The 57441-nt window shown below is 47.9% G+C and carries 47 protein-coding genes and 1 CRISPR repeat array; of the genes, 32 read left to right on the forward strand and 15 right to left on the reverse strand.

Features of this window, described 5'->3' with window-relative positions; translation table 11 throughout:
* Nucleotides 1-68: 68 nt before the first annotated feature.
* Both GCU44_RS18790 and GCU44_RS18795 read right to left on the reverse strand, forming a co-directional pair.
* Nucleotides 69-1070 (reverse strand): 2-hydroxyacid dehydrogenase, encoded by a 1002-nt coding sequence (locus tag GCU44_RS18790; protein ID WP_154858596.1) that lies wholly within the window; start codon nucleotides 1068-1070, stop codon nucleotides 69-71.
* Between the two features lie 63 nt (nucleotides 1071-1133).
* Nucleotides 1134-2201, reverse strand: a complete 1068-nt coding sequence (locus tag GCU44_RS18795) for a zinc-binding metallopeptidase family protein (protein WP_154858598.1) — start codon at nucleotides 2199-2201, stop codon at nucleotides 1134-1136.
* 182 nt (nucleotides 2202-2383) lie between these two features.
* On the opposite strand from GCU44_RS18795, the gene GCU44_RS18800 reads away from it, so the two are divergent.
* From GCU44_RS18800 to GCU44_RS18810, 3 genes are all read left to right on the forward strand, one after another.
* Nucleotides 2384-3349, forward strand: a complete 966-nt coding sequence (locus GCU44_RS18800) for a Ppx/GppA phosphatase family protein (protein WP_154858600.1) — start codon at nucleotides 2384-2386, stop codon at nucleotides 3347-3349.
* A gap of 76 nt (nucleotides 3350-3425) precedes the next feature.
* A complete protein-coding gene (locus tag GCU44_RS18805) occupies nucleotides 3426-4502 on the forward strand; it encodes an Ldh family oxidoreductase (protein ID WP_154858602.1) in 1077 nt (358 codons plus the stop codon).
* Between the two features lie 169 nt (nucleotides 4503-4671).
* Nucleotides 4672-5922, forward strand: a complete 1251-nt coding sequence (locus tag GCU44_RS18810) for an NRAMP family divalent metal transporter (protein WP_154858604.1) — start codon at nucleotides 4672-4674, stop codon at nucleotides 5920-5922.
* Between the two features lie 133 nt (nucleotides 5923-6055).
* Here the strand turns inward: GCU44_RS18810 and GCU44_RS18815 are convergent, their stop codons facing one another.
* Nucleotides 6056-6790, reverse strand: coding sequence for a DUF4397 domain-containing protein (locus GCU44_RS18815; RefSeq protein ID WP_154858606.1), 735 nt, complete (start codon nucleotides 6788-6790; stop codon nucleotides 6056-6058).
* A 350-nt stretch (nucleotides 6791-7140) separates the two neighbouring features.
* On the opposite strand from GCU44_RS18815, the gene GCU44_RS18820 reads away from it, so the two are divergent.
* Nucleotides 7141-7341 carry a hypothetical protein gene (locus tag GCU44_RS18820; RefSeq protein WP_154858608.1) on the forward strand — a complete coding sequence of 67 codons (201 nt, stop codon included), beginning with the start codon at nucleotides 7141-7143 and terminating at the stop codon, nucleotides 7339-7341.
* Nucleotides 7342-7441: 100 nt separating this feature from the next.
* Here GCU44_RS18820 and GCU44_RS18825 read toward each other — a convergent pair whose 3' ends face one another.
* The 4 genes from GCU44_RS18825 to GCU44_RS18840 all read right to left on the reverse strand — a co-directional run bounded on the left by GCU44_RS18825 (nucleotide 7442) and on the right by GCU44_RS18840 (nucleotide 15448).
* Nucleotides 7442-10228 carry a cation-translocating P-type ATPase gene (locus GCU44_RS18825; RefSeq protein WP_154858610.1) on the reverse strand — a complete coding sequence of 929 codons (2787 nt, stop codon included), beginning with the start codon at nucleotides 10226-10228 and terminating at the stop codon, nucleotides 7442-7444.
* A 46-nt stretch (nucleotides 10229-10274) separates the two neighbouring features.
* The gene (locus GCU44_RS18830; protein WP_154858612.1) at nucleotides 10275-12674 is read right to left on the reverse strand and encodes a glycoside hydrolase family 65 protein; all 2400 of its coding nucleotides are present in this window, start codon (nucleotides 12672-12674) and stop codon (nucleotides 10275-10277) included.
* A 50-nt stretch (nucleotides 12675-12724) separates the two neighbouring features.
* Nucleotides 12725-14278, reverse strand: coding sequence for a trehalose-phosphatase (gene otsB, locus GCU44_RS18835; protein WP_154858614.1), 1554 nt, complete (start codon nucleotides 14276-14278; stop codon nucleotides 12725-12727).
* Between the two features lie 105 nt (nucleotides 14279-14383).
* Nucleotides 14384-15448 (reverse strand): class I fructose-bisphosphate aldolase, encoded by a 1065-nt coding sequence (locus tag GCU44_RS18840; protein WP_154858616.1) that lies wholly within the window; start codon nucleotides 15446-15448, stop codon nucleotides 14384-14386.
* A gap of 472 nt (nucleotides 15449-15920) precedes the next feature.
* Here GCU44_RS18840 and GCU44_RS18845 point away from each other — a divergent pair, with 472 nt between their 5' ends.
* Entirely contained in the window at nucleotides 15921-16094 is a 174-nt protein-coding gene (locus GCU44_RS18845) for a hypothetical protein (protein WP_154858618.1), read from the forward strand.
* Nucleotides 16095-16196: 102 nt separating this feature from the next.
* Here the strand turns inward: GCU44_RS18845 and tnpA are convergent, their stop codons facing one another.
* Nucleotides 16197-16649, reverse strand: coding sequence for an IS200/IS605 family transposase (gene tnpA, locus GCU44_RS18850; RefSeq protein WP_154858620.1), 453 nt, complete (start codon nucleotides 16647-16649; stop codon nucleotides 16197-16199).
* Nucleotides 16650-17601: 952 nt separating this feature from the next.
* Here tnpA and GCU44_RS18855 point away from each other — a divergent pair.
* Complete coding sequence (locus tag GCU44_RS18855) at nucleotides 17602-18234, forward strand: porin family protein (RefSeq protein ID WP_154858622.1); 633 nt, start codon at nucleotides 17602-17604, stop codon at nucleotides 18232-18234.
* Between the two features lie 115 nt (nucleotides 18235-18349).
* Here GCU44_RS18855 and GCU44_RS18860 read toward each other — a convergent pair whose 3' ends face one another.
* On the reverse strand, nucleotides 18350-20542 hold the full coding sequence (locus tag GCU44_RS18860) for a Na-K-Cl cotransporter (protein WP_154858624.1): 2193 nt from the start codon (nucleotides 20540-20542) through the stop codon (nucleotides 18350-18352).
* A 419-nt stretch (nucleotides 20543-20961) separates the two neighbouring features.
* Here GCU44_RS18860 and GCU44_RS18865 point away from each other — a divergent pair, with 419 nt between their 5' ends.
* The 3 genes from GCU44_RS18865 to GCU44_RS18875 all read left to right on the forward strand — a co-directional run bounded on the left by GCU44_RS18865 (nucleotide 20962) and on the right by GCU44_RS18875 (nucleotide 24643).
* Complete coding sequence (locus GCU44_RS18865; protein ID WP_092177755.1) at nucleotides 20962-21357, forward strand: DoxX family protein; 396 nt, start codon at nucleotides 20962-20964, stop codon at nucleotides 21355-21357.
* A 389-nt stretch (nucleotides 21358-21746) separates the two neighbouring features.
* Nucleotides 21747-22937: a formaldehyde dehydrogenase, glutathione-independent gene (gene fdhA / locus GCU44_RS18870; RefSeq protein ID WP_154858626.1), complete on the forward strand. Its 1191-nt coding sequence runs from the start codon at nucleotides 21747-21749 to the stop codon at nucleotides 22935-22937.
* A 200-nt stretch (nucleotides 22938-23137) separates the two neighbouring features.
* Nucleotides 23138-24643: a sulfatase gene (locus tag GCU44_RS18875; RefSeq protein WP_154858628.1), complete on the forward strand. Its 1506-nt coding sequence runs from the start codon at nucleotides 23138-23140 to the stop codon at nucleotides 24641-24643.
* Between the two features lie 12 nt (nucleotides 24644-24655).
* Here the strand turns inward: GCU44_RS18875 and GCU44_RS18880 are convergent, their stop codons facing one another.
* From GCU44_RS18880 to GCU44_RS18890, 3 genes are all read right to left on the reverse strand, one after another.
* A complete protein-coding gene (locus GCU44_RS18880; RefSeq protein WP_154858630.1) occupies nucleotides 24656-25906 on the reverse strand; it encodes a serpin family protein in 1251 nt (416 codons plus the stop codon).
* A gap of 150 nt (nucleotides 25907-26056) precedes the next feature.
* On the reverse strand, nucleotides 26057-26341 hold the full coding sequence (locus GCU44_RS18885) for a hypothetical protein (RefSeq protein WP_154858632.1): 285 nt from the start codon (nucleotides 26339-26341) through the stop codon (nucleotides 26057-26059).
* Between the two features lie 171 nt (nucleotides 26342-26512).
* Nucleotides 26513-27775 carry a serpin family protein gene (locus tag GCU44_RS18890; protein ID WP_154858634.1) on the reverse strand — a complete coding sequence of 421 codons (1263 nt, stop codon included), beginning with the start codon at nucleotides 27773-27775 and terminating at the stop codon, nucleotides 26513-26515.
* Between the two features lie 214 nt (nucleotides 27776-27989).
* Between GCU44_RS18890 and GCU44_RS18895 the strand changes: the two genes are divergently transcribed.
* From GCU44_RS18895 to GCU44_RS18925, 7 genes are all read left to right on the forward strand, one after another.
* The gene (locus GCU44_RS18895; protein ID WP_241685025.1) at nucleotides 27990-28679 is read left to right on the forward strand and encodes a hypothetical protein; all 690 of its coding nucleotides are present in this window, start codon (nucleotides 27990-27992) and stop codon (nucleotides 28677-28679) included.
* 153 nt (nucleotides 28680-28832) lie between these two features.
* Nucleotides 28833-30071, forward strand: a complete 1239-nt coding sequence (locus tag GCU44_RS18900; RefSeq protein WP_154858636.1) for a mandelate racemase/muconate lactonizing enzyme family protein — start codon at nucleotides 28833-28835, stop codon at nucleotides 30069-30071.
* Between the two features lie 45 nt (nucleotides 30072-30116).
* The gene (gene dgoD, locus GCU44_RS18905; protein ID WP_154858638.1) at nucleotides 30117-31382 is read left to right on the forward strand and encodes a galactonate dehydratase; all 1266 of its coding nucleotides are present in this window, start codon (nucleotides 30117-30119) and stop codon (nucleotides 31380-31382) included.
* A 48-nt stretch (nucleotides 31383-31430) separates the two neighbouring features.
* Nucleotides 31431-32774: an enolase C-terminal domain-like protein gene (locus GCU44_RS18910; protein WP_154858640.1), complete on the forward strand. Its 1344-nt coding sequence runs from the start codon at nucleotides 31431-31433 to the stop codon at nucleotides 32772-32774.
* Between the two features lie 239 nt (nucleotides 32775-33013).
* A complete protein-coding gene (locus GCU44_RS18915; protein WP_154858642.1) occupies nucleotides 33014-33385 on the forward strand; it encodes a four helix bundle protein in 372 nt (123 codons plus the stop codon).
* Nucleotides 33386-33873: 488 nt separating this feature from the next.
* Entirely contained in the window at nucleotides 33874-34566 is a 693-nt protein-coding gene (locus GCU44_RS18920) for a plasmid pRiA4b ORF-3 family protein (RefSeq protein ID WP_154858644.1), read from the forward strand.
* Between the two features lie 276 nt (nucleotides 34567-34842).
* The gene (locus GCU44_RS18925) at nucleotides 34843-35136 is read left to right on the forward strand and encodes a hypothetical protein (RefSeq protein WP_154858646.1); all 294 of its coding nucleotides are present in this window, start codon (nucleotides 34843-34845) and stop codon (nucleotides 35134-35136) included.
* 37 nt (nucleotides 35137-35173) lie between these two features.
* Here the strand turns inward: GCU44_RS18925 and GCU44_RS18930 are convergent, their stop codons facing one another.
* Nucleotides 35174-35341, reverse strand: coding sequence for a hypothetical protein (locus tag GCU44_RS18930; protein ID WP_154858648.1), 168 nt, complete (start codon nucleotides 35339-35341; stop codon nucleotides 35174-35176).
* A gap of 23 nt (nucleotides 35342-35364) precedes the next feature.
* Nucleotides 35365-35640: a hypothetical protein gene (locus tag GCU44_RS18935; protein ID WP_154858650.1), complete on the reverse strand. Its 276-nt coding sequence runs from the start codon at nucleotides 35638-35640 to the stop codon at nucleotides 35365-35367.
* Between the two features lie 238 nt (nucleotides 35641-35878).
* Here GCU44_RS18935 and cas6 point away from each other — a divergent pair, with 238 nt between their 5' ends.
* The 15 genes from cas6 to cas2 all read left to right on the forward strand — a co-directional run bounded on the left by cas6 (nucleotide 35879) and on the right by cas2 (nucleotide 48682).
* Nucleotides 35879-36535 carry a CRISPR-associated endoribonuclease Cas6 gene (gene cas6 / locus GCU44_RS18940; protein WP_154858652.1) on the forward strand — a complete coding sequence of 219 codons (657 nt, stop codon included), beginning with the start codon at nucleotides 35879-35881 and terminating at the stop codon, nucleotides 36533-36535.
* Nucleotides 36536-36542: 7 nt separating this feature from the next.
* Complete coding sequence (locus GCU44_RS18945; RefSeq protein ID WP_154858654.1) at nucleotides 36543-37127, forward strand: hypothetical protein; 585 nt, start codon at nucleotides 36543-36545, stop codon at nucleotides 37125-37127.
* Nucleotides 37127-39274, forward strand: a complete 2148-nt coding sequence (cas3, locus tag GCU44_RS18950) for a CRISPR-associated helicase Cas3' (RefSeq protein WP_154858656.1) — start codon at nucleotides 37127-37129, stop codon at nucleotides 39272-39274. Before GCU44_RS18945 ends, cas3 begins: the two co-directional genes overlap by 1 nt.
* Nucleotides 39271-40587, forward strand: a complete 1317-nt coding sequence (locus GCU44_RS18955) for a hypothetical protein (protein WP_154858658.1) — start codon at nucleotides 39271-39273, stop codon at nucleotides 40585-40587. Before cas3 ends, GCU44_RS18955 begins: the two co-directional genes overlap by 4 nt.
* An 18-nt stretch (nucleotides 40588-40605) precedes the next feature.
* Nucleotides 40606-40968 carry a hypothetical protein gene (locus GCU44_RS23305; protein WP_241685026.1) on the forward strand — a complete coding sequence of 121 codons (363 nt, stop codon included), beginning with the start codon at nucleotides 40606-40608 and terminating at the stop codon, nucleotides 40966-40968.
* An 18-nt stretch (nucleotides 40969-40986) separates the two neighbouring features.
* Nucleotides 40987-41673 carry a hypothetical protein gene (locus GCU44_RS23310; protein WP_241685027.1) on the forward strand — a complete coding sequence of 229 codons (687 nt, stop codon included), beginning with the start codon at nucleotides 40987-40989 and terminating at the stop codon, nucleotides 41671-41673.
* Nucleotides 41674-41758: 85 nt separating this feature from the next.
* Nucleotides 41759-43168 carry a hypothetical protein gene (locus GCU44_RS18965; RefSeq protein WP_154858660.1) on the forward strand — a complete coding sequence of 470 codons (1410 nt, stop codon included), beginning with the start codon at nucleotides 41759-41761 and terminating at the stop codon, nucleotides 43166-43168.
* Nucleotides 43169-43570: 402 nt separating this feature from the next.
* Entirely contained in the window at nucleotides 43571-43948 is a 378-nt protein-coding gene (locus tag GCU44_RS18970) for a PIN domain-containing protein (protein WP_154858662.1), read from the forward strand.
* Nucleotides 43949-43959: 11 nt separating this feature from the next.
* A complete protein-coding gene (locus tag GCU44_RS18975; protein ID WP_154858664.1) occupies nucleotides 43960-44466 on the forward strand; it encodes a CRISPR-associated protein Cas4 in 507 nt (168 codons plus the stop codon).
* A gap of 134 nt (nucleotides 44467-44600) precedes the next feature.
* Nucleotides 44601-44807, forward strand: coding sequence for an IS1096 element passenger TnpR family protein (locus tag GCU44_RS23510; RefSeq protein WP_161993978.1), 207 nt, complete (start codon nucleotides 44601-44603; stop codon nucleotides 44805-44807).
* 82 nt (nucleotides 44808-44889) lie between these two features.
* The gene (locus GCU44_RS18985; protein ID WP_154858666.1) at nucleotides 44890-46011 is read left to right on the forward strand and encodes an AAA family ATPase; all 1122 of its coding nucleotides are present in this window, start codon (nucleotides 44890-44892) and stop codon (nucleotides 46009-46011) included.
* A 22-nt stretch (nucleotides 46012-46033) separates the two neighbouring features.
* Entirely contained in the window at nucleotides 46034-46543 is a 510-nt protein-coding gene (cas4, locus tag GCU44_RS18990) for a CRISPR-associated protein Cas4 (protein ID WP_154858668.1), read from the forward strand.
* A gap of 124 nt (nucleotides 46544-46667) precedes the next feature.
* Nucleotides 46668-47228, forward strand: a complete 561-nt coding sequence (locus tag GCU44_RS18995) for a plasmid pRiA4b ORF-3 family protein (protein WP_154858670.1) — start codon at nucleotides 46668-46670, stop codon at nucleotides 47226-47228.
* A gap of 36 nt (nucleotides 47229-47264) precedes the next feature.
* Nucleotides 47265-48269 (forward strand): type I-B CRISPR-associated endonuclease Cas1b, encoded by a 1005-nt coding sequence (gene cas1b / locus GCU44_RS19000; protein ID WP_154858672.1) that lies wholly within the window; start codon nucleotides 47265-47267, stop codon nucleotides 48267-48269.
* Between the two features lie 149 nt (nucleotides 48270-48418).
* The gene (gene cas2 / locus GCU44_RS19005; RefSeq protein WP_154858674.1) at nucleotides 48419-48682 is read left to right on the forward strand and encodes a CRISPR-associated endonuclease Cas2; all 264 of its coding nucleotides are present in this window, start codon (nucleotides 48419-48421) and stop codon (nucleotides 48680-48682) included.
* 213 nt (nucleotides 48683-48895) lie between these two features.
* Nucleotides 48896-54344: a CRISPR direct-repeat array (repeat unit 30 nt; unit sequence CCCTTAATCGCACCATACAGGAATTGAAAT).
* A gap of 386 nt (nucleotides 54345-54730) precedes the next feature.
* Here the strand turns inward: cas2 and GCU44_RS19010 are convergent.
* Nucleotides 54731-56233: a glycoside hydrolase family 32 protein gene (locus tag GCU44_RS19010; protein WP_154858676.1), complete on the reverse strand. Its 1503-nt coding sequence runs from the start codon at nucleotides 56231-56233 to the stop codon at nucleotides 54731-54733.
* Nucleotides 56234-56522: 289 nt separating this feature from the next.
* Between GCU44_RS19010 and GCU44_RS19015 the strand changes: the two genes are divergently transcribed.
* Complete coding sequence (locus GCU44_RS19015) at nucleotides 56523-57323, forward strand: tRNA pseudouridine synthase A (RefSeq protein WP_154858678.1); 801 nt, start codon at nucleotides 56523-56525, stop codon at nucleotides 57321-57323.
* The last annotated feature ends 118 nt before the right edge of the window (nucleotides 57324-57441 follow it).

The raw sequence follows: 57441 nt of genomic DNA on the forward strand, positions 1-57441 counted from the left end.
TTGTACTGTCGATCAGAGCAAATAATCATAAAAAAAAACCACGAAGGATATAGTTTCATCCTACGTGGTCAAATTTTATTGGATTTTCCAAGAAGCCCTTTGTAGACCTCGGGATTTACCGGATAAGGCAATTCTTTCCCCTGCAACCCTGCAATGATATTTTCCACGGCACAACGGGTCATGGCATCTCTGGTCTCTTTGGTAGCAGAGCCGATGTGCGGAAATACCACGGCATTGTCCATGTCAAGCAAGGGGTTGTCCGGATGCATGGGCTCGGGATTGGTCACATCGATTCCTGCGCCCCAAATGATTCCATCTCGGAGAGCCTGGGTCAATTCATCTTCGTTGTGTACCCCTCCCCGGGAGGTATTGATAAATAAAGCGGAGGATTTCATCTTTTTAAACTGCTCCATTCCAAACATACCCCTGGTATCTTCGGTAAGCGCGGTATGCACAGATACGACGTCGCTTTGCGCGAGCAGCTCGTCCAGGCTTACGCGTTTGGCTCCAAACTCCCGCTCGGCTTCCGGATTTACACCCCGATTGTGGTACAGGATATTCATGTCCCAGGATTGGGTGCAAATGCGGGCCAGTTCGGCACCAATCCTACCTAAGCCCACAATTCCCAGCGTTTTTCCCGCCAGGTCGATGCCCAATCCCTCGGTAGGTTGAGAGATACCCCATTGCCCCTTTTTGATTTTTTTGTGATGAAACAAGGCCCTGCGGGCCACGGTGAGCATCAGCAAAAGGGCGGTTTCGGCCGTAGCTTTGTTCAACACATTCGGGGTATTCCCTACGGGTATCCCACGCCGGGTAGCCGCTGCCACGTCTACCCCGTCAAAACCAACGGAGTGCAAGGCGACTACCTTCAAATGTCGGCACTGATCAAAAAAATCTGCATCCAGGCCTGCCTGACCGGCACTCAAAAAGGCGTCGTGCCCTTTGCAAAACTGAATGGCTTGCCCCCTATCCAAAATGGGTTTTTCCTTCCACACCGTGTACTCCACGCCCGCTTCTTCCAACATGCGGTATCCGATTGCCGGAATGATTTTATTGATAAATACTTTCATAGACAGATGGGTTGGACCGCAGCGAGCAGAAGTAGTCCGGCACACTGCGGTCTTTTGGGCTTTTTATTTTACGTACCGGAAATCAAATTTTTGGTCAAAATCATCCAGAAATCCAATCATCAGGGCGATGACGTGCTCGATGTCTTTTTTACTCGCCGTCTCCACAGTGGTATGCATGTATTTCAGCGGAAGGGAGATTAAAGCCGATGGGACACCCCCATTGGAATAGGCAAAGGCATCCGTATCGGTACCGGTGCTTCTGGAGGAGGCGGAGCGCTGAAAGGGAATGTCTCGTTTCTTGGCGCTATCGATGATCAGATCCAGCAGTTTTTTATGCACCGCAGCCCCACAGGTCAAAACCGGGCCGTTTCCGGCGGTATAATCCCCGCTGGTAATCTTATTGTACATCGGTGCAGTGGTATCGTGGCACACGTCCGTAATCAACGCGATGTTGGGTTTGATGGAAGCGGCGATCATTTCGGCCCCACGCAAACCGATTTCCTCCTGTACGGCGTTGACGACATACAGCCCAAACGGCAATTCCACTTTTTCCTCGCGGATTTTTCGGGCTACTTCGGCTATCATGTATCCGCCGATGCGGTTATCGAGTGCTCTCCCGGAGTAGAATTTATTGTTCAAATCGGTCAATTCATCTTTGAAGGTGACCACACAGCCCACGTAAATCCCCATTTCCAGCACCTCGTCTTTAGACCGGGCACCCACATCGATAAAGATATTCTCCATTTTGGGGGTCTCCTCTTTGGCCTTGTCGCGCACGTGAATGGCGGGCCATCCAAATACACCTGGCACCACCTTGTCATCCGTGTGGATGTTTACCCGCATGGAAGGAGCAATCATGTGATCCGAACCTCCGTTTCGGATGACGTAAATGTATCCCTCCGGTGTGATGTAATTAACAAACCAACTGATCTCGTCCGCATGTGCCTCGATGACCACCTTGAAGTCTGCCTTTGGATTGATTACGCCTACTGCCGTACCGTAGGCATCCGTAAAATAATCGTCCACAAATGGGCGGATATAATCCAGCCAGATCTGCTGACCCGAGGCCTCAAATCCGGTAGGTGATGCATTATTCAGGTATTCGTGCAGGAATTTTTCGTTTGTCTCCATAGTTCATTTTCTATTAGCAATAACTCCAGGCTTACCGCCATGAAGGGCTAAAATTACAGATAAGATGGGGTTGAAAAAAACCAGCGGGACATTTCCTGGCTATTTTTCGAATATACGGGATGGGGTTGGCTGGTTTTTAGATAAACTTTCTATATTCGCAGAAACTTTTGAAAACCAGGTTCATGAAAAATAAGGCCGCAGTCATTGACATGGGCACCAATACCTTCCATTTACTCATGGTTGCGCTGGGTGAAGGAGGTTTTGAAACCCTGTACAAGGAAAAGGTACCGGTGAAAATCGGACAGGGAGGCATCCAGCAAAACCTCATCCTTCCGGATGCCCAAAAACGGGCCCTGCACACCCTCCACCACTTCCAGCAGTTGATTCGCGGGGAAGAGATTAAGCCGGTTTTCGCCTTCGCTACCAGTGCCGTGCGCAACGCGGAAAACGGATCATCCTTCGTAAAACTAATCCGGCAGCAGACAGGCATTGCCGTTCAGGTAATCGACGGAGAGCGGGAAGCAGAACTGATTTACAAAGGAATACGCATGAGCGGCTGCCTGGACAGCGGCAATGCCCTGATGATGGATATAGGAGGTGGGTCCGTCGAATTCATTGTCGGAAATAAAGACACCATCCACTGGAAGGGGAGTTTTGAAATTGGCGGACAGCGCATGCTGGATCGTTTTCACTACCACGACCCGATTTCCAGGGAGGAGACCGACAAGCTTTACCAGTATTTGTCACAAGAGCTACACCCCCTGCTTGCCGCCATTCGGGAATTTCGACCCAGCCAATTGGTAGGAGCTTCTGGAACGTTTGATACGCTTACCGATATTTACCTGGCTTCCCGTCAGGAAAAAAAACGTCGGGAGGTGCACCGGCATCGCTTGCCAATTGATGCATTTTATGAAATTTCCGATCGGCTGATCCAATTGCCTAAAAAGGAACGGCTCGAAATCCCGGGAATGATTCCCATGCGGGTAGACATGATCGTGGTGGCCTCCTGCCTGATCCGGTATATCCTGCGCCAGATTGATTCCCAAGACATGCTTTGTTCCACCTATTCCCTTAAAGAAGGGGCCCTGGCGGAAATCCTGGAAGGGGTGGGGGTAAACTCGGACCTTACCGTCGGGATCGGGGAATAAATGGGGACAATGTTTTCCCATTACTTTTACTTTTTGCATTTTTGCACCCGTACAAGTACCCCTTTTCGCTTTATTTATGAATTTTAGCTTCGCTCAGTTAGAAAATTTCACCATCCATATTTTGCAAAAAATAGGCTGCTCCGAGGAGGACGCCCGTACCGCCGCACGCGTGCTATTGGCTGCCGATGTGCGGGGCGTGGATTCCCATGGGGTGGCCCGCCTTTCGGGCTATGTGCGGCTCTGGGAGGCCGACCGAATCAATGCCCGTCCCAATCTGCACATCGTGCACGAAACGCCGAGTACGGCGGTGGTTGATGGAGACGGAGGTCTGGGCCTGGTGGTGGCTCCCTTTGCTATGCAAGTGGCCATTGATAAGGCAAAAACAGCCGGGACCGGATGGGTGTCCGTTAAACATTCCAACCACTACGGAATTGCCGGAATTCATGCCATGGAAGCATTGAAACACGACATGATCGGGATTTCCCTGACGAATGCCAGCCCCCTGGTAAGTCCCACCTTTTCCAGGGAGCGCATGTTAGGGACCAACCCCATTGCGGTGGCCATCCCGGCAAACAAGCAACCCCCATTTGTGCTGGACATGGCTACGACCACCGCAGCCAATGGTAAATTGGAAATTCTACAGCGGAAACAACAGGAAGCTCCTCTGGGATGGATACAGGACCGGGATGGAAATCCCACTACCAGCCCGCTTGGTGTCAAAGACGGAGGCGCCTTGTTGCCGTTGGGCGGCGATCGGGAACACGGGTCCCATAAAGGATACGGGCTTGGCTCGGTGGTCGACATATTTTCGGCGGTACTATCCGGAGCCAATTACGGCCCCTGGGTTCCGCCTTTTGTGGCCTTTCTTGAACCACACCCCCATCCGGTGGGAGAAGGACTCGGTCATTTTTTTGGCGCCATGCGCATCGATGCCTTTCGACCAGCCGACGAATTCAAAACGCATATGGATCAATGGATCGGGCGTTTCCGAGAAGCCCTACCAGTAGCGGGTCAGGAGAAGGTGCTGATTCCCGGAGACCCGGAGCGGGAACTGGAGGCACAACGCATGCAGGAAGGCATTCCCCTCCTGGAACCGGTCATAGCGGATCTAAAGGCACTGGGTAAAAAATTTAACGTGGAATGGATCGCATAAGGCATCCGTCGTCAACAAGTAGCGCTCAACCGCTCGTTTCCCCCAACTACCCCTGGAGATCGAGTCAGCGGGTCAGAGAGATGAGTTTCCTCCGGAGAGTAGGCCGGGTAGTCTGTCATGGGGCTGGCACCAATGCGACTTTTCTTACGCTAAAAAACCTCCTTCAACGATGAAATCGAGGGCCTTTTTTAAAACCCTGGGACCGGGGATCCTATTTGCCAGCACGGCAATCGGTGTTTCCCACCTGGTGCAGAGCACCCGGGCCGGTGCGGAATTCGGGTTTGCCCTGGTAGGTTTTATCCTTGCTGCCAACCTGTTTAAATGGCCCACGTTTGAATTCGGCTCCCGGTACGCCTCCGCTACCGGGCGCTCGCTAATAGACGGCTACCAGCTCCTCCACCCCGGATACCTCAAAATGTATCTGGGTATCAATTTGCTTTCCATGTTTTTTGTAAATGCTGCCGTCACCTATGTTGCCGCCGGTTTTCTGCAGTTTCTTTTTGGAATCGAGGTTCCTGCCGCCTACTATTACCTGCCTTCTTTGGTATTACTTGCCTTCACATTTTTCTTTCTGGCGCTGGGCCGCTATGCGCTATTGGACGCTGGTATTAAAGTCATCGGCACCTTCATGCTGCTCAGTACCTTACTGGCATTTTTTATCGCACTTTTTAATGGACCCGAAAAGCCCTTGGTGATGCAGCCCCTGGCGGAAATAATCAGTCCGGCTACCCTACCATTCATTATCGCGCTCATGGGTTGGATGCCCTCTGCCATCGACTCCTCTACCTGGAACAGCCTGTGGACGACCGAGCGAATCAAGCAAAGCGGGTACCGGCCGACGGTAAAGGAAACCGTTTTTGAATTCAACCTTGGCTATTGGGTTTCCGCAGCATTGTCCATTTGTTTTGTGGTATTGGGGGCGTTCCTTTTATACGGAACCGAACGTGTGCTTCCCAATAACAACGTGGGTTTTGCGTCGGGAGTAGTGAGCCTGTATGCAGCCAACTTGGGGGCCTGGACCTTTCCGATCATCGCTGCCGCGGGCTTTACCATCATGCTTGGAACATGTATTGGCGTGATGGATGGCTACGCCCGGTCTACGGCAAGAGCGGTAGCAATTTTGCGAAACAAACCCGAAAGCCGCCGTCAATACCTTTTCTGGATCGGACTCATCGGTCTGGGAGGATTCGTTACCATCCGCTTTTTCATGACCTCCTTTACCGAATTGATCAATCTTGCGACCATCATCTCCTTTTTGATCGCGCCGATCATTGCCTTTCTCAATTACCGGCTGGTTTTCAGTGAGCACCTGTCGACAAGCCAACGTCCGGGCCGAATCACGCATGTGATTTCACTGATGGGGATTGGGTTTCTTACCCTGTTTTCGTTGGGCATGGGCGGGTACTACCTTTTCTATTGATAGTCCTTAAAAACCCCTGAGGGGTAGGGCATCCCGCAACCGTTGAAAAAAACTTAACTTTGAATAAAAAAAGCCCGCTCCACGGAAAATCCAGGAAGCAGGCTTTTACTCTTTTTTCTAGCCTGGGCGGGCATTAATTATTTACTAATATATCCGCACTTAGATTATTGGTGTTTCCTGCAGGAGGGCTGGCATAACCCCGAGCTACAATGGTGTACACGCCTCCAGACCGTAAATTTAGATCCGGAATAGACAGCGCTTCTTCTCCGGTAGCTGCCAGGTTGACTTGAAAGGACTGTAGACCACTAGCTACCGTTACAAAGGAGCTGGCGCCCAGATATCCCTGATCTTCTACCAGCAAGGTCTCGCCTTCATCTTCTTCCGATCGAATCACGTTTACTTCCGGAGCATCGGGTGACAAGTGAACAAACCGCACGGCGGCTTCTCCTAGTGCGGGAGCTACCTCCTCGTCTTCTACCAACATCGCTTGTATGTTGTCGTACTCATTTACATAGAAAAGCGAATACGCTTCACCAGTTTCAAAAGTAAAGGTGGTATCTACCACAACGTTGGATGCACTTACCGGACTTACCCGCATGGTTCGTTCCCCCGCATAAAAGTTGAGGTAATTCGTATAATCCGCATACCGCAGCGGGTAGTAATTGATCCGGCCGTTCTCCATCAATATGTCAAGAGAGGGCGCATCCGGAGAGGCGTGGTACAATCCTACATAGGATATCTCAGGCAGGGGCACCACATCGTCGTCATTTGTATCACAGCCGGAAATCACCCCAGCGAATAGCCCAAGAGAAGCGATGGGTAAAAATCCGAAACTTTTTATGATTTTTTTGATTTCTACTTTCAACATAATAATACAGGTTTAATTTTATTTGTTAAATTTATTCGTTAACTGATATAATTTGTACAATCACCATGCCAGATAGCCAATCTGTACAATAGATTGCAATTACCAGAGATCCAATCGGAGGGGAACACACGGTGTTCCCCTCCGACCTCCGATTGGACAAGTACTCCTGCCTCGTAATACATCATTTACATGCTTAAAGACCCAACCAGATCTGTTTTTTTTAAACAACGGACACCTGATCCGGGAGTGTTAGATTGGGTCAAGGGAGAACATCGAACTGAGTAAATCAGAACTATTTTTTTAACTTCTCGGTTAAGAGGGTGTACCAACGAAACAAAAATTGATAAATTATGGATTTAACAAAGAAAGCTAAGGAAGAATTAGAAGATCGAATTGACAAAATTGAAGAGTTCATCGCGTCCAAAGGCGTTGGTGCTACCTATCTCAAAAAAGCACAAAAGACGCAACGAGACATCAACCTGGCACTGCTCCTGGTAGGAATTGTCACCGTGGCAGGGATTGCCGCCTGGGTTAACGGAAAAAATAACTAATGCAATTGAGGTAAACCGCCGAATTTCGTCCACCCCATTCCAAGACCTGCGGTGGACGAACTTACTTTTTCATACCGATCAACTTTCTCCACATGTTACCTTATAAGTTCTTTTTAATCTGCTTCATCACTTGTATGATGATCAATGGCAAAAAGCTCGTTCCAACGATTAGCGCCCATATTCTACCTTCCATTTGCTGAAACGACAAAATCTCGTTGACTTTTGGGGTAAAATACGCCAGGGCCAGCAGACTTAGACACAAGCCAAGCGCCATCCAGATGTACTTATTTCGCGTCACCTGATTGAAAAATACATTTTCTTTTCCTTCCCTCATGTTGAATACGTGCAGCAACTGGGCAAAGGCGAGGCTGAAAAAAGCCACATTGTTGCTGATTTCTTCGGGCTGTTCCCATACAAAATGCGCAAAGAAATACGCTCCGGAGACGCAAGCAGTGAGTACGAGTGCATACACAACAATCTGCATCCAATTTTTACGCGTCAAAAGCGGTTCCCGGGGATCTTTTGGTGGAACTTTCATCACGTCCGCATTGCCTTCACCCACACCCAGAGCCAGGGCTGGAAATACATCAGACAGGATGTTTAAGAAAAGCAACTGCAAGGGCAGTAAGGGCAAGGAAAAAAGGCTGAAACTAACCAGCGCAATAATCAGGATCTCACTCAGGTGGTAGGACAATTGGTACATGATAAATTTCCGGATATTGCCAAATATAACGCGCCCCTGCTCAATCGCTTTGACGATCGAACCAAAGGCGTCGTCTTTTAGCACCATGTCCGAAACCTCTTGCGCCACCTGCGTGCCTCGTTGGCCCATGGCAATTCCGATATTGGCTTTTTTCAAGGCCGGCGCGTCGTTGATTCCGTCACCGGTCATGCCCACTATTTCCCCTTTATCCTGAAAGTATTTGATCAGGTTTAGCTTTTGTGAAGGGTCTACCCTGGAAAAAATGCGAACCGCTGTCAATTGATCGCTATCCGCTTCTTCCAGTTTTGCATCCAGGTGCTTCCCAGACATTGCCAGCTCCTCCCGGTCCGCTTCCTCGTCGATCAAATTGACTTTTTCTCCAACGTTTCGGGCCGTTCCTGGGTGGTCACCGGTCAGCATCACCACCCGAATTCCCGCCTCCGCACAGGTATCCATGGCGGTTGCCACTTCCATACGCGGCGGATCAATAAACCCAATCAAGCCAATAAAGATCATGTCCTGCAAAAAATCATCCGCTTGCTTCCCTTTAGGCAACTGATCCAATTCTTTGTACCCAAAGGCCAAAACCCGTAAGCCTTCCTCGGCCAACTGATCGTTCCTTTCCGACCACTGGGATTTTTCTTCCTCCGATAAGGCTTTAACCTCCCCGTCTACCAAAATCTTCGCGGACCGATCCAGGAAGGCATGGGCAGCACCCTTTCCGGCCACGTAGTGGGTTTCCCCCTCTTTATATACCGCTCCCATGACCATCGCTTCGGAGTCAAAGGGATCGTGTAACTCCCGCTTTAATTGACGCAGCCGCTCAAATTGGGACGAGTCTACCCTTTTGGAAAAATGGAGCAGGGCCAGTTCCAGCGGATCACCCTCGCCTGCCCCGGCCTGTGGTTTCTCATCGGGGTCCTCTGCAGGTGCGGGCGGTTTTTGGTTTTCTTGCGCAGATTCATTGCCTCCTTGCCCTGACTCTTCTGTCAATTGGGCATCGTTTGCCAAAACGGCGACCTTAAAGAGATGGTGAAAATTCGTATTTTCCCTGGGTTTTTCCACGCCGGATACCTTCACTTCCCCACTATCTAACCAGTCAATCTCCAATCGCGTATCCGTTGGAAATACCAGGGTGGTAGCTGTTAACTGGTTTTTTGTTAGGGTGCCGGTTTTATCGGTAAAAATGACGGTGGTCTCTCCCAGTGTTTCCACAGCTTCCAGCTTTTTTACAATGACGTTCTTTTTTGCCAACCGCAGCATGCCGCGGGCCAGGGCAATGCTGGCCACAATGGGAAGCCCTTCGGGAATGGCGGCAATGGTCCAGGCGATGGAGGTTTGAATGAGCTCGTAAATTTCCTTTCCTGTCAACCAGCCTACAACCAGAAAAGCCAGCGCAAGTCCCAGCGTTACATAAATCAGGTTTTTCGTCAGCCGATTTAATTTCTTATTCAGCGGGGTACTGTCCTTTTCTTCCTCCCCAACTAATGCCGAAATCGTCCCCAACTCGGTCTGCATACCCGTTCCGTACACGACTGCCTTGCCAGTTCCGGTGGTGACGGCAGTACCTTTGAATAAGATATTGGTTCGGTCGGCTACTTGTTTTTCTTCGTCAATCGTATCTGGCGTTTTGGCGACCGGAACCGACTCCCCGGTGAGTGGCGACTCGTCAAGGCCCAGTTCTGTGGCCGCTAGCAATCTGCCATCCGCTGACAGCAGGTCTCCCGACTCGACCAGCAAAATATCGCCTGGGACAATTGCCTCGGCATCAATGGTCGTTTTCTCTCCGTTACGCAAGACCCTGGCCTGAATCTTATCCATCTCCTTCAAGGCCTCCATGGATTTTTGGGCCTTAAATTCCATCCAGAAACCAATGAAGGTATTGATCAGCAGCACCACCAGAATGGCAACGCCCTCTGCGATGTCCCCAAAAAGAAAAGCCAACAAGGCAGCTGCAGACAAAAGGTAAATGACCGGGTTCATCACCTGCGCAAGGAGTATCTGCCAAATACTTTCCCTGTCCTGTTCTTCCAGGGTGTTCGGCCCAAATTTCTTTCGCCTTTTTTCTACCTCCGTATCGGACAAACCCTTTTCTGGGTCCACTTCCAATGCCTGCAGGACATCCTGGACGGATTGCCGATAAGGGTCGTTCAAGGTATTGCTCGATGCAGTTGCTTTTTTCATGGTCCAAATCGGTTACACTTTTAGTCGCTTTACGGTTGCTTGCCAGTTATTCGTTCAAAAAAAACTCCCTTACCTCGCCCAGTTTGAATGTATGGATTTTCCCTTGTACGCCTATGTTAACCTCGTTTTTCCAACCGGTCTCAAAAGTGATAAGTAGCTTTTTGTCATCCAGCGAAACGGCGATCCAATGGCGTCGGTACTGCACCCGCAAGGATATTTTCTTCAAGTGATCCAATAAAGGCGGATCGATCCACAAAGCATCCTCCCCAACTTCCAAGCCAAGAAAAGCCCGTTGCACGAGATCCAGGGATCCGGCCATGGCACCGAGGTGTATGCCTTCGGGCGTAGTGCCGCCTTGAATGTCTTCAAAATCACTGATCAGAACGGTCTCAAAATTATCCCAGGACTGCTGCTGATCGTATTTCAATAAAATCCAGGAAAATACCACCCGGCTCAGGGTGGACCCATGGGAGGTACGGTCCCGGTAGTACGCGATATTCTTTGAAACCAGTTCCTCCGAAAATTCAAGCCCGAGGTTCTCAAAAATGCGCTCAATTTCCGTTTTCGTAAAGAGGTAGAAAAGCATCAATACATCTGCCTGTTTGCTGGCCTTGTAGCGATTGGGGGTATCTCCTTCACTTTCCAGCACCCGGTCCAGCCGGTGAATGTCGTCGTATTTTTCCCGGTATGCTTCCCAGGGAAATTCCTCCAGCGTTTCATACCCTTCGAACTGGGAAATGACGTGTTTATCCAGAAAGGGCACGTACATTTTTTTGCTGATGTCCTTCCACAATTCCAGATCCGCCTCGGTAATATGGAGCTCCTTCATCAGCTCCCTGCGCCTGCTTTTCTCGATTATATCCACGATATGAATCGCCTTTTGCATCACCCAGGCGGCCATTACGTTGGTATAGGCGTTGTTATTCAATCCCAACTGATCGGAATCGGGATAGGAGGTGTGGTATTCATCCGGGCCTACCACGCCGTGAATTTCATAGCGGTCCTTTTCTTTGTTATGCGTAGTCATGCTCGCCCAAAAGAGGGCGATGCTCAGAAACATTTCCGCACCAAAAAAAGAGAGAAACTGCTGATCGTCCGTAGTCAGGTAATAATTCCAAATATTGTAGGCAATGGCCGAACTGATGTGCCGCTGCAGGTGGGTATTGTCGGGAATCCAGTTTCCGGACGCTGGATTTAGGTGCATCACCTGCGTTTCTTCCCGGCCGTTGCTGCCACTTTGCCAGGGATACATGGCCCCTTTTTTTCCCACTTCCGCGGCAGCAAACCGCGCCTCTTCCAGGCGGTAATACCTGTACATCAGCAAGCTGCGTGTCAGGTCTGGAAAACGCAGGTTTAAAAATGGAAAAATGTATACCTCGTCCCAAAAGATATGTCCCCGGTACCCCTCTCCATGCAGGCCTCGGGACGGTACGCCCACATCCATGCCGATCGTATTGGAGGAAACCGTTTGCAGCAAATGGAAAACATGCAGACGAAGCAATTGTTGGTTTCGATCACCGTTGATAATCCCAATATCTGCCCGGTTCCATAGCTTCTGAATGGCCTCCCCGTGCCGCACACAAATCTCCTCGAAACGTCCGGCGCGTTGGACGGATTTTTTTGCTTCGATCCCGGGGTGACTGATGGCACGGTCTCTACTCGAGTAGATACCCACCACCTTTTCCAAGGTATAGGTGGTACCCTCCTCCACATCTACCCGCAACAGCTGCTCGATGTACCCTTCTCGCTGATTGGTGCTTATCAACGGGGTCAGTTGCCGCTCACCCTGGTACAAGGAAGTGCGTGCGGCCTGCGCCATCAGTATCCGGGATTGTCGGGTTTCGGCCAATAAAAAAATGGCATTGTCACCGATTTTTTCCGTCGTGGCAGGCTTCAAATGCCGGCTCTCCAACTCTCTGTAGCGGGGAACATTGTCATTGATCACGTTTCCATCCAGGGCAGAACATATCTCCAGGCTGCCGCTCCAGTTTTCGGGTGTAAGCGACCAGTGGATAGCGGCAATGTGCTTGTCCCGCATGCTGACGATCCGCTTGCTGCGGAGCGCAGTTCGTCTCCCTGCCTCGTCTTCGACACGAAACTCACGGATCAGCGTGCCTGATCTCATGTCCAGCGTTTGCTGATAATCCAGCACATTTTGGGTATTGAGATTAAGCCATTCGCCTCTTTCCGGCCTGAAATTCAAACAAAGCCAATTCGGGAAATTGACAAAATCTTCGTTCTCAATTACCCTCCCGGAAACCTCCGTCCCGGCCCGGTTAAATCCCCCGGCCAGGTAGGTGCCCGGATAGTTCACTTCGTCGGCCCGGTTTTCCTCTGCAGCTCCCCGGGTGGCGATGTAGCCGTTTCCGAGGGTGCACAGGGTTTCCCTGAGTTTTTGCTTTTTGGGCTCCCACCCATCGTAACGTATGCTAAAATTATCCTTCATATTCACTAAATACGTTTGGTTCGATTTGGTGCGTTCTTCCTCCCCTGCACCTACTTCGGGGCGGGCTCTTGCCAGCGGCGCAATTGCGCTAAAAATTCGTAGACTTCCTCGGTATCATTCAGCCGGTAGTTTGCATGGGTCTCTTCCCCATGGGTACCGACAAGAATACCGGTTCCCTGCAAGAATCGAAGGGCGTCTTCATCCGTAATGTCGTCGCCGATAAAAATGGGTTGGTGGCGCTTCCGTGCCAGATCCAATTTATCCAATAGCCAGTTCAGTGCATGCCCTTTGTGCCAGTCCAGATTCGGCTTGATTTCCCGGATTTTTTTCCCCTTGCCAAGTTTTAATTGCTCCTTCCCTTCCATGACTTCCGCGACTGCCTGCTTCAGTTCCTTTACCCGGGACTTCTCCACCTTGCGGTAGTGCACGGCGATGGCGTATTTTTTCCGCTCCACTTCGCAGCCTTCGATGGATTGGATCCGCTTTTTTACCGCTTTTTCCACCTGGTCCAGTAGCGGCAATATCTCCTGACCGGGTTCGTATTGCATTTCCAGGCCATCGGGTCCGGATATCTCAAATCCATGGCTGCCGGCATAGATCAATTGGTCAAGGCCGACTTTGGATCGCAGATCGCTTAATCCCCTGCCGCTAATAATGGCTACGGTAAACTCCTCCGCCAGATCCGCAAGTACTTTCTTGTTTCCATCTGTCAACACAGCGGCATCGGGGTCGTCCACAATGGGCGTGAGCGTGCCGTCGTAATCGAAAAATAAAACCGGTTTTTTGCCGTTCATTTCGCTGAAAATTTGCTGCATGCTTTCAAGTGCATGCGGAAGTGAGTCGGGTAGCTGCGCCCTGCTTGTTGTTTTCATATACGTATCTATTTCTGTAAGTTGTTTGACGACTTGATCTGCTCCTGCGTCCAGGAGTTCCTCGGTTTCTCCGTTTCGGGCAACCCCGATGACCCGGGTAAAATGGCCCCGCTTCGCTGCCCTGATACCAGCAATTGCATCCTCCACGACCAGGGTATGCTCCGGGCTAGCCTTTAGTTCCTGCATGGCTCTGAGAAATACGTCCGGTGCAGGTTTGCCGGGAAGTTGCTCCCTCCGGGCCGTCTCTCCATCTACCCGGACGTCGAACCAATGCAACAGGCCGGCCGATTCCAAAATCTTCCGGCAGTTTCTGCTTGCGGAGATGACCGCTAGTTTGATCCCTTCCTCTTTCCACTTTTTCAGCATTTCCAGGGTATCCGGAAATACATCCACTCCCTCCTTTTCCATCAATTCCAAAAAAAAGGCGTTTTTTCGTTTGCCCAGACCTACAATGGACTCCGCTTCCGGCCCGTCATCGGGATCGCCTTCTGGCAAATGCAGGTTGCGGGATTGAAGAAAAGCACGTACCCCGTCGAGCCTGGATATACCGTCTATGTAGCGTTTGTAATCCAGGGGGAGATCCAGGGGAGGCTGTTGCTCCCCGGGAAGTTTTTCCAAAAAGGCATCAAACATTTGTTTCCAGGCCCGGGCATGAAGCCGCGCACTATCGGTGATCACGCCGTCCATATCCAGGATAATGGCTAGAATGGTGGGATTTGATTTTTCTGACATCTGGCTGGTACAATTGGTGCTGAGGGTACGAAATGGATTAAATGCAATGTCACCGGGAGAAAGACCAGGTATGATGGCTACATCCCGGGAAGGACAATTAGCGAATCAGGCGACGGTGATTTCATTGCTTAGGTACACATCCTGGATGAGCTGCAATAGCTTCACCCCTTCCTCCATGGGGCGCTGGAAGGCTTTTCTTCCCATGATCAGGCCCGTACCACCGGCACGCTTATTTATTACGGCCGTTTTGACCGCCTCTTCCAGATCGCCTTCCCCCGAAGAGGCACCGCCGGAATTGATAAGGCCGATCTTTCCCATGTAACAATTGGCCACCTGGTAGCGGCACAAATCGATCGGATGGCTGCTGCTCAATTTGTCGTACATATTGGGATGAGATTTTCCGAAGCCGATGCTGGTAAATCCCCCGTTGTGGGTGGGGAGCTTTTGCTTGATGATATCCGCCTGCATGGTGACACCCAGATGATTGGCCTGTCCGGTCAAGTCTGCGGCGGTTTCGTAATTCTTACCGTCTTTTTCAAAACCGCTGTTCCGCGTGTAGCACCACAGAATGGTGGCCATGCCTAGTTGGTGGGCTCTTTCAAAGGCCTCAGCTACCTCCATGATTTGCCTGTTGGATCCTTCCGATCCAAAATAGACGGTGGCACCGACGGCGGCGGCTCCGAGATTCCAGGCGTCTTCCACAGAGCCAAACAGGATTTGCTCGTGTTTGTTGGGGTAAGTCAGCAGCTCGTTATGATTTATTTTTGCGACAAAGGGAATCTTGTGCGCGTATTTTCTGGCAAACAACCCCAGGGTTCCCATGGTGGTGGCTACGCCGTTGCAGCCGGCTTCCAGGGCAAGGCGGATGATGTTTTCCGGATCAAAATACACCGGATTGGGTGCAAAAGCACTACCTGCCGAATGCTCGATGCCCTGGTCAACAGGCAGGATGGAGAGGTAGCCGGTTTCGCCCAGGCGACCATGGCCGTATAGCGCGGCCAAATTGCGCAGCACCTGTGGGTTTCGGTTGCTGTTTGCGAATACTTCGTCAATAAAATTGGGAGACGGGAGTTGCAGGGATTTTTTGTCAAACGTTTTGCAGGAATGATCCAAAAAATAGCCCACATCGGTTCCGAGTAATTCGTGTATGCGATCAAATCCAGTGTTCATTGGTTAAAATGTTTGTGTTTACAAAAGGAGAAAGTAGCATTCCCGGGTGAAAATAGCAACCGGAATACCGGTAAATGGGTACATTTATTGTACCAAAGTCCCTGATTGGGGTTGTTTTAGCCAAAAATTTAAAATTCCGTCGAAAAACCGGGAAAATCTCCTTTTTGGAGGGCGGGCCTATTGCTTTTTTTCCAGGCATCTCTTCCCTAGCCGACAGGATCCTATGGGCTGCACTCATCGCTGGGAGATGACGCCCTTTCAGGGCTAAAATTAGGCAATTGAAGTTAGGCGTCAGAGCCGATTACTAACCGAATCCCTGAACGCTATCTAGCATGGAATACCATCTCTGTAGAAAACCCCGAGCGCTGAAAGCGCGAAACATCCCAGCACAGGGTGCAGCCCTGTGAAAAAATAGATAAACGGATCCCAAGACCTGTAGGGGCGAAACATTTTCGTCAATCCCCATGCCGGAGTGCAAGAACATATCCCGCCCCTACAGGGCTCAGACCAACTGAGTCATTCTCTATCGATGGGCTACACCCATCGCTGGGAGAAGACGCCCTTTCAGGGCTTGATTAGACGGAAAAACACGGGCCATCAAACACTGACAGGGCACAATATCCAAGAACAGGGTAAACCCCTGTGATAAAATGACCTCAATCCGAACATACCAAGCCCTTAAGGGGCGAAATATGTTTGTCATTCTGCCCGCCTGCGTAAAAATCCCGTCTTTAACAAACGATTACTGCTAATCCCAAACGTACCCCTCATCGTATTCAACGCAGTATTTCTCTAAAAACGACCGATACTCTTCCTGGAATGTCTGTTTGGCGTGGTGTACATGCTGGTTGGAAATATATTGAATTAAGGTTTCAACTTCCGAAGGATCTACTGAAAAAGCGCCATAACCTCTCTGCCAATAGAAGTTTTCCAATCCTGCTCCTTGTGTCTTCACCCATTTTGAGGAATAGGATTTCAGATCTTCAAGTAAATTTACCAAAGCAACCTTTTTTGAAAGCAAACAAAGCATGTGAACGTGATCGGTATGCCCACCAATTTTGATAACCTGACAATCCATTTTATTGCAAATACCACCCAAATAACGATGGAGCGAATCCTCAATCGCATTACTTATTAACGGGAGGCGATTTTTTGTACTGAAGATTAGGTGAATATAAATTTTAACGAGGGACTGCCCTATTGTGTATTTATTCTAATTGTCAAAAAACCAGCAGGTTAAATATATTTGAATTTTGTTTTATTTGCAAATTTAATCGTTCACTAGAGAGATATCCCGCCCCTAAAGGGCTGCCAAAACGATCGATTCCATTGCTACGATGAGTTGCACCCATCGCTGGGAGATGGCGCCCTTTTAGGGCTAAAAATAGGTGGTTCAAAAACCAGACCCGATTAATAACCGAATCCCTGAACGTTTTCTAGCAAGGAATACCGTCTCTGCAGAAAACCCCAAGCGCTGAAAGCGCGAAACATCCCAGCACAGGGTGCAGCCCTGTGAAAAAATAGATTAACGGATACCAAGCCCTGTAGGGGCGAAACATTTTCGTCAATCCCCATGCCGGAGTACAAGAACATAACCCGCCCCTACAGGGCTGCCAAAAAAATAATGACATTACCACGATGTGCTGCACCCATCACCGGGAGATGGCGCCCTTTCAGGGCTAAAATTAGGCAATTGAAGTTAGGCGTCAGAGCCGATTACTAACCGAATCCCTGAACGCTATCTAGCAAGGAATACCATCTCTGTAGAAAACCCCGAGCGCTGAAAGCGCGAAACATCCCAGCACAGGGTGCAGCCCTGTGAAAAAATAGATAAACGGATCCCAAGACCTGTAGGGGCGAAATACATTTGTCCATCCCCAACGTTAGAAAACATTACATCCTTTACTCGAAAGGGTCCATTTTCGGGTATTTGGAAACACCCGGTTTGCCAACTTCGAAATTAAAACTAGATTAGTAATCATTTTCCAATAATTTTAGTTAAATTCCAATGCAGTCGGAAACAAACGAAACCGACCATGCTTGTGAAAAACAAAAATTGCGGTGGTCCCTACTCGCACAAAAAACGGTTAGGTTTTCAAGCGAATGTTTACAAACAAAAAAATACGAACCTTTCATCATAAATTAACCGGATTATGAAATACAGAAATCGGATGGTTGCCTTTATTGGCGCTGTACTTTTTTTGAGTGCTTCCTGGAACGGGTATGGACAGACCAATATCCGGATAGGAATTACTGGTGGGGTAAACGCCGGTCAGCTTAAAAACAGTATTAACCTGACAGATAGGTTATGGAAGTACAATGCAGGGCTTGCATTTGCAAAACCACTTTCTGGAAATTTTTCCATGGCAAGCGAACTGGTCTACAGCAAACAGGGTAGCAGTATAGACGGATCCCAATCGAACAAATTACTTACCCATTTTGACTACATCGCGCTTCCCGTCCTGATTCGTTTCAGACCAGGTGGGAAAAATGTTTTCCTCCAGGCAGGTGGCAAGTTTGGGTATTTGCTAAATGGTGAAAGGTTAAATACCAACGATGATTCTCCAAACAACATACCGCATCTCCGCCAGTGGGACGCCGGAGCCTTAGCGGGTCTGGGCTATCGGTTGGGAAACCATATTGTCGTCGATGTCCGGTATTATCATGGATTGGCACCTTTGATTAAAGATCATTGGATAATGGATGGCGATTTAAATCCAATTTTTTATGGGGCCGACCGATTGGTTCATCGGGTTTGGTCGATGAATCTGACCTTTTACCTGTAAGTAAAAACTATCCCGCCCTTTTAGGGCTAAAATTAGGTGGGTTAGGCGTACAACCAGGAAAAAAGTTAGCAGACCAAACCTGGGGATGGTGCCGGTCTGCCGACCCAATCGCTCGCTAGTGAAGGACCTTGTCAAACTCCACTTCCTGCGCGGCCAATACAAATACGATGGTCGGTAAGGCCTTGGTTTTTTCTTTTAGAGCGGTGTAGTACACCTCAAAATCTCCTTCCAATTCGGGGACAGCCAGGCCGACGAGCACCAAATCGCTTTCGGCAGATTCCTCGCGCAGGATCTCCCAGAAATCCCTCCCTTCAGCCACCAGTAACTGGTAGCTAAAACCGGTTCGCATGCCGGAAAAGATGGCATCCAGGTTTTTCCGTGCCCCGGCTGAGGCTTCGGTATTGGGCACGACCATTTTTACGTTGACCGTCGCCTGCTGCCATTCCCGGCTGTTTTTGAGCAGGTAGGCCAAAATAATCATCAGACTGCCATTCCGCTTCATTCCCCCCCACCAAACATCGATTACCCGCTTTTTTTTAAACCCTTTGTTATTGTCGTCCTTTACTATGATGACGTTTTTTCTGGATTTGTAGAAATGCCGGATCATTTCGGAATAGGCGTTCAGATGGGCTGCGTCCCGGGTATCGCCCAACAAAACGGTATTTGGTACCAACTGGCCCAGTCCGTAGGCGTTTACCAATTGGGTGGACCCGGTGAAGGGATCGGGGGCACGCAGTACCCGAACCAGGGCCTGCACGTTTTTATTGCTTAGAAAATCGGCTATCTGCCCCTCGTAGTCTTTGACTTTCTCCTGAGGCACGTTGGACTCGGAAACGATGGTACTGACCGTAAATAGTGCGTTGCCATTGGTAATGTCATTGGCGAGCTCGATCAGCCGCCAACGCTTCGCCGGGGAACCCGATAGCACCAAGATATTGGGGCGCCAGCTTTTCGCATCGCCTTCTTTTTCGAGACGCAGCAGCGCATACCGGATGATGGAGGAGAGCATTCCCCGACCCAGTCCTCCCCAGGTACCTTTGATTTTTCTTCGCTTCAGCCAGATAAAGATCATCCCAATCACCAAAAAAGCGGCAACGGTAGCCAAGGCATTGATAAGAAACATGACCGCCGCGCATCCCAGGGCCCCCAATACGGAGAAAAACCAATGCACCTTGAACTTGGGGCGGAAGGAAGGACTTTTGAGAAAGGTTTCGATGCCTGCCGTGACATTCAGTACCGCATAGGTCGTAAGAAAAAACATGGTCAGTATCGGCGCGATCAGGTTGAGATTACCAAAGTATACCGTAACCAGGGTAAGCCCGATGGTAAAGACCGTGGCCGCCCGGGGGATTTTCTCTTTCCCCGAAACCCGGGTAAAAAACCGCGACCATCCCGGCAATATCTTGTCATTGGCCAGAGCCTGCAAGACCCTTGGTGCACCCAGCAAGCTACCCGTAGCACTGGACAGCGTGGCTCCCCAGACGCCCAGGAGAATCGCTCCACCCCATAGTGCGATCCGCTCCATGATCAGGGGCTCGGCCACCAGCGTACTTGCGTCTACCCGCGCAGCCAGGACGATCGGGAGTACCATGTAGATGACATAGCCCACACCCACCGCCAGAAAAGTCCCCCTGGGAATGGAACGGGCAGGATCTTTCAAGTCCCCGGACATGTTCACCCCGGTCATTATGCCGGTAACTGCCGGGAAAAATATGGCAAAGACCTGCCAGAAACCCACGGACTGGGAAGCGGGCACGCCCCACAATTCGATATGGGAATCCTCCAACGGACTACCCAATAACAGCGATACCAGCGACAATGCAATTAAGCCCAGGATTACATACTGTGCCTTGATGGTCGCCTGCGTGGAAAACAATGCGAGCGCGCCCAGTGCCCCGGTGGTTACCAATCCAATCCACCGGGCATCCAGGGCGGGAAAGATGGCGGTCAAACTTTCCGAAAAGCCGATGATATACAAGGAAACGGAAAAAGCCTGGGCCAGGTACAGGGGAATGCCCACTGCCCCACCGATTTCGGCACCCAGGGACCTGCTGATCAGAAAATAGGCCCCTCCACCCTTCACCGGGGCGTTGGTAGCCACGGCGGCAATGGACAGGGAGGTAAGAAAGGTGATCGAGGTAGACAGGGTGACGATCAATAAGGTGCCAATCAGGCCCACGTTACCGACGACCCAGCCAAACCGGAGGTACATGATCACGCCCAGAATGGTCAGCAGGGAAGGGGTAAATACGCCTCCAAATGTTCCCAATTTCGACTGCTTTTTCGATGGTTTGGTTTTTCCTGGCATGTTGGTTGGTTTATCAGCGAAGGCCCAATTGGGCAATCGTTTTCAAACTCCCAAAAAAGGTAATAAATACCGGCAATTCCCAACTATCCCGCAAAATGCTTTTGCTACCGACACGAGGCCGCCGGTGCCGAATGCGGCCGGTGTGCAAGCGCTTCTTTCCGGCAATTCTGCCATTGAGCGGGCACATCACTCTTCGACGGCTGATCCATTTTCCCGGCTCAGCCAGAGCAACCAGTCTGCTTCGGGCTTAAAGGGCACATTTCCCAAAAATTCACCATCGGCTTCCCCGGGGAAGTACGCGAGCCACAGTAGCCTGATACGTTTCGGCAGCGGATTGGAGGAAATCCGCCAGTATTGATTGTATTTTACTGTTTATTTATTAAATTGATTCATTCATACACCAAATAACAATATAACCTATGGAAAAGTACCTCGGAAAATTTGCCCCCCAATTGTATGCCCTGTTGCGAATCGTGGCGGGATTCAGCTTCGCCATGCACGGTTCCCAGAAATTAATCGGCTGGCCCGGAGGCGAAGAACCCAAAGAATTGTTCTCCATGATGGGCGTTGCCGGCGTGGTGGAATTGGTGGGAGGGATTCTCATCATGATCGGCCTGATCGGTAGTATCGCCGCCTTTATCTCCAGTGGGCAGATGGCAGTAGCCTTCTTTATGGTCCATGCCCCACAGGGATGGAATCCCTTACTCAACGGCGGTGAAAAAGCGCTGCTGTTCTGCTTTATTTTTCTATTTATCGCTGCCAAAGGCTCGGGCATTTGGAGCGTGGATGGGGAGAAAGTAGCGGCTACGAGCTAACCAAAACGGCTAGCCATTAAAGCTTAGGCGAGGGAGGACCACTTCCGGGCCTCCCTGCCCATCCGGACTGCCCGCAGTTAATTTACCCAACCCGCTTTTCGGAAGCTATGCGGGCCATCCGGGTTTCCCTGCAGCCTTTCCTGAACCACCGCCGCATCGCGCTTCCCGAAATTCCGTGTATAGAAAAAGTGAATCGCGCATTCCATCAAACCCGATCGCCGATTTTTTCTTGAGACAGCGATCCGTTTTTTCGTTCAATTGAATCACAAAATTTCCAGTTAATTGCCTTTGACAAAATAATTGGTTACATTAATTCGATTGTTTAAAATTTCAGCCTGTCTGAAAAAAAGCACCTTAAAAATCCATTACCCAAAATAAACCAAAAACACATGTGTAAGAATCACGGAGTAGCCTATGTAGAACCCGGGAAAGTAGAGGTCCGGGAAATCGATTATCCAAAATTGGCCCTCGGAGACCGAAAATGCCATCACGGGGTCATCCTAAAAATCGTCTCTACCAACATTTGCGGAAGCGACCAGCACATGGTACGGGGCAGGACCACCGCCCCGGAAGGCCTGATTCTGGGCCATGAAATTACCGGACTCGTGATCGAAGCTGGAAGGGACGTAGAATTCATTAAAGAAGGTGACCTGGTATCGGTGCCCTTCAACATCGCCTGCGGCCGCTGCCGCAATTGCAAGGAAGGAAAAACAGGTATTTGCCTGAACGTAAATCCCGCCCGACCGGGCGCTGCCTACGGGTACGTAGACATGGGTGGCTGGGTTGGCGGCCAATCGGAATACGTAATGGTCCCCTATGCCGATTTCAACCTGCTGAAGTTTCCGGATAAGGACCAGGCCATGGAAAAGATACGCGATCTGACCCTGCTCTCCGATATTTTCCCAACCGGTTATCACGGCGCAGTGACCGCTGGCGTATGGCCCGGATCCATTGTCTACGTGGCAGGTGCAGGACCGGTCGGACTGGCCTGTGCGGCTTCCTGTCATTTGCTTGGCGCCGCCGTGGTGATTGTAGGCGATATGATTCCCGAACGCCTGGCTCAGGCCAAAAGCTTTGGCTGCGAAACCATCGACCTGAGGAACAAAACCCCATTGCCTGATGCCATCGCCGAAATCGTAGGTGTACCCGAAGTGGACTGCGCCGTGGATTGTGTGGGATTTGAAGCAAAAGGCCATGGAGCAGATGCCGATAAAGAAGCACCGGCCACCGTACTGAATTCCGTGATGGACATTACCCGTGCCGGCGGAAGCATTGGCATTCCCGGCCTTTATGTGACCGGAGACCCGGGAGGCATCGACGCCGCTGCCAAAAAAGGGAGTTTGAGTATTCGCCTCGGTCTCGGCTGGGCAAAATCGCACTCCTTTCATACCGGACAATGCCCCGTGATGAAATACCACCGGCAACTGATGCAGGCCATCCTCTACGATAAGGTGCAGATCGCCAAGGCAGTAAACGTACAGGTGATATCCTTGCAGGAATCCGTGCAGGGATACAAGGACTTTGATGGAGGTGCCGCCAAAAAATTTGTTATCGATCCCCATGGATTAATCCCTAATTGATCCAATCGCCTACCGGGCCGTATTGGGCCTGGTAGGTTTTTTTTTAGTTTTAAAGAAACAGAATTGCCCCAATTCATACGATTTTTTCGAGCCTGATTTTCGAACGGAATGAGCAGCGGATCAGGCCCATGTGCTGTGCTTTCGGGTAAATTGTAACCGAATTTCTTTACTTTAGCACGAAAATCGACCGACAGGAACTTATGAAAATACGATTACTCCTAACCGGCCTGCCACTAGTTGCACTCGCTTTTTTTGCTTGTGAAAATCGGGAGGCAAAAAATGAAAAACTCAACGTGCTGTTTATTGCGGTAGACGACTTACGTCCGGAACTGGGTTGTTACGGCGTTGATTACGTGCATACACCGAATATCGATAAACTGGCAGGAGAAGGACGGGTATTTTTCAATCACTTTGTCCATGCGGCCGCATGCGGGCCGTCCCGGTCCACCCTGCTTTCGGGCACACGGACCACCGATTGGGACATTTTCAAAACCATCCGGGAATCCGGAACGAAACCAACCGGTATTTTTTCCCTGCCTCAACTCTTTAAAGAAAACGGGTACCGCACCGTCGGTATCGGTAAGATTTCCCACCAGCCCGGTGGGGTGATGGATTCCCTACAAACCTTGCACGAAGTGCCTTACAGTTGGGATGAATCCTATGCTCCTGTTGGTGAATGGAGGGAACCCTGGAGTGCCTTTTTCTCCTATGCCGGAGGAAAGGCCCGGACAAGCTATTACGGCCGGCCAACCAACCGCAGCCTGCCCCCCTTTGAAGCGGCGGCGGTGGTCGATGAGGGCTACGCAGATGGGCACAACGCCGCAGCAGCCATCCAGCAATTGCGGCAACTCAAGGATTCCACGTTTTTTCTGGCTGTGGGATTCTATAAACCCCACCTCCCCTTTAATGCTCCCAAACACTATTGGGACTTGTACGATCCGGAAAGCATCCCCACCTCCCAGTATCCGAACATGCCAGAAAATATCGCCTCCGACCTAAGCCTGCACTACGGACGAGACAGCTACGAACCGCGGGGAACCTACACCTGGCCAGGCGATACCCTTGGCTGGAAAATCACGCCGAAACGGGAAAAAATCCTCAAACACGGGTACCTGGCAGCGGTTAGCTACGTCGATGCGCAGATAGGGAAGGTACTGGACGAACTGGAACGCCTGGGTTTGAATGACCGTACCCTTGTGGTTTTGTGGGGAGACCATGGCTGGCACCTGGGTGATTACGGCATCTGGGGCAAACACACCAATTTCGATATCGCCCTCAACAGTCCACTTATCGTCCGGCAACCCGGAATGAATCAACCCGGTGCGGCGGCTGACGGGATGGTGGAGACCGTGGACATTTTCCCTACACTTGCCGAACTCTGCGGGATTACAGCCCCCGACCACCTGGAAGGGACAAGTTTCAAAGCTGCTTTGGATAACCCGGAAGCCCCGCTCAAGGAGTTCGTAGTAGGAGAACGGGATGCCTGGGGGGTACGTGGAAAAACGGCACGAACCCGCGACCACCGATTGATGGTATGGATCGAAAAAGCGAGCGGGGACACCCTGGAAATCAATCTGTTTGCGAACCGGGAGCAACCCATGCCCTATCAAAACATCCGGGAGGACCACCCGCAACTTGTCGCGGACCTGAAGAAAAAACTAGAAGCGGCTGAGCGGGAAAGAACTGACTTTTTCTCCGGGCTATAAACGGGTCGGGATTCAATCCAATAGGGAAGGGTCACCCAATTTGCCCATAAAAAGGACGACACCGCTGTGGTTTTCCTGAATAAAAAACACAAATGGTTTATCCAGCTTATATTCTGAAAAAGAGGGTAACCCAGGAGCACTGGTCTCTACAATCTCCACGATGGTAGCGGCTGCAGCTTCGCTTCCTTTTTCGTCCACTTCGATCAGGGCCTCGTGGATTACCCGACTTATCGTCAAGGGACCGGTAGTATTGGCAAACAGACGGGTAAAATTACCTGGATGGTTTTGAAATGGAAGGGTAAGCCCCAAGCTTATCAGGTCTTCCTTCAGGTTATCCACTTTGTAGCGCATGCTAAATTTTGGCATGTGCAGCAGAAAATTCATTTCCTCGGCCTCTTCGCGGAACTGCTCCAACGATTCCAGGTCCAGCCCTTCCAGCTTTTCTTGCAATCCTTCATCCGATGTCAAAATCCCCAGGCTATACTGCCCGGTGCTGTAGGGGATTTCCAGGTAATCCATCCCATTTTCCCTCCGAAATTTTAGGGTAGTGGCCTCCTCCAATTGCATCATATCGACCTGCACCTCAGTCCCATCGAAGGTGGTGAATGGAGCTTTTTTCGTTAGCCTCTCATCGAACCGGTACTTCCAGTCTGCTTTAAAGTAGATGGCATTGACCAGGTACATGACCGCACTGGCCGGAACCTGATCCAACATATCCTTTATCAGGCCTTCCGTATTCGTTTCAATCCACCGATTGATGATGTCGGCTGCTTGGGGATTGGCCATGTCCAGGGCAGCCAATTCGGCGGCATAGGCGTCACGTAGGCTACTGGCAAACCCTTCATCCAGGGTATAGCCTTGCTTGTACCAAATGGCATTGGCTATGGATAAACGGACCTTTGGATCCAATTCCATCAAAAACCGGGTAAGGGTACCTGCCGCCTCGTTTGCCTCCTCCATGTCTAACCCTTCAAAATGGAGTACTTGCCTGAATTGCTCCAAGGTCTCCCCCTCATTTCCGTTCATAGCCATGGCAAGTGCCTGGTGAATGCTGTAGGGGCTGAAAAATTGGTTGGGCCCCTCCCTGCTTTGTAGCTGCTGAAAGAGGTCCATTGCAAAAGCAGCACTGCTGTTAACCAGAGAATTCTCTGCCAGTTGAAGGGTCCGAATCCTGGGTTTCAGTGGTTCATCTTCCCCAGTTATCCCATTACAGGACCAAAACAACCCGCAAAGCGAAGCGAAAAGAAAGCAGTAATTTTTCATGATAACATCCGGTTTCGGGTATTCCCCAGACGCAAAACGAACCCCATGTGCTACAATGCTTACCGGAAAAAGTAACGTTCATGGTCATTTTTTCCCTGGAAGGTACAAATGGGCTGCAGGTATCACGAAGACATAATTTATTTGAAAGGCCTAATGCTCCTCAGACTCCGAAGGCTTAACGGTTAATTCGATGGATTTATTCATCAGTTTTTCAGCCATCCACCTTAAAACTAACCAAACCAAAAAAAATCCTACTGCATCCGTCAACCCGTTGAGCATGATAAAGTCAAGCTGCTCGTACCAATCCAGGTGCCGTTGGTGGAAGAACCAATCGTAAATTCCCGTACCCAAAGAAAAGAGGACCAAAACCCAAAGGATAGTACTGACAGCTGGCCAATAAGGTAACTTTCCGGTAGTAAATTTAAAATGCATCATTTTGTCATCCATTTAGTTGGATACAAAATAAAGGATGCGCATTGATCCCTGCATTGACCTATGTTAAGTTTGGTAGATAACCCTTTACCACCAACCCTGAATGATTTGGCCCAGCTTTAAAAATACTATCAGGCCAACTCTATGATCTCAGCATTTAAGTTAATCCCTGATTTAATTCAGCAGGGAAGGATCGCCCAGTTTTCCCATAAAAAGAATGGCACCGCTGTGCTTGTCCTGGATTAAGAAAACAAAGGGCTTGTCCAGACGAAAGACGTTTGGTTGGCGCGGCGGACCAACAGAGGTAAATTCTATTTCTACCACCGTGGCCGCCGCCGCTTCACTTCCCCGCTCGTCCACCTCGATCAACGCGTCGTGGATCACCCGGCTGATAAACTTGGGTTCGGTGGGATGCGAAAACAATCGGGTAAAGTTCATCGGACTGCGATCAAATGGTTTCTTCAGGCCCATGGCTATCAGGTCTTCTTTCATTTCTTCCATTTTATAGCGCATCTTGAACTTGGGTAGCTGTAGGATAAAATTGGCTTCTAAAGCCTGCTCCCGCCAATTTTCCAGATCCTCGAAGGAAAACCCTTGCAGTTTTTCGTCCAGATCAAATTCATCCGAAGTAATCACGCCCATGTTGTACTGACCAGTACTGTAGGGGATCTCCAGGTACTTCAACTCCCCGTTGCTAAAGTACCGAAAGGTGGCCGGCTTTTCCATCTGCATCATGTCTACCTGCACTTCCTGCTGGGGGTTGATATAAAACGGAGCTTTTTCGGTATTGGAAGCATGGAAGCGGTATTTCCAATCGGCCTTGAAATAGATGGCATTGACCAGGTACATGGCCGCAAGGGGAGAAATTTGATCCAGCATATCCTTGATCAGCCCTTCGGTATTGGTTTCGATCCAGTTGTTGATCACGTTGACCGATTGAGGATTACCCATATCCAAACCGGCCACTTCTGCGCCAAAGCTATTGCGAACCGTTTCTTCAAACTCCGGATGTACGTCAAAACCCTGCTTGTACCAAATGGCATTGGCAATGGACAGCCGGACTTTCGGGTCCAGTTCCAGTAAAAATTTGGTTAGGGATCGGGCCGCCTCGTTGGCCTGTTCCAAGGTCATGCCTTCGTAGCGCAAGACCCGGGCGAACTCCTCCAGCACCTCTCCCTCGTTGCCGTTCATGGCCATGGAAAGGGCCTGATGGATGCTGTAGGGGCTGTAAAACTGATTCACGTCTTCGGATTGCTGAAGCTGATGGAACAGGTCCATCGCAAAGCGAGAACTGGACAGGACCATTTCCTGCTCTGCTGCCTGCAGCGCCCGGAGGTTGGGTACTGCGGATTCCTCTTCGCCACCACCGGTCCAATCACAAGCGCTCAGCGCGAAAGATGCGCAGAAAACACCGATCAAGTATTGTTTCCTTTTCATACAGGTTTGGTTTTTTATCTATCTACCGACTTTACGTAAAAAAGGCTTCAAACGCTACATGTCCGGATACATTTTTCTAGCACCTTTTCTGCATCGTCGGGGAATGCCTGCCGGAGCGGCCTTGATCCCCTCGCCCAAGAAGCATCCTATTGGGATATGAAAACCAACTAGCTCGTTTGATCGTATTGTCTTTATGCACTAGACCCTGTTTGCCATGACGATACGCTTCCTTCTGATCTGCTCCCTCGCCTGGTCTCTTCCCCTGCTGGAAGGAAAATCCCAGGAACTACTGGCCGGTATCCATTTCGACGCCGGGATCCCGACAGGCACGTTTAGAAGCACATCGGACATTCCTTTGGTACCCGCACTCGGGTTACGTGTGCTGCATGGGATTCGCAAGACACCCATTTTTATCGGTGCCGATTTGGGGTATGGCCGGTATGGCACCGCAGTGACCAAAAGACGGGACCTGTTTCCAGGGGTAAATCAGGGTTTCCGGATCCGGCGAAACAACAATTATGTCAACCTTATGGGAGTAGTAAGGGTGATGCCCGATTTGAATTCCCGTTACAGGCCGTTTTTGGAAGGACAGATCGGCGGCATCCATACGTATACCCGCTCGCACGTACGGGAAAACCGATTGTCCGAGCCGATCAGCTCCGGAACCGAATTCCACGACTGGGCCCTGATGGGGCAGGTGGGGGTAGGGGTCATGGTTGCGGTGAATTCCAGCAAGGATACGTTTCTGGAGCTAAAAGTCAGTCGGGTTGACTCGGAGCCTATGGACTTTCTCACCAAAAAAAGTGCTTCTTACACCGATCAAGGCGAATTGGTGCTGCTCCCCAAACGGGCTGGCATTGCCCTGCTTCAACCTTCTCTGGGGTTTAGGTTCCTCTTTAACTGAATGTATATCCAGGCGCCTATTGGCCTTACCGGCTAGTACAGTCTGGAAATTTGATTCGAAGGTATCCCTTCTTTTTCACCACATGGCATTTGCTTTTTTCAGGATTTATTAGAAGATTATAGAAAATTTTATCGCCGATTACCCATATAACCCATGCAACGAAGACAGTTTTTAAAATTGGGTTCCCTGGGGACCATGGCCGCCTTGTCTGGCCTTCCCTTGGTATCCCAGGCCCGCTCCGATTATAAAATCAAAAAAATCCGCTACTACGCCGCTCCCGGCTATAACAAACCGCTATTTAATCAGGCTAGAGGTATCGTTGAAGTAGAAACCGACTCGGGATTGATCGGGATTGGAGAAGGAGGTACCCCGGACATGGTGCGGCAATGCGCCGAGATGCTGATCGGAGAAGATCCCTTCCGCATCGAACACCTCTGGCAGTACCTGTACCGGGGCATGTTTTATCCACCCGGAAAAGAAAAACTGCACGGGCTGGGTGCCATTGAAATGGCCCTATGGGACCTGAAAGGCAAGGCCCTGGATGTTCCTCTCTACGAACTGCTGGGCGGCAAGACCCGGAATTACGTGGAATGCTACGCCACCGGCTTTCGGAAATCCACTGCCAATACCATGGAAGGCCGGGCGCTGGACTGCCTGGAAGCGGGCCTCAGGTGCTACCGCATCGGTCCTACGGGAGGAAATGGAGACATGCCCTTTGATTTTTACGAACACAGCAAAAAAACCATTGCTCTCTGTGAACAGCTGGACAAGGCAGTAGGCGGCAGCGGCAACTGGGCAGTGGACCTGCACACCCGGTTTGATACCCCGGAAGCCATCAAAATCTGCGATGCCCTGGAAGAATTGGAGCCCTATTTTGTGGAAGATATCATCCGATCGGAGAACCCGGAAGTGTACCGGACCATCCGTAACATGACCAAAGTGCCCATTGCAGTAGGCGAACAATTTGGCGACCGCTGGGACAGCAATGTACTGATGGAAAACCACCTGATCGATTATAGCCGGGTGACCCTTCCCAATACCGGTGGGATTTCGGAGCTAAAAAAAATCATTGCCATAGCCGAAACGCATTACGTGGGTATCATCCCCCACTTTACCGGCCCGCTTTCTACCGCAGCGCTGGTGCACGTGCTGGGCTCCTCCAGCCCTAGCCGCTGCATGATTGAACTTGCCGGTGGAGAACCGGAAAAACCCGCCTACTTCAACGAAGATTTTATCGATTTCAGAGAGGGAAAGGTACACCTCAATGACAGACCAGGATTGGGGGTCACTTTTGATCCGGAGAAGGCATACTTCCTATTTGAGGTAACCAAAAACACGGAATTTACTCATCCCTTCCTGAAAAGTCCGGATGGAGCCATCCATAACTGGTAATCCCGGTACCTTCCAAAACCCATCCACCCAAAAAGAACCCCTCGCATGAAATCCCAACCCAAAAAAAACAGCACGAACGGCAGCCGGGCTTTATCCCGCAGGGCAGCCATACAGTCGGTACTGGGACTGGCAGGAACTAGTCTGATGCTTCCCCTGTCCTCCTATGCCGAACAACCCGCCCCTCAAACCTTGCAAAAAAACGAGGTGCGGATCACCAAATTAGAAACCTTTCTGGTCAAACCCCGATGGATATTTCTAAAAATTCACACCGACGCCGGTGTCACCGGGCTGGGAGAACCTTTGCTGGAGGGACGGGCACTGACCATTCAGACCGCCATCAAGGAAATTGAGCCCTACCTGATCGGAAAAGACCCGCGTCGGGTGGTGCATCACTGGCAGGCCATCTACCGGCATGCCTTTTACCGGGGCGGACCCATTCTTACTTCGGCCCTTAGCGGCATTGACCAGGCCCTTTGGGATATCAAGGGGAAATTGCTGGGAATTCCTGTCTACGAACTATTCGGTGGCCCCACCCGGGACCGGGTGCGGATATACGGTAGGGCCAGCAATGCCGAAGACATGAAGAAACGCAAGGCCGAAGGCTACACGGTCATCAAAACCGGGGTAGCCAAAAAACAACCTGCCCGGATGGTGGAAAACCCGGCCTTTATCGACTACGCGGTGGAGAACTTTGCCGCGCTGAGGGAAGCCGGCGGCCCGGAAATGGACATTGGCATTGATTTTCACGGGGCCATTTCTCCACAGACCGCCAAAGTATTGATCAAGGCCCTGGAGCCCTATCAACCCATGTTTATCGAAGAGCCCTGCCAGGCCCAAAATGTGGACGTTCTGGTAGACATTGCCCGAAGCACACACCTGCCCATCGCCACCGGCGAACGGATCTTTACCAAATGGGGATTTCGGGAATTGCTGGAAAAGGGTGCAGCGAGCATTTTACAACCGGACCTGTGTCATGCAGGTGGCCTGACCGAAGGTCGGTTGATCGCCGGAATGGCCGAGGCCTACTACGCCGCCATCGCTCCTCATAACCCCATGGGCCCCATTTCCCTGGCCTGTGGCCTTCAGCTGGCCGCCAGCATCCCCAACTTTTTGGTGCAGGAACAGGTGTCTCTGGGAGAAGGTTACCTGAAAAAACCCTTCCGGCTGGAAGCCGACGGCACCGTATTGCTGCCGGAAGGTCCCGGACTGGGCATCGAACTGGACGAAGCGGCTCTGGCGGATAAAATTGGACACGACTGGACCAACCCCGAAACCTACGATCCCCGGGATGGATCGGTGGTGGATTGGTAAGTACGAAGGACAAAAGGCGATAACGAACGAAACAAACCCAATCAGATCATGAGACCAAAAAACACAACACGAAGAAACCTACTTAAAGGACTGGGACTGGGGGCTGCTGCCGGACTATTAGGCGTGCATCCCCTTGCACATGCACGAAACGAAAACGCAACACCCACCTCGCTCAACGGGCTTCCCCCATTAAAAATCACGAACGTGAGGGCGATCGGAACGGCTCCCAGCGGATCAAATCTCATCGTGGTCAAAGTAGAGACCTCCGAACCAGGCCTGTATGGATTGGGCTGCGCCACCTTCACCCAACGAGCCTTTGCTGTAATCACGGCCATCGAAAAATACTTACAGGACTTCTGTGTGGGAAAAGACGTGGACACCATCGAAGACATGTGGCAATCCGCCTTTGTGAGTTCCTACTGGCGCAACGGGCCCGTCCTGAACAACGCCATCAGCGGGCTGGACCAGGCACTTTGGGACATCAAGGGCAAGCGGGCCAATATGCCCGTGTACCAGCTATTGGGTGGAAAATGCCGCTTTGCGGTTCCTTGCTACACCCATGCCAGCGGCAACACCCCGGAGGCCGCAGCGGATCAGGTATCCGGATACATGGAAGAAGGCTACCGGTACGTGCGCATACAGCAGGGAGGCTACGGCGGAACCGCCCTTACCGGAGAGCCGGACTTCAAAAAACAAGGCTACGGGAGGGAATCGGATCAATACATGGACCAGGGGAAATACATTCGGGATGTGCCAAAGCTTTTTGAGACCGTGCGCCGGCAATGTGGAGAAGAGGTGGAATTGCTGCACGATATTCACGAGCGACTGGAACCCATGGATGCCATACGGGTGGTCAAAAGTACGGAGCCCTACCATCCGTTTTTTATCGAGGACCCCTTTTCTCCGGAGCAGATGGAATGGTTTCAGGCCCTTCGGGAAGCCACCACGGTTCCGTTGGCCATGGGCGAACTCTTTAACAATATCAACGAATTTAAGGAGCCGATTACCAACCGGATGTTTGATTACATCCGCATCCACATCTCCCAAATCGGAGGCATCAGTCCGGCCATGAAAGTAGCGCGGCTGGGAGAATTTTACGGAATAAAAACCGCCTGGCATGGCCCGGGAGATGTATCACCCGTAGGGCACGCCGCCAATGCGCACATTGACCTGGCGGTGTGGAATTTTGGCATTCAGGAAGCGGCGCGTATTTCCGAGTTGTCCCGGGAAATCTTCCCTGGTTCTCCGATCATGAAAGACGGCTACATGTGGGTAAACGAAGCTCCGGGCCTGGGTGTGGACATCAACGAGGACCTGGCCAAAAAATACCCCATGCATACCCGCTCCAACTGGACCGTACGGAAATTTGACGGGACGATTATCCGGCCTTAGATTGAAAGAGAGATTGGCCTTCGACGGGCTCAGGCGTCAGGTTGAAGGGAAATTGATGGGAGATTGGCCTTCGACGGGCTCAGGCGTCAGGTTGAAGGGAGATTGATAGAGATTGAAAGGGAGATTGAGGGGAGATTGGCCATTTTTCAATCTTATTCAATCTCTTTTCTTCAATCTTTGTCAATCTATTTTCTTCAATCTATTCAATCATTCTTTCTTCAGTCTTAAATCCAATTAGGATGGAAAACAGCAATTGGGTCAACTACAAAATCGATGTCAGGGAGCGGCTTAAACGATTTGCACTTGGGGTATTGGCCTTGTCCGAAAAATTTCCAAAAACAACCCGGGCAAATGTGATCAATTACCAAGTGACAAAATCCGGAACTTCCATGTATGCCAATTACAGGGCCGCAATGAGAGCCCGGTCCAAGGCGGAGTTTTTCAGCAAGTTAAGTATTGTCATTGAGGAGACCGATGAAACCGAAATGTGGCTTGACCTGGTGATAGCAGCTGGCATTTTAATCACCGAAGAGGTGAAAGATCTTCACAAAGAAAGCCTTGAATTGCTAAAAATTCTCTCGCATATGCGTAAGAGGGTTTCCTCGAGGTGACAGGAATAATATGTTTTGGGAGATTGAGTGGTGATTGGGCTTAGTCGTCAGATTGAGGAGAGATTGATAGGAGATTGGGCTTCGTCAGGAGATTGATAGAGATTGAAAGGGAGATTGGCCTTCGACGGGCTCAGGCGTCAGGTTGAAGGGAGATTGAAAGGGAGATTGATGGGAGATTGATGGGAGATTGGCCATTTTTCAATCTTATTCAATCTCTTTTCTTCAATCTTAATCAATCTATTTTCTTCAATCTATTCAATCATTCTTTCTTCAATCTTAAATCCAATTAGGATGGAAAACAGCAATTGGGTCAACTACAAAATCGATATCAGGGAGCGGCTTAAGCGATTTGCACTTGAGGTATTGGCCTTGTCCGAAAAATTTCCAAAAACAACCCACCCATATGACACACCTTTTCAATTTTTTTTCGACATTTCGAATTGCCGGCTCACTTGCGGAGGGCTTCGGTTCAGTAACGGTATAAATCTATGTCTTCCTCAAACATTCAATTAAACCCCGTCAAACTGGGTGTTCAGCTTGAAAACATGCCTCATGGGGTGTACAGAAAACTATTGGTCCCCGACTATATCAATATGATGCAACTGCACGCTGTTCTCCAAATTGCAATGGGCTGGACGTTCAGTCACTTGTTCCAATTTATGGATACCCGGCAGCGACCGAAACTGATTGCCAGCTTTGGCGCATTTGAATCGTACGAGGAACCACTACCCTATGAATACGAAGCTCACAGGCTTCTACTGAAACGAGACTACATGGAACGGATTGGCAGGAAAAACCTGTGGTACTGGTACGATTTCGGGGACGACTGGTGGCATAAGATCAGCTTCTTAAAGCCGACAAAGCAGGATCTAATTGAATTCAAGGGGATTCCCATTTGCATGGACGCCTATGGAAAGTGTCCTCCAGAAGATGTAGGCGGTGCCTGGGGGTACCAGGATTTTTGTGATGCAATCGATAACAAAAAACATCCGGAATACCGCTCCTATCGAGAGTGGCTGGGACTGGATATGAAAATGCCCTATGAACTGGAAAAGGTGTCCATCACTCCAATAAACGAAACGCTAAGGGCCTATTTTCATTCGAGGGAGTGGAGCCGGGACACCCAGCAGTCCTTTCAGGAAGGCTGGGTAGAATTCTTCGAGAGCAGAGAAGTAAGTTGATTTCTTCCGGCGCAGTTGGTTCATTTCCAGAACACAATGCATCGTCTCCATGATCACCCATGCCTCAAGAAAACATTACAACAAAAATTCGGAAAAAATACCCCGATCCCGGTATTTTATTTCTTTTCCATTTTCCCGATATTGATTTCGATTGAGGACGACCATTTTCCCCAACTACCTATTTCTTATTTCGTTCTTTTAATGGTTTCACTGCTGTGAATCACGGGCCGAAGGTGTGGGCCTTCCGGTAGCAACGGGCATTCCTATAAACGAGACATGCGGTTATTAATTACACTTCAAAAAGAGGCGGGATCGCTTCTCCCAATCAATTACCAATACGAACTTTCCTCCCTGATCTACAAAACCATCGACCGGGCAGACAGCCACTTTAGCGACTTTTTACACCAGCAAGGCTATCTGGCTTTTGGCCGTTCCTTTCGCCTATTTACGTTTTCGAGAATTTCTTTTGATCGATACCGTGTGGCCAGGGAATCGGGTAGGATAAATCACCATGGACAAATGCCGGATTCGGGCATTTGGGGAGTCAGGGATTTGGTTGTGTGGGGGTAAGAGAAAGATAGAAAATGAAAGAAGGAAAAATGAAAAGTTATTTGTTGTTTTCCAACTGTAGTCGAATGGCTTCCTTCATTAACCGCTCACCTTCTTTCTTTGAAACAGGTCTCGCCACGGCTTTTAGTGATTTCCATACCCGCTCCCTTTCTTCATTGGTACTGGCCTGTGCAAAGGGGTTAAGGTTTTTTGCTTTTTTGTCCATACCTCAAATATACTGTAATTCTATTACCCGGCACAATAGAAATGTTCTATTTCCTCTTCATCAGCGACTTTCACCTGAAGAATTTTGCGTTTTAGATTTTCACTAGTTGAAGCAATCAGTAAGATCCTTTTTTTGGAACTATATCCGCAAGCAATGGTATAAAAATCTTTCATAGGATAGTCTTCCAGCGTGGAAAGCCTGTGCCTGGGATTGTCCAATACAGAAAGAATTTCAGATTGAGTTATCCTGTCCGGATAGTCACCATTCCTTTCACTTAACCCTGAAAAATCTATATCCATATTTGCCTGGCTTTTACATAAATAAAGGACCGGAGGAATTGTTTTTCCTCCGGGAAATCCAAGATGGTGCGATTAAGCTCTTTCTAAAGAGTAAAGCGTAATTTTTCAATACCTTGAATGAATTTCAATCAAAGACTAGTAAAATTAAAAAACTAAAGTGTTATCTAAAAAAATAATTATATTTAATTCCTGTGTAGAAAAAAGCAAATTTCCGCTTTTTTAAATAAATTCCAGTGAAATGAGATTAATCTTAAAGACATCACCCGCCAAGACCCTGGTCCCTTTCAACTACCAAAAATTTTTGGTGGGCAGGTTTCACAAGTGGCTGGGAAATAATAAAGAGCATGATGAACTATCCCTTTATTCCTTATCCTGGCTACAGGGTGGCGAGATGGTAAAAGAAGGGCTGAAGTTTTCCCTCGGAGCCGAATGGAGCATCAGTGCTTTTGACGTATCGCTGCTCAAAACCTTAGTCAGCAATATCCAGGAGGATCCGGAAATCAACTTTGGGATGCATGTAACGGACCTGGTTATTGTGAAGGAACCTCCGTTTGATACCAGGCAGAAATTTTTTCTGAACAGCCCCGTGTTCATAAAGCGGAATCAAGGCAACAGGGTTCACTATTACCTGTTCAAGGATCCAGAAAGTTCGGGGCTATTGACCCAAACCCTCCAAACAAAGCTGGAAAAAGCCGGATTGAGCTCCGAAGGAGTAAGGGTATCTTTTGACCACAATTATCACCATCCCAAAACAAAAATAATTGATTACAATGGCATTGGCTGTAAAGCCAGTATGTGCCCAGTCATTGTCGAAGGAACTCCGGAGCAGGTTGCTTTCGCATGGAACGTGGGAATAGGTAACTCCACCGGTATTGGATTTGGCGCATTAAAATAATGAAAAAATGACATACTATGTTGTAAAATATTCCGGCCCATTTGGTTTTATTAAGCCCTGGACGGCTGTTAGAGACAGTGAGACGTTTAGCCAGCAGTTTTTGACCCCTTCCATAATAGAGGGCATTGAAAAAAAGCTATTCCCTGAGCTTTTATCCATTTCAGGCATACAGAAAATAGCAGGTCACAGACTGTCATACGATCAAGTGTCAGGGCAACAGGAGGTGATTCAAACCAGAGGATGGAATGCAACCAGAAAAGGCAAAGAGTTCCTCTTCGAACGACCCAAGGCGATATTGATACGGGGCATTTTGCAAAATCCGATCCTCCATTTGGCTTTTACATCCAAAGGCGATGCGGCAAACGCAAAAAAACAACATGTATGTCTTTGCAGGAATGAAGATATGTTGTATCCCGATAATTTAATTGAGGCCAGTAAAAAGTCATTTCAACAGGATGAAGAGAGGTTCCCAGGCTTCGAATTAGTCTTCGAAAAAACTGAAAAATCATTTCTGGTAGGCTATCACCGAATAACAAATGAGCCTATGTATGGATGGATAAAAGTCGTTGGCAAACCGGTTTCATCCTTCTAATGGAAAAACTACTCGCAAAGTCCGCTCCTGAATTCACTCCGCTAAGAGACCATCTTTTGCATGTCTCCTTTGCGGCACAGTCCTTTGCCAACTATTTGCGAATGGAAGAATCCGTGGCATTCAATGGTGCAATTCTTCACGATATAGGGAAAGCACATCCTGAATTTCAAAAAAGGGTAAAAGACAAAGGGAGGTACACCAAAGTTTTTAGGCATGAAATATGTTCATTATTCTTCCTATCTATATTCCCTGAAGAAGAATACCCAGCTTTATTGGATATGGTCATTGCTCACCACAAATCAGCCAAAAATGATTCTGGCGACAAGGGGTTGTTGGATTTGGAAAACGGATATGACTATATCGACTACCATCTGGGCAATTGGGATCAATGGTCACCAAATGCCTTTAAACTACTAACTGATCTCGGAATTCCCTGTAGCCCGTTTGGTGAAGAAGTAGCGAGACAAAATCTTTCCTACGCAATATCCTATTGTAAGAAACAAACGAAAATTAGGGGATATGCGGAGTGGAGAGGGTTGCTCATGGGGGCGGATCACTTTGCATCAGCTCTAATCAATAGGACCGAGGAAAACCTTAAAAAAGCTTTTCGTGTACCCAATCTTACTTTTTTTAACCGTACACATCCCCTTTACCCTCTTTCACAGAAAGAAACCGATTCTCCAAAGAAACATACCCTTGTTGTGGCCAGTACGGGTGCGGGGAAAACGGACTATCTTTTCAAGAGGACAAAAGGCCGTGTGTTTTATACGCTCCCGTTTCAAGCGTCTATCAATGCCATGTTTAAGCGGGTGTCCAAGGATTTGCAAGCGGACAACCCGGATCTTGACATAAGGGTTTTGCATGCCGCCTCTATGGTGGTCCGGCAGAATCGCAGGGAAGAGGAGAGCGTTTTGCAGCCACTGTTCGGTTCGGCGATTAAAATAATGACACCGCATCAATTGGCTGCAATTGCTTTCGGAATGAAAGGTTACGAAGCCATGTTGCTTGACTTAAAAGGGTGTGATATCATCTTGGACGAAATCCATACCTATACAGGCGTTTCTCAGGCAATAGTACTAAAACTAGTTCAGATTCTCAGGCAATTGGGCTGTTCCATTCACATAGGAACGGCTACTATGCCAACAAAGCTATATCAGAAAATAGTCGAAGAATTGGGCGATGATATCTTAGAGGAAAAACTAACTCCTGAGGAGCTGGATAAATTTGACCGGCACACTCTATACAAAATCAATTCGTTTGAAGAAAGTTTGCCCTTTATCCATCAGGCGATTGAAGAGGAAAAGAAAGTATTGGTAGTCTATAATCGGGTTGCCAGAGCGCAAAAAGCCTATCTCTATTTAAAAGAATTGTATCCGGATACTCCGATTCTTTTGCTCCATAGCCGCTTTAAAAGAGCTGATAGAAATTTTAAAGAAAAACAATTACTTGGCTTGGATGAGGAAGGAAATCAGAACGGAGAATTTAACACCTCTTCCGAAGCTTGCATAGTGGTATCCACGCAGATCGTAGAAGTAAGCCTGGATATCAGTTTTGACCTAATGGTGACAGAGACTGCCCCAATAGATGCATTGATTCAGCGTTTTGGGCGGATTAATCGAAGAAGAACCGAGGACACCATAGGGAAAACCAAGCCAGTCTTTGTAATTGCTCCTTGGGAAAATAAAAACGACTCCCTGCCCTATGATGTGGAAGTACTCCAAAGGTCCTATGATGTTTTGGAGGACAACCAAGTTTTAAAAGAGCGGGATTTGCAGGGGAAAATTGACTATGTGTTTCCCGCAATTGATTTTATGAATATAGAAGAACATGCTGTATTTAAATCAGATGGTAAAATTTCCATTGACAAGCTTACACATCGGAGCAAATCGATTTTGTTTGAATTGCTAGATATTGACGGAGTATCCTGTATTTGTGAAGCAGATTTGGAAGCATATGAAAATGCGAGTTTCGAAAGAAGGTTGGAAATGGAAATACCGGTAAGGTATTTTGCAGTGAAGGGAATGAACCAAGCACAAAATGGCAACAAGCCCTTTATCATCCCAGATAAAGCGTATGATTTTGAAATTGGCTTGGATGTAAAGCAAATAAGGGAAAGCAACTTTGACGTAAATAACCAAATATTATGATCACAGCAGTAATAGGTAGGACTTTTCTCAATGCATATAATGAAAAAAATGGCCAAGAGCTGTCCCCTAGAGCATTTTTTGAAAAGGAGTATTGGGAATTGTTTTACAACCATCCAAAATACATGCAATGGGTAACCAATTCGCCTTTTGTACAAATGAAAAGCGGACAAAAGCCTCATTTACTTTCAATCGACCAACGAATAGAAAAGCTCGAAAACCTTTTCGAAAAAGCCAAAAATGAAATCCCTGATGCGAGTTTTGCTTTGGGGTATCCGGCTTCCGAGTCTAAGGAGTATGCGAGCACTTCCGGATTAGTCAGTAATGTGGTTATACCGGCGGATGAAGATGAAGTTTACCTATCCTGGATTGGAAGCGGCTTGGGGATTACCGTTGCTGGTGGCTTTTCCATTCTTTTTGATAACCCCAGTATTACTCTTCAAACCTTCAAGGGTTGGAAAATTTATCGAAAGTATTTGAACGATCCTACTTTGGAAAAACTTCGGGGAAATCAAATCAACACGTGGAACGGGCGGTGGTTGACCTATTCGCTAAATCCTGAGGAATACCGGGAAGATTTTGATTTTTCAGAACTGACCAACCAGAAAATATTCAAAGTGGATACAACCATGGCAGAAGTATCCACAGTAAGCTGGAGCCAGTTGTTTTTTAGTCTTTCAACACAATTTCCCAAAGCTGAGATGATGGGATATGTTTATGGTTTTGGCCAGACAAATAAAACCATTGGCTTTATTCCTTTTCAACTAAAGTCTGGAGAAAATATCAAAGAGGTTTATCAAAAACTCTTTGGAAACTTTAAAACTAACAAAAAAGAGTTTGAAAGCCTGTTCGGGATGCATATCAAACGGGCCTGTGAATTGGGAAGTATAGGATTACAAGCACTTCGCCCTGAAAGCATGAAAAAATACATGACAGATGGCAAAAATCTATCCTTCAAAAAAGAAGAAGACACAATTAATTATCAAGCATACAAAACCTGGTTAGTCGCTATGTTAACACGAAACAAAGAAGAAATTACAGACTATACCCCTAAAATGGCTGAGGTCATATTGCGGTATAGAAATACCGGAAAAGGAATGTCAAGGGTCACACTGGTAGAAAAGGAGCTGTTCACATCCAAATCCAAACGGGGATTTATCGAGTCTTTGACCCTAATGATTCCGGATTTGGATGGGGAAGATTTGGAGTCCCTCAAAACACTAAAAGATGAAATACACCTGATGACGAACGAAGAGTTTGGCTACTTCCTAACGCTTCTTAAGTTCGATTACGCATATCAACAAAAGAAATCATAATCCAAAAATAGTTAAAACATGAATACCATTTACATAAGAACTTTAAAGAGAGCCGAACACACTGTTTTCAATGTAGCCAGTGGCCAAAAGTATTATTATGACGTTCAGTTCAACAAAAGAATCCCTTTTTCTAGCGGGCAGCAGGTAAAGCGGTCCTTGATTGACGCGCTTTGCGAAGCAATTGACCAAACCCCATCCCCCACTACTTTTTTGTTTGAAGTGGATAAGCAAAAAAAGCTCAAAGAAGGTGAGGTTTATGGAACTTGTGATCCAACCTACGCTGACCAGTTATTTGGCGGTTGGATGAAAGCCTCAAAAGGTGGGGGAGAAAGAACCCTTAAAAGAAGAAGCCCGCTATCCATTTCTGCCATGCGTGCATAACATCCATTATTGGCCGGTATGGATTCAAGTGGTGGAGAAGCAGGATCCTTCGACAGAAGTGAGCGGCCCAACAATGCCGTAATTATTCGCGACGAAAAAGGAAATATACTTACTGAAGAAGAAATCGATGTTGTATTGAAAACTGAGGGTAATACTGATAGAAGTTTGGGAAGGAAATGGTTGAATCCTGCAGAGCGGGCAACAGGACTGTTTGTCTTTGACATTGCCATAGATTTACGGAGGCTCTTTTCTGTCAGTACCAATCAGCTTGAGCCGGAAATGGCTGATTCTACGATCGGAAAACTGAAGGAAGAGGGTTGGATTGAGTCGAAAAATGTATTCGGTCCCTGCCTGGTAGCACCAATGGCATTGCGGGCGAAATGGATTCCCGGCCTTGCCAAAGCCATCCTCAACTGGCGCATCACTTCAAACCAATCACGAACATTCAGTTTGATGGATACCTTGGCTGTTTCCATCAGTGATAATGCCAACCTGATTGCTGGTAGCATCAGAGCCAAACTATCCGAGGAAGATTCCAAAAAGGCAGATCCCATTATAGACGAAGGATTGACGGGAGTAGACACGTTTATTTCGCTTCAAGCAGGGGGCTTTATTCATACCAAAGGGGAAACAGCAGATGCCCTCGAACGCGCAGAGAAAGCTTTAATCGAGAAAATGATGGCCTTTGATTACGAAAACCAATAGTCCTGGGGATTTAAATTAATTCCTTCCCAAGCTCAAAAGCGGCTAGTGGAAGCTTATGCAAGTAACATAAATAGGGTAAATTCCCATGTTCGACCAATTCTACCAACAATCCAGTGAGCAGCTAAAGCTGGCTTTCCTTGAGGAAGTGTTCCGAAAATACCCGGAGCTCAAAGAGGAATTCCTGGGTTTTTACTTGAAACCCTCGGGTAAAACCTTGAAAATGACCGTCCGCGACCCGGATGATTTTATTATGGCCAGTGCTGATCTCATCAGGGCGGACCTTGAATCTATCAATATCAATGAGCCTGATTGGCAGGAGTATACCCCCCCTCATAACGGGTATATCCCAGAGTATGAGGCCATGGAACACATGGCCGAAGGCGAGATCAGCAGGATCATTGGCATTCATGTAGCGGAGGTAGAAAGGTACTGTACCGAAAAACAGGTCGATCTGGCCTTCTTATACATGTTCAGCCTCCACCAGGCCTGCACAAAAGCCGAGCTCGACGATGAATACGAAACTTTGCCCGATCCGGTGAGCTCCATGCTCAATCAACTCGATCAGCACCTGCAGGATTGTGTCCCCCTGTTCAGTGTCCTACATGCTGCCGACGATCAACTGTTCACCATTGCTTCCGTGCTAATTGATCAACATCAGAAATCCCCTTCGGATGATCATGAACTACTGCCCTTTTTCGAATCGTATCTTTATTTCCTCATTCACTCAGGGGCAGAGGCCAACATCCTACTTGACGTGCTAGAGCAAAAAGAGGCTATCGATGCCCTCCCCTGGCTGGTTTCTGAATTGCACCGAAAAGCTGGTGGCCTGAAAGCCTGGGAAAAAACCGCCCTGATTTTCTTTAAAAAAAACAGACAGGTAGCAAGCGCACTCTTGGACCATTACAAAACGGCTAACAAACAGGAGTTTGTACGCATTGCAAAAACGCTCTGGTCGGAAGGGCTTTTTCAGGAAGAATTTGCCAGCCGGTATTTCGACGTATTAGAGCCTTCTGACGATCCCAACTTGTACAAGCAGGTGACGATACGCTTGAACGAAAGAAAATTTTCGGAAAATTACTACCGGGTACTTCAGGAACTGATGGGAATGGAAGAACGGATGCGGTATATTGAAAAATTCCATTGGGATCGGCCGGCCTATGTTCTGGCACTTTGTATGGACGGGAAATACACCCAGGCAATAAATTATGCCCGGCAGCATGCTGACCGGTGGAATATTGTGGCAATAATGACTCCTTGCATTCAAAGCGACCCAAAGGCTGCTTTGAGCCTGTTGGATCAGAAAATACAGGAACTACTCATCGATGAACGCGGGAGGAATTTTTATGAAAGGATTGCCCAATTACTGAAAATAGCTGCGAGTACCCCCGGTATTCAGCAGGAGGCCGCGGACCTGGCAACAAAGATTTATTCCATTTACTCCAGATTAACCGCGCTTAGGGCTGAACTGAGGTCTGCGGGTTTGATCAACATGTAGGAAATCTTCGGCCCGCACAACGCTCCATTACCTTTGTAATAGGGCAGAAACCTGATTTAAGGTAAAAAAGTCGTAACAGATTAATTTGACAGCGACTTGAAAATAGAATAATCTATCGTATAGTATTTTCGTATGTTTCAATACTATATTGATGACGGATAAATAATTAAAATTCCAACGAATTGATTGCTATGAAAGTGACTGCAATATTACCTGATGATATGATAGCGGATGTGAAAGCATTTACCGGAGGTAAAAACATCAACGGCAGCCTGATATAAGCACTGAATGACTGGCTGTACTTGAAAAGGATCGAAAAATTAAATGCTACCTTGTCCAAAGGCCCGGTCACTTTTCAGGAGGGGTTTTCTGCAGAGAAGGTGAGAAATCGTAGCAACGGACATGATCGTTCCTGATACCAGTATCTGGATAGAATTCCTGAAGCAAAATGATCCGGTGACTGCCCGTTTTTTGACGTTACTGAAAGCCGGGAAGATAGCCGTTATTGAACCCATCTTTGCAGAGCTCCTCTACGGGGTCAGAAAACCAAAAGACAAAGAACTGGTACTTTCCTATTGGCAGATTTTGCCAAAACTGGATTTTGAGCGTGGTTCCATGTTACGGGCTTCCCATTTTGCCAACGACAATAATTTTCACAATCTAGGGATGGGCCTGATGGACGCTTCAATCATGCAACCAGTAATTAATAACGGTTATCAGTTGTGGACCTTGGACAAGAAGGTACTGAGTATCCTGGATGCCGCTCATAGGTTTGATTAGTAAGACTCCCCTTGACGATCACCGGCACCCATATCGCCTACCTTCACACCTGCCACCGCAAACTTTGGCTCTTTGCCCATGCCATCCGAATGGAACACACTTCCCAATTGGTAGCCGAGGGCAAACTAATCGGTGAGACCAGCTATCCCGATAGGTCCAAAAAATACACCGAATTGGAACTCGATGGCATCAAAATCGACTTTTACGATGCCAAAAACAAAGTCATCCATGAGGTCAAAAAAACCGATAAGGTAGAACGGGCGCATATCGCCCAGGTAAAGTATTACCTGTATATGCTGTCCAAAAATGGAATCGAAGGGGCCAGTGCCTTACTTGAATACCCCAAAATGCGGCAAACTCAAATTGTGGAATGGGAAGAAGGAGATGAAGCTTTGGTAAGTACCTATATTCAGAAGGCTACCGCCATTATCAATCAGCCCCACTGTCCCGCGTTGGTTAGACTCCCCATTTGCGAAAAATGTAGCTACTATGATTTTTGCTATTCGGGAGAGGAGTGATGGTTGTTAACGGGGTGATCACAAATGGAATAAACTGCTAGTAACGGGATGTTTGCCAACAACCAATTTTCAATTAAGAACAATAGGGATGAAGAAATAAAAAACCAATAAAAAAATCATCAAAAAACCTATTGTTGTTTAAACTAAAAAAACATGTCAAAGAAATTTCCAAACCTCTTGTATGGCGCAGACTCCTGTTTCCAAATCATTATACATTCAGTCGCTTTCATGTAGTAATCCCAGCTGCATTTGGATGGGAGGATTATCGCTTATACCAATTTTCACCCATTCCAAACCCCAAATCAGTGTTGCGGACAAGGAATGAGAAGAGGAAGAAATGAAAAAACCCGAAAATTTCAGTTGGCTGCTACTCATTTTTTCATATCTTGCGTTACGTAGATCACGTAACGTATATCACGAAATATGAGAAAGCCTGCCAATCCATTTGTCCTTAGCGGTTACCACAGTCCCGCCTATTTCTGCAACCGGAAAAGGGAGTTGGCCTGGTTGGAGGAACAATTTAGCAACGAACGTAACGCAGTGATTTATGCCTACCGCAGGATGGGCAAAACTGCCCTTATAAAGCAGTTTTTCTATTACCTGGAAAAAGAAAAAAGGGCCAAAACGGTGTTTGTGGACTTACTGGGCACGAGCAGCATGCAAGAAGCCAACAAAAAACTGGCAAATGCCATTCTTCAGCAGTTTGAAAACCTACATACCGGACTAGGCAAAAAAATGCTGGCCATGCTCAGTTCATTGGGCGCAACCATTAGTATGGATCCCATTAGTGGTGCACCTCAGATTTCCCTTGGATTGGTTCAGGCCTCCGAGGCAGAACGCTCCATGGAAGCCATTGGCACCTTTCTTAAAGAGCTAAAACAGCCCGTCGTCGTCGCTATTGACGAATTTCAACAAATCACTTCTTATACCAGGCAAAATGCCGAAGCGATTTTCCGGTCCTGGACGCAAGAATTTCCCATGATACGTTTTATTTTCAGTGGCAGTCATCGGCATATGATGCAAACCATGTTTACCGACCATGGACGCCCTTTTTATAATAGTGCGCAGCTCTGGTCCTTGGAGTCCATAGACAAGACGGACTATGCTGTATTTATCCGGGCATTTTTCAAAAAAGTAAACCTCGAAATCAGTAAACCGCTGCTGGATGACATCTTTGCCTGGTGTCGCATGCAAACCTATTATGTACAGCTTATCTGCAACAAACTCTATGGCAGAAAGCAGGTCATTGGCGAGAAACTACTTTCGGAGGTGAAGCAGGAAATTATACAACAGGAAGCACCGCTTTTTGGCACCTACCAGCAATTGTTAACTGATTTTCAGTGGAGGACATTGAAAGCCATCGCCTTACAAGAAATCGTACCCTCCCCCACGGCTCAGGAATTCATTGCCAAATATAACCTTGGTGCTGCCAGTTCAGTAAGTACAGCCCTTCAGTTACTGGTAAAAAAAGAGTTTGTTGTTTATCAAAACGATCATTACCGCCTTCACGACACCTTATTAATGAGGTGGCTACAGCAACTTTAATACGCCTGATTTAGCGCAATAATTGAATACCACCGGCACGCATATCGCCTATCTCCACACCTGCCACCGCAAACTTTGGCTCTTTGCCCATGGCATTCGGATGGAGCACACCTCGGATATCGTGGCCGAGGGCAAACTTATTGGAGAGACAAGCTATTCCGACCGGACCAAGAAATACACCGAACTGGAATTAAACGGCATCAAAATCGACTTTTACGAAGCCAAAAACAAAGTCATTCACGAAGTCAAGAAAACCGATAAGGTAGAACGGGCGCATATCGCCCAGGTAAAGTATTACCTGTATATGCTGTCAAAAAATGGAATCGAAGGGGCCAGTGCCTTGCTTGAATACCCCAAAATGCGGCAAACCCAAATTGTGGAATGGGAAGAAGGAGATGAAGCTTTGGTAAGTACCTATATTCAGGAAGCTACCGCCATTATCAATCAGCCCTACTGCCCTCCGTTGGTTAGACTCTCCATCTGCAAAAAATGTAGCTACTATGATTTTTGCTACGCGGGAGAGGAGAGATAATCGGTGAACGGGTAATTAGGTGTGGGGTAAACAGTTAATGAAGGGATGTTTGCGAACAACCAATTTGCAAATAAGAACCATATGGAAGAAATAAGAAAACCAATAAATTAAATCAAAGAACCTTATGTTGCTCCAACTAAAAGTCCAAATCAAAGGAATCTCCAAACCTCCTGTATGGCGCAGGCTGTTGGTTCCGGATCATTTTACGTTCAGTCGCTTACATGAAGTTATCCAAGCTGCATTTGGATGGGAGGATTACCATTTATACCAATTCTCACCCAAGGGCTATGGTTCTAAACCCCAAATCGGTGTGGAAGGAGACGAATGGGAAGAGGAAGAAACGAAAAATGCCGAAAAAATAACCTTGAACAAATACCTTCGCATGGAAGGGCAGACCTTTACCTATATCTACGACTTTGGAGATGACTGGACACATACCATTCTGGTAGAAAAGTTAATCGATAAAAAAGCCTTCCGGGCTGAATTATTGGCCGGAAAAGGCACCTGCCCTCCCGAGGACTGTGGAGGCATATGGGGATATGAAAACCTCCAAGAAGCGCTTGCCGACCCTAAACATGAAATGCACGAGGAGATGCGGGAATGGCTAGGTCTTGAAACGGTTGAAAACTGGGACCCCAATTTCTTCGACCTGGAAACGTCCAAAGTCACTGTCTCCACTGTATAACGGGTCAATCCTCATCCCCACCCCTCAATCCTGATAATGAAAAAAACCTATTACCTCTTCAACCCCGGCAGGCTTAGCCGAAAGGATTTCACATTGAAATTCACGCCTGTAGACGAGTCGGGAAAGGAAGGAACGCCCAAGTACATTCCGGTGGAGGGTGTCTCGGACCTGTATTGCTTTGGCAGCCTGGATGCCAATTCGGCCTTGTATAATTTTTTGGGGAAAGCTGGCATCAGCGTGCATTTCTTTGATTATTACGAACATTATACGGGAAGCTTTCAACCCAAAGAATATTTGCTGGCCGGCAAGATGCAAATCCAACAGACCCTGCATTATTCTCAGGCGGATAGCCGATTGAAAATTGCCAGGAAATTTGTCGAAGGGGCTGCATTCAATATCAGCAAAAACCTGAAGTACTACCAAAACCGGGGCAAAGACCTGGAAAACTCGCTTAAGAAAATTACCCAGTTTAGTATGCTTATAAATGGCTCCGGTGATATTCCTTCTTTGATGGGGGTAGAGGGGAATATCCGGCAGGAATATTACCGGGCCTTTGACCTGATCTTGAAAGACCATGCCATGGAGGGCCGGAGCAAGCAGCCGCCCTTGAATGAGGTAAACGCGTTGATATCCTTTGGCAATATGATGTGCTATACGCTTTGCCTGGATCAAATTTACCATACCCAGTTAAATCCCACGATCAGTTTTCTTCACGAACCCGGGTACAGAAGGTACTCTTTGGCGCTGGACCTGGCGGAGATATTCAAGCCCATTCTGGTGGATCGAACCATCTTCCGGGTATTGAACAAACGAGAAGTCAAATCCAAGGACTTTGATTTTCATGTCAACAAGGTGATTTTGAAGGAAAGCGGCAAAAAAGCCTTTATCCGGGCATTTGAAGAACGGCTGAATGAAACCATCAAACATAGAACCTTGAAAAAACAAGTAAGCTACAAGTATCTGGTCAAACTGGAATGCTACAAGCTCAGCAAACACCTGCTGGGAATGGAAACGTATCAGCCATTTAAGGTTTGGTGGTAGGCTGGTATGGGTGGTAAACGAGGGGTAAAAAATTCCGTCCTGAAAAACACAGGCTAAAGGAAGAAATGGGCAGGGAAACCATCTCCTTCCAAAAAAAACAAAAAAAGAAATGGCACCCCCACCACTTCATCAACTATCACGTATCAACTATGTACATCATCCTCGTATACGATATCGGTGAAAAGCGCGTTGGCAAGATGCTCAAACTTTGCCGGCGGTACCTGAATTGGATCCAGAATTCGGTTTTTGAAGGCGAGATAACCGAAGTAAAGCTAAAGCAGCTGGTGCATAGTGCCCGGCTGATTATGGAGGAAGAAACGGACAGTTTGATTCTATTCAAGAGCAGGGAACAGAATTGGCTGGAAAAGGAAATCATCGGGCAGGACAAAAACGACTTGGATACATTTATTTAAGGGGTTTGGTTGTCGATGAACGCGTTTTTGACACGATGTAGCCTCCCTCGCTGGATCATCTGCTTTACATGACCTTTTTTACGCCTATTCCTTGGGTTGTCGAAGGTCGGGCAAAATCGGGTTATTGCCGATCGACGACGCAAGAAGCCAAAAACCCGTGCCTGAACCCTTATTTTTAGAGGAATTTGGCCTATTTTTGCATTTCGCCCAACGGCCTTAATCGCACCATACAGGAATTGAAATAAAAAGCCGCAGAGGAAAAAAAGAAGTTGGCGGAAGCCTTAATCGCACCATACAGGAATTGAAATTTTCCGGTTTGGTTCTCACCATTCAGGAGGCTGTGGCCTTAATCGCACCATACAGGAATTGAAATTAGAGAATTGCTTTGATCTCTTTGAGGTCGCTTTTACCTTAATCGCACCATACAGGAATTGAAATGGATCTCCACCTCTACCTGGTCAAATAGCCGGAAATACCTTAATCGCACCATACAGGAATTGAAATCCGCAGATACAAAACTAGCTATATTTATAGGTGTTTCCTTAATCGCACCATACAGGAATTGAAATTTTTAACTAGCAGATAACCACAACTAAATTTAAACAGCCTTAATCGCACCATACAGGAATTGAAATATACAGCAGGCCCCCGGACAAATGCCTGTAACGCCCCCTTAATCGCACCATACAGGAATTGAAATAAGATCAAAAACCCGTTTACGCTACGGAGGCGTTTCCCCTTAATCGCACCATACAGGAATTGAAATACAGTTTTCAAATGTATTGTAATTACCTCTTTCAATCCCTTAATCGCACCATACAGGAATTGAAATAGCAGTAAGCAAGGACACAGACGATACAAGAACGGGCCCTTAATCGCACCATACAGGAATTGAAATATCAGTTTAAATCCGGGGCTATATCCGAAAAGGAATCCCTTAATCGCACCATACAGGAATTGAAATAAAAATACATACGAAGGGTTGGCTGTTGCGGTTAGCCCTTAATCGCACCATACAGGAATTGAAATAGCACCGTATCCTGGACAATGGACGTTTCCGGGGATGCCCTTAATCGCACCATACAGGAATTGAAATAATCCTGGGTCCATACTACAGCTATTTTTTACGATGCCCTTAATCGCACCATACAGGAATTGAAATCTGGCACAGCCTACCTATCAGGATGGGCAGCTATACCCTTAATCGCACCATACAGGAATTGAAATTGTAATTAGCATGGATAGGGTTTTTCAATCTGTGCGGCCCTTAATCGCACCATACAGGAATTGAAATACGAAGGAACGACAGGTACTATAATATTAGCTATTAACCCTTAATCGCACCATACAGGAATTGAAATAGCAGGTGAGCGACCTGCAGCAGGTACAGTACGCGCCCCTTAATCGCACCATACAGGAATTGAAATACGACGATACCCGGCAGCTCCAGGCGGTACTCAGCCCCCTTAATCGCACCATACAGGAATTGAAATCGGGTACCGGAGCCGCATCTGGAACCTGGTAGACAATCCCTTAATCGCACCATACAGGAATTGAAATAAGTTGGCGTAGATGAAATGAATGGTTTTTATAGTTCCCTTAATCGCACCATACAGGAATTGAAATACATTAGTATCTTCGAAATCAATAAAATGTTTTGCGCCCTTAATCGCACCATACAGGAATTGAAATCGGATAGAAAATCTTTGTCCCAGCTGCATTTTGGATTCCCTTAATCGCACCATACAGGAATTGAAATATTTTGGATTGACCCGGAAACCGGAAACCTTTGCATGCCCTTAATCGCACCATACAGGAATTGAAATTGCCTCACTGGGAGGACAACACGATTGCGGTTTGGAACCCTTAATCGCACCATACAGGAATTGAAATGCCCCTAACGGATTAATCGATCTTTGGGCCCAGGTGCCCTTAATCGCACCATACAGGAATTGAAATATTAGTACCGGGATCAATAAACCCGGAGAATATAGGCCCTTAATCGCACCATACAGGAATTGAAATACGATTGCTAAATGAGAACCTTTTACTTGTGATGGACCCTTAATCGCACCATACAGGAATTGAAATTCCGGAAATTGATGAATTCAGGAATGAAATGTGGGACCCTTAATCGCACCATACAGGAATTGAAATACCGTTTGCAACGATTGCACACCTAAAAACTGTGTGGCCCTTAATCGCACCATACAGGAATTGAAATGTTCCTGAAACGGTTGCAGGAAAGGTTAGGTAGTTTTCCCTTAATCGCACCATACAGGAATTGAAATATATTTAACTTCTTCATTTTGGGTTTTGTTGTACGGCCCTTAATCGCACCATACAGGAATTGAAATATGTAAGAGTGAAAGTGCTTTTGATTGGCAATGGAAGTCCCTTAATCGCACCATACAGGAATTGAAATATTAAAGCGAGACCTTAAAAAATGGGAATCCATTAACCCTTAATCGCACCATACAGGAATTGAAATTAGATAGCGTTTTTGATTTCTTTGAGTTCTGCTTTACCCTTAATCGCACCATACAGGAATTGAAATTAAGAACAATTTGACACATAGTTCCTACGGACAATTCCCTTAATCGCACCATACAGGAATTGAAATTTATTTCGCAGATCATTGACAGGGCCAGCGATGCACCCCTTAATCGCACCATACAGGAATTGAAATAAAAGTGTTATCCGTGCCGCCTCGCAAAATGTAGGGCCCTTAATCGCACCATACAGGAATTGAAATAAGTACCTGCAAAGTTGCTTTCTATGTCGTAATCTGCCCTTAATCGCACCATACAGGAATTGAAATATGATTCAAAGAAGTTTTCCCCCGAATCTAACCCTTGCCCTTAATCGCACCATACAGGAATTGAAATAGTGATGCACGTGAAATACTTCAATCCTGTTTCAGGCCCTTAATCGCACCATACAGGAATTGAAATATAGCTTTTCGTTTCAAACCCTTTTGTGTAGTCAAACCCTTAATCGCACCATACAGGAATTGAAATATCGAAAATCAAACGAAACCCGAACAACCCCAGGGTGCCCTTAATCGCACCATACAGGAATTGAAATCGGATTTTGAAGACGAAGCGGGGGGAGAATCCGAGGCCCTTAATCGCACCATACAGGAATTGAAATTAAGGGGGTAAACATTTGAACCTCAATAGGTTGCAACCCTTAATCGCACCATACAGGAATTGAAATATCAAACCGGGATAGCGGCTATCGAGGTATCGATTACCCTTAATCGCACCATACAGGAATTGAAATTTTTTTTTATTTAGTTTTTAGTTTCACATTTTATTTCCCTTAATCGCACCATACAGGAATTGAAATATATTTACCCATTTGACATTTGCCGGGGTAACGAGACCCTTAATCGCACCATACAGGAATTGAAATACGTATTTTGTAGAGCAAATTTTAAATAGCATGGGTCCCTTAATCGCACCATACAGGAATTGAAATTGCGCTGGATTGGTCCGGCAAACTAGATATTTCCGACCCTTAATCGCACCATACAGGAATTGAAATATCCTACGATGGTCGCATTGCTGGGATGGGTGGAACCCCTTAATCGCACCATACAGGAATTGAAATACCGAAGCCTTGTGGTACTTTGCCGGGGCGCCGTTGCCCTTAATCGCACCATACAGGAATTGAAATATGATTCAAAGAAGTTTTCCCCCGAATCTAACCCTTGCCCTTAATCGCACCATACAGGAATTGAAATACGCGAAAGTTGAGGATTTCGCTCCGCGCGTTGCGGTCCCTTAATCGCACCATACAGGAATTGAAATAAGACTCCGCAGCGTTTCAGATACAAGCCGAAAACGCCCTTAATCGCACCATACAGGAATTGAAATATTCGCTTTGTCAGGTGGATAATATCCGTGATTTCGCCCTTAATCGCACCATACAGGAATTGAAATGCATCTACAAGGATGAAAAGGACCAGTACGATCTGGCCCTTAATCGCACCATACAGGAATTGAAATAAAGAAATACGCCGACATTGCACAGGGGACGCTATTCCCTTAATCGCACCATACAGGAATTGAAATAACCAAAGGACCTTACCATTTTCACCGTCCGATATCCCCTTAATCGCACCATACAGGAATTGAAATTCACTTCCCTGCTGTATCTTGAGTGCTTCCTCGTACCCTTAATCGCACCATACAGGAATTGAAATTACCTCAAAGTTTTCGCCTTCGTAATCCTTTTCACCCTTAATCGCACCATACAGGAATTGAAATAGCAGGATATAAGGCAGGTGTTCCGGTTGATACGGGCCCTTAATCGCACCATACAGGAATTGAAATTAATTGAAGACGACAAACACGCCTGGAATACATTCACCCTTAATCGCACCATACAGGAATTGAAATTTAACTGAATATCGTAGTACATATCCCGGCTAACTTCCCTTAATCGCACCATACAGGAATTGAAATATTTCGAGATAGGACTGGAAAGCGTTGGTTTTAATCCCCTTAATCGCACCATACAGGAATTGAAATATTCTTTTTTTGCCGGTGCCTGAAAAAGGGGCTTAACCCTTAATCGCACCATACAGGAATTGAAATTGGGTAGCGTGTCAGGGATGTCTGCGACCGATCCCGTCCCTTAATCGCACCATACAGGAATTGAAATTCACTTCCCTGCTGTATCTTGAGTGCTTCCTCGTACCCTTAATCGCACCATACAGGAATTGAAATCGGGATACCTGCAGCAGGGATACAGCCGGTCGCGGGCCCTTAATCGCACCATACAGGAATTGAAATTCTCTTTAAGACGTTCCTTTCCTTGATTCTCTACTTCCCTTAATCGCACCATACAGGAATTGAAATAGAATCGGGCAAAATAAGCAGGATCGCATGGTATGTTCCCTTAATCGCACCATACAGGAATTGAAATTGATCCAGGTGATGCAGTGGCGCATCATGACCTTTTTCCTTAATCGCACCATACAGGAATTGAAATATTCTTGGATTTCATTTTTGTCTAAGATTAATTTTGTCCTTAATCGCACCATACAGGAATTGAAATCAGCATGATCGGGTTGTTCCGGTACTCGGTCAGGTCTCCTTAATCGCACCATACAGGAATTGAAATACCATGAAAGTAAACATCAAAAATGCCGCTCCGATTTCCTTAATCGCACCATACAGGAATTGAAATAAGCTAAAGGATTTTCAAAAATACATACTTCCAAAGGCCCTTAATCGCACCATACAGGAATTGAAATAAAATTACACAAGGTGGAGGCGGAGGTGGTGCCGGTGCCCTTAATCGCACCATACAGGAATTGAAATAAATTGCGCTTTCACCGTATCGGATGCAGCCTGTTTCCCTTAATCGCACCATACAGGAATTGAAATTGGTATAAAATAGCCGGTTTTTTCGTGTTTTTAATTCCCTTAATCGCACCATACAGGAATTGAAATCCCAGGGCGTCAGCACCACCAGGCGGATTCGGAACCCCTTAATCGCACCATACAGGAATTGAAATTGGCATCCCTGTTTTCTTTTCGGTATTGCTCACGTACCCTTAATCGCACCATACAGGAATTGAAATACGACTGCAGGGGTGGGCTCAGGCTCGGGGGAGGAACCCTTAATCGCACCATACAGGAATTAGGACCGAGCGTTAAAAAAAGCCCCGGTGAGGCTTTTTAGCGAGGGGCCAGACCGTAGCGCCGGACTGTGAAATGAAATTGTCTCTCCTGCCGCACCCTACAAAAAACTAGGACCGGGTCCCAAAAACAAACCGATGCGGCGCTCTAGCGAGGTATCTGACCGAAGGACCGATCCATATACCCTTTTTTTCCAACCTTTCCCTGCGGAAAGGGTATCCGAAAGCAGCCAAACCCTCCCTTTCGCTATACCGAAAAGAATTCCGCAGGCGAGGCAAGCCTCTGCCTTCAAAGCCAATTCCTCCAATCACTCCATCCCAGCACAAAAAACGAAATCCCATAAAAATCCGCTTATCCGGCATTTTTTGGGACCCGTGTACCGAATACCAGCAACTTACCAGATGCTAGCCAGTTCGTGTACCTGGTGACTGCTTTTAAATCCGGTCAACCGTATCCGGGAATAGGGCTGTTCCGGGAAAACAATTTCCGACAGAACCAATGCGCCCTGATTCACAAAAATCTCCACCGAAGAACGGTCCAGAAATACCCGCAATTCGTTTACTTCCATTCCATGAAGCGGAGCCGTATGCAGGGCAGTAAAGGCCTCGCTGAAACCAGTAATTCCAGATTGGCTGCGATCGAAGGTGAGTTGATCGCCCTTTTTTGCCAGAATGATCCGTTCCCCGGTATCGTTGCTCAGCTCCAGGCTGAAGTCTCCCGCTTCGGGAAACAGCAGCAACTCCGACAGCTCGGCGTCAATTGCCCAGGAATCCCCTTCCTTTGTGCTACTGGATTTTCGGAGTTTTTCCAATTCGGCCACTGGACTGGAGCGTACCCGATAGGTTTCCCCCTGCCGGACCAGCGCTAGCTCCCGGGGAAGGGTATTCGCCGAACGCCAGTTTTCGGTCGGTACCACATTGGCATAGGTCCAATTGCTCATCCACCCGATGAATAACCTCCTTCCGTCCGATTTGGGTACGTTTGACCAGGTTACGCCGGCGTAGTTATCTGCCCCGTAGTCCAGCCATTTCACCTGATCGCTTTCGCTGGTGAAGGTGGATCCGTCAAAATCGCCGACGAAATACTGGGTGGCAGAGCCGCCATTCGGCCCGCCTGGATTGATGCTGACGAAGAGAATCCATTTTTCCTCCCCCTCCGGGGTAGTCAAGGGGAAGAGGTCCGGACATTCCCAGACGCCTCCATAGGCAGCCCATTCGGGTTGAAAATCGCTTTCGTAGGTCCATTCCAGCAAGTTGTCGGAAGAATAGAAACGGATACGGTCCTTTACCGCCAACGACATGATCCACCGCTCCCCTATCCAGGCAACCTTCGGGTCTCTGAAATCCCGTATTCCCGGGTTTTCCAAAACCGGATTGCCCGCATATTTGGTCCAGTTCCGTCCTCCATCGGTGCTATAGGCTATTCCCTGAGTTTGGTAATCTTCCCTCCCTGCTTCGGCCCCTACGGGATCGTGATAGGTATAAATGGCGACAAGTGGCGGGTTATCTGCGGTGCCAAGGCCGCTGCTATTCGTTTCGTCAAGGACAGCTGACCCGGAAAATATCCAACCCAGGCTATCCGGGGCAATGGCAATGGGCAAGTGCTCCCAATGCACCAGGTCTTCGGATACCGCATGTCCCCAATGCATGGCCCCCCAGACGTTGCTGTCGGGATAGTGCTGGTAAAACAGGTGGTATTCTCCCGCGTGATAAACCATCCCGTTGGGGTCATTCATCCATTGGGACGGGGGGCTAAAGTGGTACTGGGGTCGAAACAGTTCATCAAACCGGCCGTCCGGCTCGGCGCTCTTTTCCGAAGGGGCCGGAGAACAGCCCACGGATAGCGCCAGTACGGATACGAACAGTAGGTAGAGGATGGTGTTTATTTTTCTATGCATTGTCGATGATTTTTTTTTGCTTTTTTTTGCAAATAGCAAATAAAATGCGGTTTTTCCGGTGCTACGTTCTAGCTAAGGTCAACTTTCCTTCGGGATCTACCTCCGTAAAAGGCAAGAAAATGTACTACGCCGACCAAAATCTAAAACTGAGGCAAGTTACTAAAGTTAATGCGCAAATCTGTAAACACAAGGAGGATAACGAAAATTGAAACCAATACAACGCCCCAAGCCAGCAACCAACGCCTTGTCATTACTTGCACGCGTTGTCTCCATGCCCTAGCTTTGTACCATGCAAAGCCGGCCCTATACCTACCTCTTCCGCATCCAATACCTGGGCCTTCGCTACCATGGCTGGCAGATTCAGAAAGGAGTGAAAACCATTCAGGGTACACTCCAACGTACCTTTCGCTACCTGCTCGGGCACGAGGACTTTACCTTGCTGGGAGCCAGCCGCACAGATAGCGGGGTGTCTTGCCTCAATGGGGCCTTTGAGCTGTTTCTGCGGCAGCCATCCGATCCCTCCACCCTGCTGCAGGAGGCGAACGAAAACCTCCCGCCGGATATTCGCCTGCTCAGCTGTCGGGAAGTCCCTGCTTCCTTTAACATCATTCAGGACGTCTGCTGCAAACAATACGGGTATTATTTCTTTTTCGGTGAGAAGCCCCACCCGTTTCAGACCGGCACGGTGGCATATGCGGGAAAAACCCTGGATCTATCGCTGATGGCGCAGGGAGCTGCTCTTTTTGAAGGCAGGCACGATTTCCGCAGGTTTTGTAGCCCGGGGAAAAATACCGATGACTTTCAACGGGAAATTACGTACGCGGCCATCCTTTCGGCGAAGCATTCCCTGGTTCCACTGACACCGGAAAATACCTTTGTTTTTCGGGTTCGTAGCAAGGGGTTTTTAATGCATCAGGTCCGGCGAATGGCTGCTGCCCTTTTCCTACTTGGTACCCGAGAAATGAGCCTGGAAATACTGGAATCTGCACTACTCGGAAGAGAAGCAAGTCTGTTGGGACCAAAGGCTCCTGCCGCCGGACTGGTGCTGGAAGACCTGGAGTTTCGAAACGGAAGTCTGGATGGCGAATAATCCGAGAGCAAATGCCTAGCTCATATTCCTCAAAACAGCAATGTAGTTGCTATGAATCGGGCTTTATTGGACTTTGAACGGGCAACCCTTTTTATATTTTTCATCTCACGTTAAATAA

This window comes from Cyclobacterium xiamenense (genome assembly GCF_009467825.1).
In the GTDB taxonomy this organism is placed as follows: domain Bacteria; phylum Bacteroidota; class Bacteroidia; order Cytophagales; family Cyclobacteriaceae; genus Cyclobacterium; species Cyclobacterium xiamenense.

Bases quoted from the DNA above. Each gene is read 5' to 3' on its own strand.
- GCU44_RS18790 (WP_154858596.1), bottom strand. From the start codon at position 1,070: ATGAAAGTATTTATCAATAAAATCATTCCGGCAATCGGATACCGCATG.
- GCU44_RS18795 (WP_154858598.1), bottom strand. From the start codon at position 2,201: ATGGAGACAAACGAAAAATTCCTGCACGAATACCTGAATAATGCATCA.
- GCU44_RS18800 (WP_154858600.1), top strand. From the start codon at position 2,384: ATGAAAAATAAGGCCGCAGTCATTGACATGGGCACCAATACCTTCCAT.
- GCU44_RS18805 (WP_154858602.1), top strand. From the start codon at position 3,426: ATGAATTTTAGCTTCGCTCAGTTAGAAAATTTCACCATCCATATTTTG.
- GCU44_RS18810 (WP_154858604.1), top strand. From the start codon at position 4,672: ATGAAATCGAGGGCCTTTTTTAAAACCCTGGGACCGGGGATCCTATTT.
- GCU44_RS18815 (WP_154858606.1), bottom strand. From the start codon at position 6,790: ATGTTGAAAGTAGAAATCAAAAAAATCATAAAAAGTTTCGGATTTTTA.
- GCU44_RS18820 (WP_154858608.1), top strand. From the start codon at position 7,141: ATGGATTTAACAAAGAAAGCTAAGGAAGAATTAGAAGATCGAATTGAC.
- GCU44_RS18825 (WP_154858610.1), bottom strand. From the start codon at position 10,228: ATGAAAAAAGCAACTGCATCGAGCAATACCTTGAACGACCCTTATCGG.
- GCU44_RS18830 (WP_154858612.1), bottom strand. From the start codon at position 12,674: ATGAAGGATAATTTTAGCATACGTTACGATGGGTGGGAGCCCAAAAAG.
- otsB (WP_154858614.1), bottom strand. From the start codon at position 14,278: ATGTCAGAAAAATCAAATCCCACCATTCTAGCCATTATCCTGGATATG.
- GCU44_RS18840 (WP_154858616.1), bottom strand. From the start codon at position 15,448: ATGAACACTGGATTTGATCGCATACACGAATTACTCGGAACCGATGTG.
- GCU44_RS18855 (WP_154858622.1), top strand. From the start codon at position 17,602: ATGAAATACAGAAATCGGATGGTTGCCTTTATTGGCGCTGTACTTTTT.
- GCU44_RS18860 (WP_154858624.1), bottom strand. From the start codon at position 20,542: ATGCCAGGAAAAACCAAACCATCGAAAAAGCAGTCGAAATTGGGAACA.
- GCU44_RS18865 (WP_092177755.1), top strand. From the start codon at position 20,962: ATGGAAAAGTACCTCGGAAAATTTGCCCCCCAATTGTATGCCCTGTTG.
- fdhA (WP_154858626.1), top strand. From the start codon at position 21,747: ATGTGTAAGAATCACGGAGTAGCCTATGTAGAACCCGGGAAAGTAGAG.
- GCU44_RS18875 (WP_154858628.1), top strand. From the start codon at position 23,138: ATGAAAATACGATTACTCCTAACCGGCCTGCCACTAGTTGCACTCGCT.
- GCU44_RS18880 (WP_154858630.1), bottom strand. From the start codon at position 25,906: ATGAAAAATTACTGCTTTCTTTTCGCTTCGCTTTGCGGGTTGTTTTGG.
- GCU44_RS18885 (WP_154858632.1), bottom strand. From the start codon at position 26,341: ATGATGCATTTTAAATTTACTACCGGAAAGTTACCTTATTGGCCAGCT.
- GCU44_RS18890 (WP_154858634.1), bottom strand. From the start codon at position 27,775: ATGAAAAGGAAACAATACTTGATCGGTGTTTTCTGCGCATCTTTCGCG.
- GCU44_RS18895 (WP_241685025.1), top strand. From the start codon at position 27,990: ATGACGATACGCTTCCTTCTGATCTGCTCCCTCGCCTGGTCTCTTCCC.
- GCU44_RS18900 (WP_154858636.1), top strand. From the start codon at position 28,833: ATGCAACGAAGACAGTTTTTAAAATTGGGTTCCCTGGGGACCATGGCC.
- dgoD (WP_154858638.1), top strand. From the start codon at position 30,117: ATGAAATCCCAACCCAAAAAAAACAGCACGAACGGCAGCCGGGCTTTA.
- GCU44_RS18910 (WP_154858640.1), top strand. From the start codon at position 31,431: ATGAGACCAAAAAACACAACACGAAGAAACCTACTTAAAGGACTGGGA.
- GCU44_RS18915 (WP_154858642.1), top strand. From the start codon at position 33,014: ATGGAAAACAGCAATTGGGTCAACTACAAAATCGATGTCAGGGAGCGG.
- GCU44_RS18920 (WP_154858644.1), top strand. From the start codon at position 33,874: ATGTCTTCCTCAAACATTCAATTAAACCCCGTCAAACTGGGTGTTCAG.
- GCU44_RS18925 (WP_154858646.1), top strand. From the start codon at position 34,843: ATGCGGTTATTAATTACACTTCAAAAAGAGGCGGGATCGCTTCTCCCA.
- GCU44_RS18930 (WP_154858648.1), bottom strand. From the start codon at position 35,341: ATGGACAAAAAAGCAAAAAACCTTAACCCCTTTGCACAGGCCAGTACC.
- GCU44_RS18935 (WP_154858650.1), bottom strand. From the start codon at position 35,640: ATGGATATAGATTTTTCAGGGTTAAGTGAAAGGAATGGTGACTATCCG.
- cas6 (WP_154858652.1), top strand. From the start codon at position 35,879: ATGAGATTAATCTTAAAGACATCACCCGCCAAGACCCTGGTCCCTTTC.
- GCU44_RS18945 (WP_154858654.1), top strand. From the start codon at position 36,543: ATGACATACTATGTTGTAAAATATTCCGGCCCATTTGGTTTTATTAAG.
- cas3 (WP_154858656.1), top strand. From the start codon at position 37,127: ATGGAAAAACTACTCGCAAAGTCCGCTCCTGAATTCACTCCGCTAAGA.
- GCU44_RS18955 (WP_154858658.1), top strand. From the start codon at position 39,271: ATGATCACAGCAGTAATAGGTAGGACTTTTCTCAATGCATATAATGAA.
- GCU44_RS23305 (WP_241685026.1), top strand. From the start codon at position 40,606: ATGAATACCATTTACATAAGAACTTTAAAGAGAGCCGAACACACTGTT.
- GCU44_RS23310 (WP_241685027.1), top strand. From the start codon at position 40,987: ATGGATTCAAGTGGTGGAGAAGCAGGATCCTTCGACAGAAGTGAGCGG.
- GCU44_RS18965 (WP_154858660.1), top strand. From the start codon at position 41,759: ATGTTCGACCAATTCTACCAACAATCCAGTGAGCAGCTAAAGCTGGCT.
- GCU44_RS18970 (WP_154858662.1), top strand. From the start codon at position 43,571: ATGATCGTTCCTGATACCAGTATCTGGATAGAATTCCTGAAGCAAAAT.
- GCU44_RS18985 (WP_154858666.1), top strand. From the start codon at position 44,890: ATGAGAAAGCCTGCCAATCCATTTGTCCTTAGCGGTTACCACAGTCCC.
- GCU44_RS18995 (WP_154858670.1), top strand. From the start codon at position 46,668: ATGTTGCTCCAACTAAAAGTCCAAATCAAAGGAATCTCCAAACCTCCT.
- cas1b (WP_154858672.1), top strand. From the start codon at position 47,265: ATGAAAAAAACCTATTACCTCTTCAACCCCGGCAGGCTTAGCCGAAAG.
- cas2 (WP_154858674.1), top strand. From the start codon at position 48,419: ATGTACATCATCCTCGTATACGATATCGGTGAAAAGCGCGTTGGCAAG.
- GCU44_RS19010 (WP_154858676.1), bottom strand. From the start codon at position 56,233: ATGCATAGAAAAATAAACACCATCCTCTACCTACTGTTCGTATCCGTA.
- GCU44_RS19015 (WP_154858678.1), top strand. From the start codon at position 56,523: ATGCAAAGCCGGCCCTATACCTACCTCTTCCGCATCCAATACCTGGGC.